Consider the following 56,488-nt stretch of genomic DNA (forward strand, 5'->3'; position numbering starts at 1 on the left):
CTCGGCCTTGACCATTCAACCGTCGTTTCAAATCTCAAACCCCTTGTGAGGAAGAACTGGGTGACGATGTCCGTGGATGTCGATGATCGCAGGGCACGAAAACTTCTGCTCACCGACAATGGGAGAGCGCGGCTTGGAATGGCATTTGAAAGGCTTCAGGAACTTGAAGACGCACTGGTGAAAAAGGTTGGCGGGATGCAGAACGCTCTTAGCCTGTGCCGGATGCTTAGCGATTTATCAACAGCGTGCGCTTAACCTAGGCCGCGCGCAGCCGACATTGGCAACTGACTGCAAGGATACAGCCATCATCCTCTATTTTCGGTGCCGTCTTCCCGCACTACTTCCTCGCGGGACCGAGCACTTAATCCAGCCACTTCGGTCTCAAGCCGGGCCAGCCGTTTTTCCAGCGTGACGAGGTATTCTCCCTGCGGATCGTCAATACCCAGGGCGGCATCTTCCCAAGACCGCCATTTTTCTCGAAAACGCTTCAACATTTCAAACCTCCATGGTCGTCACTTTACAAGTCGGCGCTTGCTGGCCTGATGATATGGGCGAGCGTCACGCCATTCGTTCCGAAAGGTGGATCACCTCTGCCGGTTGCCTCAAGCCAGTGGCGACAACGGAAACTCTCAGCCGCCCCGCTAGCGCATCATTGAATGTCGCGCCGACGACGATATTTGCGTCGTCGTCGACCTCTTCCCGAACACAGGTTGCCGCTTCGTCGACATCAAAAAGGGTCATGTCCGGCCCGCCGGAAATCGAGACGAGAAGGCCTTTCGCTCCCCTGACGGATGCTTCATCGAACAGCGGATTGGCAATCGCCGCCTCGGCGGCATGTCGGGCGCGGGCGTCTCCGGTTGCCTCGCCCGTGCCCATGACCGCTCGGCCCATGTCACGCATAACTGACCTGACATCGGCGAAATCGAGATTGATCAATCCTTCCTTGACGATCAGATCGATGACGGAACTGACCCCGACATGCAGCACACGATCCGCCATTTCGAAGGCATCAGCGAAGGTCGTTTTCGCATCGGCAATCCGGAACAGGTTCTGATTGGGGATGACAATCACCGTGTCCGCGCATTCGCCGAGACGCTCGATCCCGTGCCGCGCCGTTCGCATTCGCTGCGTACCTTCGAACGTGAAGGGCATGGTGACGACACCGACCGTCAGTATGCCTGCCTTGCGCGCGGCATGGGCGATAACGGGTGCTGCACCTGTTCCAGTGCCGCCGCCCATGCCCGCCGTCACGAAACACATATGCGTTCCGTCGAGGTGGTCCATGATCTCGTCAATCGATTCTTCGGCTGCCGCCTGTCCAATATCAGCCAATGATCCGGCACCAAGCCCCTGCGTGACCGTTGGGCCAAGCTGGACAAGCCGTGGCGCTTTCGACATCGACAATGCCTGGGCATCGGTATTCGCAACGATAAACTCCGCGCCCTCGAGATCGTGCGCGATCATGTTATTGACAGCATTGCCGCCACCACCGCCGACGCCGATGACGGCAATTCTGGGCTTGAGGAGCGTTATGCTGGGCGGTGAAACGACAGTCGTTGGTTGCATAGTGGGGAGTGTCCTGGTGGAGACATTGTTCAAAGGGGACCACGCGCGGGGTTAGTCAGCTAATGGCGTACGGATGCCTCTCCTCGGCCAGCGTCGAAACACTACGCTGGCATTGACGCCACCGAAGCCGAAGCCATTCGATATCGCATATTCAACATCGAGGGGTCGGGCATCGTTTGCGACAAAGTCGATGCCATTGGCCTCAAGGTCTGGTGAACTGAGATTCAAGGTCGGGGGTGCGATCTGGTGCTGGAGCGCCAGGATCGTGAAAATAGCCTCGAGGCCGCCAGCGGCGCCCAGCAGGTGCCCCGTCGCCGACTTGGTCCCGCTGACAGCGATCGACTTCCTTTGGCCGAACAGGCTCTTGATCGCTCTGAGCTCTCCGAGATCTCCAACCGGGGTCGATGTCGCATGTGCGTTTAGATGGCCGATTTCGTGCGGCGCGATACCCGCCTGGGCGATGGCGATTTGCATTGCCCTGCGGGCGCCGCTTCCATCTTCTGGCCCTGACGTAATATGATGGGCGTCGGCCGTCGTTCCATATCCAACGAGTTCTGCTATTGGCGTCGCACCACGCGCAAGGGCGTGGCTCAACGCTTCAATGACGAGAATGCCCGCACCTTCACCCATGACGAAGCCGTCGCGCGCGGTGTCGAAAGGACGTGAGGCCTTGGCCGGGGTCTCGTTAAAGCCTGTTGATAGTGATCTTGCCGCTGCGAAACCACCAAGGCTGACAATGTTCATACAGGCCTCAGTGCCACCACAAACCGCAATGTCGGCTTCGTTTGACCTGATCAGTCGCGCTGCATCGCCAATCGCCTGAACGCCGGCGGCGCATGCCGTCACCGGCGCTCCCAGCGGACCCCTGAAGCCGTGGCGGATAGAGACTTGTCCGGCGGCGAGATTGACGAGAAAGGATGGGATGGTGAAGGGCGAAAGGCGGCGGACGCCGCGTTGATCGACGGTACGCACCGCTTCCGTAATCGCGGGAAAACCACCGATGCCCGATGCGATGATTGTCGCCGTTCTCAGTCTTTCTTCTTCGGAAGCTGGCTTCCAGTTCGCCTGTGCCAGAGCCTCTTCCGCCGCTGCCAGCGCAAAGATGATGAAGCGGTCGACCTTACGTTGATCCTTCGAGGGCAGGGTCCTGTCAGGATCAAATCCTCCTTCAGGATCTTCAGCCAGGGAAGGGACCACGCCTCCGATTTTTGAAGGCAGATCCCCGACAATGTCGTCACCCAGCCGCCGGATCCCGCTTTTGCCAGCTAGGAGCCGGGACCAGGAGATATCGACATTTGCACCAAGGGGGCTGACGGCTCCCATTCCCGTGACAACGACACGACGCATTTGCATTTCCACCTGTTTACGATCAAAAATTTGGCATGCCTTCGGCGTCCGACCGAATGACGGGTCGTGCACTTGGGACATGCGGTTTGCGCTATTCTGTTCTGATAGGCGTGCGGCTTCGGCTGAGCTATGCCAGCTATCGGCGACGAATATCCAAGAACTGGGTGTTAGTCGCCACCATCGCGGCCAGCAATGCGCCGGACCTCGCGCGCTGCCGCATCGAGTACACCCGTCGACAGCGCTTCATCCTCGATGATCCGGGACAGCGTCACCGCACCGACCATCGTGGACAATATTGCCATGGCCTTTTCGCTTCGAGCTATATCGTCACCCTCTCCGATGAGTTCTTCGAGCACCTCGAAATGCGCTCGGATACCATCTTCAAACGGGCGCCGCACTTCGGCAGTTTGACGCGCAGCGTCGGAGCCGAGAGCCACAAGCGGGCATCCTTCTGCCTTCTCGCCACTATGATCTTTGGAGAGGTAGAACCTGATGATCGATTCCAGGGGATCTGATGTGTCTGCTGCGGCATCAGACCACCTCCTCGTGGCGCTCTCGAGAGCACGCCGTGATGCGAGCGCCGCAAGATCGTCTTTCGATGCGAACTGCTTGTAGAATCCACCCTGGGTGAGGCCTGCACCCTTCATCAGGTCTTTAAGGCCGATCCCGTCGAAACCATGCTCTCGAAACAACCGGCTGGCGACGTTTATCACCCTCTCCCTGTTTTCCTCTGCCTGTACGCGGCTCACTCTCATGTGGATCTCCAATTAGATTTCATTTGACATCTATATGTCTTTTAGAGTTAGAGTGCAATCTAATATTTTTGAACAGGCCGTCAAGAAGGAACGATGAAATGAAACGGAAACTTGTTGTCACTGCAGCAGCAGTGCTGGCGCTGGCCGCAGGCGGAGCCGCAGCACTGCTGCTTCCGGCGCAGGCGCCAGAGGCAAAGGCTGCCGATCCCCGGACCTTGGCACCACTGGTCAACCTCGCGACGGCCAGGCTCCCTGGTAATTCGAGCAGCAGCTTTACCGGAACCGTTGGTGCTAGGGTCCAGAGTAATCTCGGCTTTCGCGTTCCCGGCAAGATCGTTGAACGTTTTGTCGACGTCGGGGAGCAGGTAAGCGCTGGACAGCCATTGATGAGGCTTGACGAGACTGATCTTCGCCTTGCTCTGACCGCCAAGCGAAACGCTGTCATTGCAGCACAGGCGACATTTGTCCAAGCGAATGCCGATGAGAAACGCTTTGCCGTGCTGGTGAAGACCTCTGCCGCCTCGACGCAGCAATATGAACGATCGAAAGCCCTGCTGGATACGGCGACGGCACAGTTGGCCGCCGCTCAGGCTGAGGCGAATGTTGCCGAAAACGAGGCCCGATATACGGTTCTTGTTGCCGATGCGGATGGAACCATTGTCGAGACGCTCGGTGAACCGGGCCAGGTGGTAACCGCCGGGCAGCCGGTTGTCCGGCTCGCGAAGTCTGGTCCGCGCGAAGCGATTGTCTGGCTCCCTGAAACCATGCGTCCTGACATTGGAGCTCAGGCCTCCGCATCGGTTTATGGTAGAAAAAATGCGGAAAAAGCCGAGCTGCGCCAGATCTCCGATTCTGCCGATCAGCAGACCCGCACCTATGAAACGCGCTGGGTGCTAGAAGGGGGTGCTGCAAATGCGCCTCTGGGGTCGACCGTCACCATCGAGATCGAGAACAGGGATGTGCAGGATCATGCCGAACTGCCGATAGGCGCTCTGTTGGATGACGGGACGCGCACAGGCGTCTGGGTGATCGATCAGCAATCGTCCGTCGTGAAGTTTCGTGATGTGAACGTGGAGCGGGTGGGCGAAGAGAATGTGGTCGTGACCAACGTCAAGCCGGGAGAGGAGGTCGTTGCGCTTGGCGCACATCTTCTGAAGGATGGAGCGCAAGTTCGCACCAACGTTGGGACAAAAGAGGCGGCAAACTGATGAACCTCAATCTGTCCGCCCTTGCGGTTCGCGAACGCGCCGTCACGCTGTTCTTTATCGTCCTTCTGTCGCTTGCCGGCGTCTATGCCTTCGTCAAGCTGGGACGCGCGGAAGACCCCTCCTTTACCATCAAGACATTGACGGTCACCACGGTCTGGCCGGGCGCAACCGCACGCGAGATGCAGGATCTCGTTGCCGAGCCGCTGGAGAAGCGCATTCAGGAATTGGCCTGGTATGACCGGGTCGAGACAACCACGCGTCCCGGTTTTGCCTATCTTACCGTCACGCTCAAGGACAATACGCCGCCAGGCGCCGTTGCCGAAGAATTTTATCAGGCGCGCAAGAAGCTCGGCGATGAAGCCAGAAACCTGCCGCAGGGTGTTCTGGGACCGTTCGTGAACGACGAATATTCCGACGTCAGCTTCGGCCTTTACGCTCTCAAGGCGCAGGGCATGCCGATGCGCGATCTGGTCCGGGAAGCCGAAAAGATCAGGCAGGACATGCTCCATGTTCCCGGCGTGAAGAAAATCAACATTCTCGGCGAACAGCCCGAGCAGATTTTCGTAGAGTTCTCCTATGAGAAGCTTGCCACGCTCGGCATATCTCCTCAGGACATTGCCGCAGCCCTTCAACGGCGCAATACCGTTACGCCCGCTGGGTCGATAGATACGCAGGGTCCGCAGGTCTTCATTCGTCTCGACGGTGCCTATGACAGTGTTCAGTCTATCGCTGATACGCCCATCGTCGCTTCCGGCCGTGCGTTGAAGCTTTCCGACATTGCTGAGGTACGCCGGGGTTATCAGGAGCCGGCAGGCTATGTCATCCGTCATGACGGCGAGCCGGCCATCATGCTCGGTGTGGTCATGCAGCAGGGCTGGAATGGTCTGGAGCTTGGCAAGGCTCTCGAGGAACGCTCCGGCCAGATTGCACGGTCATTACCCCTTGGCATAACGCTGACCAAGGTCAGCGATCAGGCCGTCAACATTGACGCGGCGGTGGGTGAATTCATGGTGAAGTTCGCCATGGCCCTCGGCGTCGTGCTCTTCGTCAGCCTCATTGCGCTCGGCTGGCGGGTGGGCATCGTTGTGGCTCTGGCCGTTCCGCTGACCCTTGCGGTCGTCTTCATCATCATGCTCGAGACGGGGCGCTTCTTCGACCGCATCACGCTCGGTGCATTGATCTTGGCACTTGGCCTGCTTGTCGATGACGCTATCATCGCCATCGAGGTGATGGTCGTTAAGATGGAAGAGGGCATGGACCGCATCAAGGCGGCTGCCTATGCCTGGAGCCACACTGCGGCACCGATGCTATCGGGCACGCTTGTGACCATTATCGGCCTGATGCCGGTCGGTTTTGCCGCCTCTGCAGCGGGCGAGTATGCCGGCAATATCTTCTGGATCGTCGGTTTCGCACTGATTGTTTCGTGGTTCGTAGCGGTGATCTTTACGCCCTATCTCGGCGTAAAGCTGTTGCCCGATATCAAACCGGTGGCAGGCGGCCATCATGCGATTTACGATACGCCGAACTACAGACGCCTGCGCGGTGCGATCGAATTCACCGTCAAGCACAAATTCCTGACCTGCGCCATTGTCGGCGTCGTCATGGCGCTCTCGGTCGTCGGGATGGGTGCGGTGAAGCAGCAGTTCTTCCCCACATCGGATCGTCCCGAAGTGCTGGTGGAAGTGCGCATGCCTGAAGGCACAAGCATCGAAACCACGACAGCTACGGTCAAAAAACTAGAGGCCTGGTTGAAGCAACAACCCGAAGCGAAGATCGCCACCAGCTACATCGGCCAGGGCGCCCCCCGCTTCTTCTTCGCCATGTCGCCCGAACTGCCCGATCCTGCCTTTGCTAAGATCGTTGTGCTGACATCTGACGCACATGAGCGTGAGGTGCTGAAGCTGCGTCTGCGGGAAGCCGTTGCGCAAGGGCTGGCGCCCGAGGCATTCGTCCGCGTGACGCAACTCGTCTTCGGCCCCTACACGCCATTCCCTGTCGAGTTTCGGATCAAAGGATCGGACGCCGAAGAGCTGTACAAAATCTCCGAGCAGGCACTTGCTCTCATGAGTTCGGTACCTGACGTCAGAAATGCCAACCGTGATTGGGGTAACCGAACACCTGTTGTCCGGTTCGTTCCTGATCAGGATCGCCTGAACCTCATCGGCATGTCGTCCGCCGAGGCTGCCCAGCAGATACAGCTCCTGCTGAGTGGTGTTCCCGTCACGCAAGTTCGTGAGAACATCCGAAACGTTCCTGTCGTGGCCAGAAGTGCCGGTGAAATCCGCCTCGATCCTGCAAGACTCGCCGACTTCTCGCTCGTGACGAGAGACGGCCGTGCGATCCCCCTCGATCAGATCGGCCACACGGAGGTGCGCTTCGAAGAGCCGATCCTCAAGCGTCGTGACAGAACGCCTGTGGTGACGGTCCGGTCTGACATTAACGAGGCGACACAACCGCCGGAGGTTTCGCAACAGGTGATGACCGCTCTTCAGCCACTCGTTGCATCTCTGCCTGCTGGCTACACAATCGAGATGGGCGGCAATATCGAGGAGTCACTCAAGGCGAATACCGCCCTGGTGAAGGTGTTCCCACTGATGATCGCAGCGACCCTGATCGTCATCATCCTTCAGGTACGCAGCCTGTCGACGATGACGATGGTGATGCTGACAGCACCGCTCGGTCTTGCAGGCGTCGTGCCGACCCTGATCCTGTTCAACCAGCCTTTCGGGTTTAACGCGATCCTGGGTCTTATCGGCCTGGCGGGCATCCTCATGCGCAACACGTTGATCCTGACCGAGCAGATCAAGGAGAACAAGGCGGCAGGTCTTGATGATTATCACGCCGTGATTGAAGCGACCGTGCAAAGAACGAGGCCGGTTATCCTGACGGCGCTTGCCGCGGTCCTCGCCTTCATTCCCCTGACGCATTCGGTTTTCTGGGGTTCTATGGCTTACACGCTTATCGGCGGAACGGCGGTGGGCACGCTCATCATCCTGCTCTTCCTGCCCGCTCTCTATGCGGCGTGGTTCCGGATCAAGCCGCCCAAGACAGAAATGCATTCGACGGAGCACGGGAATACGGAAGCAGCTCAGCATTCGCTTGCTGCGGAATAGCCACCCCTCCCTCCGCAGCAGACGAAGCTGCGGAGGGACCATACTGTTTGGCGAGATGTGGTGTGTGCGTTGCGTGCCCACAGGATCCTCTCGGGAGCCCTGCCTTCGTCCCGCTTTAATCCTGCCAATGAGGAGTCTTGACATGAACCCTGTCGTATCCATCTTCAAACATCCTCCGGACGGGGGTAGGGGATATCACCGGGATATGCGCGTAAGGTGGGCTCTCGAGGAAGTCGGACAGCCTTACACTCTACGGCACCTGACTTTTTCCGAGATGCGCCGCCCCGAATATCTGGAAATGCAGCCGTTCGGCCAGATGCCGATCTACCAGGAGGGCGATCTCATTCTTTTCGAATCCGGTGCGATCGTGCTTCACATAGCACAGCGTTTCGCCGGCCTCCTTCCCGATGAAGCGAATGCGCGCTCGCGTTCCATCATGTGGATGTTTGCAGCAGTCAATACGATCGAACCCTGTATCGCCTCCGGCAGCGTTGGTCATCTCAGTCAGCGGCTCCAGCAACTGGGCGATGCGCTTGGAGGGAAAAATTGGCTTGAGGGCAATCAGTTCGGCGCCGGTGATCTTATGATGGTGAGTGTACTCCGGCCGCTCAAGCACTCTGATATTCTGCTGGATAGCCCTGGCTTGCAGGACTACGTCGAAAGAGGCGAGCAACGATCCGCGTTCCAGCGCGCGCTTGGCAATCCGACAGCGGACAGGCGAACGGCGTAACTTGATGGCATAAGCATCCGTCACACCTGTCACCCGTCCGCCGAGAACTGCCGCATTAACTCGACCGATGTTTCCCGCGTCGAGGCGACTCACCCACGTGTCGGATGGACTGACCATCCGCCTCCTCAATTTCTGCAAATGCGTTTTATTTCGCTTGCAATCTAATTGAATTATAGATTACAAACGAAATCTAAATTGATTTCTAATCCCACGCTAATTTTGGAGAGCGTAGATGTCGAGAGACAAGATTGTTGTGGTGACCGGAGCATCCTCCGGTATAGGGCAGGCGACCGTGAGGTTGCTGTCACAGAATGGGTTCAAGGTATTTGCAGGATCGCGCAATCCGGACAAAAGTGGACCGGTTCCTGGTGTCGAGTACGGACGTCTCGATGTGGACAATGACGAGTCAGTGAGGCAATTCGTCGATTGGGTTCTGTCCCGTTCAGGTCGGATTGATGTCGTGGTGAACAATGCAGGCGTCTCTCTTGTCGGGCCGGTCGAAAGCACGTCGGACGATGAGGCGAAGGCCCTTTTTGAAACCAATCTCTTTGGCCCACTGCGCATGATACGCGCGGTATTGCCCGCGATGCGGCAGCAGAACTCCGGCCTGATTGTCAATGTCAGCTCGGTCCTCGGCTTCCTCCCCGCACCTTATATGGGCCTTTATGCCAGCAGCAAGCATGCCCTGGAGGGACTGTCTGAAACGCTTGACCATGAAGTGCGGCAATTCAACATTCGCTCCGTCTTGGTCGAACCAACGTTCACGAGGACTAGTCTCGATGTCAATGCGAAGCAGACGGAGACGCGCATTGACGACTACGCTCATCAATTAGCCAAATCCAATGAGGCCGTTCTTTCCGCCATTAAGACGGCAAGCAGTCCGCAGACTGTTGCTGCCGAAATCATGGCAGCGATCAAAGGTCCTCACAAAATGCGCAGGCCGGTTGGAAAACAGGCTACGCTTCTCAGTCGCCTGAAGCGGTTTGTTCCAGCCAAGGCATTGGATAGCGGCATCAGGAAGACGTTTGGGCTCTCCCGGCCGTAAGCATTCGCGGAGCTTGCGCGCTAAAAACCGCAAAGTAAGGCATGTGGCGTTCGGAAACCTCATTTCCTTTATCGTCATGACTGACCGGGTGCCACAGTCGTGCCAACCGCCACGTCCACTGCAGCGGTCGGTCGCGCTGGCGAGAATATGTTTGCGCGCGATCAGACCGACATGGGTTTAAAGCAACGTTGCGCGCAAATTTTCTTTTACTATCATAGCCTGTTTTTGAACAGCGTACCGCTTTTCATAATAACATCAATGTTTTCGCCGTGTCGGGTGAAGACGGAGCAATCTATGGTCGGATCGCCATCGACAACGAGAATGTCTGCGAGCGCGCCGGGTTTGATAACGCCGATCCGGCCGCCCATCATCATCATCTCGGCATTAACGCTGGTGGCGGAGATAAGTGTATCGACCGTGTTTTCCGCCTTTGCTCTCAGCGTGAATTCTTCACCCTGATAATCGTGCAGTTCGATACCAAGCAGGTCGGTTCCAAAACCAATCTTCACGCCCGCTTTGCGTGCAATTGCGACAGCCTTCAGGCCTTGATCCCTGACCTGCGAAATTTTGTGCATGCTGTTGGCGGAGAAGCCGTATTTGCCAGCGAATTGCGTGAGGATATCGGACGCGGCGAGGGTGGGAACGAGATAAACATTTTCCCGGCTCATGCGGTCGGCGGTCGGCTCGTCGATCAGGTTGCCGTGTTCGATTGTGCGTACACCGGCGTTGATTGAAGCCATGATGGCGCGGGGCGTATAAGCATGCGCCATGACATAAGTATTCCAGGCACGGGCCTCTTCGACAATGGCTTTCAATTCCCCATCGGAATATTGGAGGTTTTCGATCGGGTCTGTGACAGATGCTGCGCCACCAGACGCCATGATCTTGATGAAATGCGCGCCTTTCCGAAGTTCATCGCGGGCGGCCTCTCGAACCTGTGATATGCCGTCTGCGATCCGCGCGATCGAGCTACCGACATTATTGCTGGTCTTTTCGCCCGGCCCGAGCAGGACGGATCGCATGTCGCCGTGGCCGCCGGTCTGGCTTAAGGCGAGGCCGGAAATGACGAGCCTCGGTCCGGCGATGAGCCCTTGCTCGACGGCCTGGACGAGGCCTGCATCTGCGCCGCCGCCGTCGCGAACCGTCGTGAAACCACGCTGCAGCATGCCCTCCATGATGTAGCGGGCCTGTGTGAAGACGAAGGAAGGCCAAAATTTGCCTGCACTCAGGTCGACGCTGTTGGCAATGACATGCACATGCGCATCGATCAGGCCCGGCGTCAGCGTCTTGCTGCCGCAATCGATGATCAGCGTTCCTTCCGGTATGGCCGGCGAAGACGAGACGTCACGAATGACGCCATCGACCTCGAGAACTTGCAGGCCATCGATCAGCGCAGTCTGCACGCCATCGAATATGCGGGCGTTGGTGAACAGGGTAGCCATTGTGGATCAGTTCTCCTGAAATGATGGGGGAATGGCAGGGTCAGCAGACGACGGGCCCTGCCGGAGAAGCGCGACAGGCCTTTCGTGACGATCCGGGACGGTCGCCGCCTGTTTGAAACCCACCGCCATCATCATCGTTCTTCCGAATGAATTGTGCCGATGTATGCCGGAGGCGTCCCGTTCAATCGAGTGTGCCGGCGACGACGGGTGCGACGATGCCGACAAGCATGCGCAGGTGGTCGCCGTCCTTTTCCTCGAAATAACCCACGTCTTGGTGCGACAGGTTAGCCGAGCCGATCACCTTGCCGTCCCAGACGACGGGAATATTGATCATGCTGTTGACGCCGAGGCCGAAGATGGCGTCGTGGTCGGCGAAGTTTGCCCGGATATCTTCAGGATTCTTCGAGATAAGGACATTGCCCTCACCATACACAACCCGTCCCCAGACGGTGTCCTCACGCTTCTTGCGGCCCAGCGGCGGGTAGGCGACATTGTCGCTTGAGTGAAGGCGCTCAACGGCGCTGCCGCCTTCGACAACACGCAACAGGGTAAAGAGCTTGCGGCCGTATCGTTCCTGGATAATCTCGTCCAGAACCTGCGCGCTTTCCGTAATATCGTTGCGAGCCGTAGTGACCGAAACCAGACGTGCGACGTCATCGAGGATCGGCGTCTTGATTTTCATGGGGGTTATTCCTTTCAGGATGCTGTGCTTGGAGTACCGGCGGCCTTAGCTGCGGAACGGAGTATGACGGGGTGATCCTGGGCTTCCGGAATGAGGCCAGTGACCCTGAACCTCAAAACGATCAAAAGCGTCGCGCTGAGGAACAGTTCACGCATCGCAGCGCCCTGCGGTGGCGTGATATAGGGAACGAAGGGGATGACGAAACGCGTACCCTCGAGGATGAGGATGATAAGCCCGGCGCCCACCACCGCGCCGCGATTGTTGCCGACGCCGCCAACGAGAAGCGAAAGCTTCACGTATAGCGTCAGCAGCGGCACGAAAAGATCCGGCGAGATGAACGAGGTGTAGTGGGCATAAAGGCCACCGGCCAAGCCGACGATGCCGCTGCCTATGGCGAATGCCTGCACCTTGAAGACCTGTGCGTTCTTGCCAGCGACGCTGACGACCACGTCGTCGTCGCGGACGGCGCGCAACACGCGGCCGAACGGCGAATAGAGAATGCGCTGGCAGCAGACATAAAGGGCGGCGAGCACCAGAATGACGATACCGAGATAGATCAGGTTGAATTGCAGCAGGCTGACGTCGGAACGGAACGGACCTGCGATGCCTGAAATCCCATCTGTGCCGTTGGTCAGCCATATCTCGTTGGAAGCGATGATGCGGATGGTTTCGGCAAAGCCGAGGGTCACGATGGCAAGATAGTGATCCTTCAGCCGGCGGGTGACCATGGAAAGGCCGGCGCCGACCAAGGCGGCTGCGATCGTGCCGCAGAGGATGCCGGCCGGAATTGGCAGGCCGAGCGTCTTGGTCAGGATGGCGCTGGTATAGGCACCGACGGCCGCAGAGCCGACGAGGCCGAGATTGACGAGCCCCGCCATACCCCACATGACATTCAGGCCGAGCGCCATGACGGCATAGATGCCGGCCACGACGGAGATGCTGATAATGTAGATTTCCATGACTATTGAGCCTCGCGACCAAGAAGCCCTTGCGGGCGGAGCGTCAGGATCAGGATGATCGCGACAAAGGCGATTGCCGACTTGTAGCTGGCCGGCAGCACGAGCAGCGACAGTTCCTCGGCGACACCGACAAAAAGGGCGCCTGCGACGGCGCCGGGAATGCTGCCGAGCCCACCGACCACCGCTGCGGCAAAGATCGGCAGCATGGCGCGCGAACCCGTCATGGGATCGATGGAGGAATCGAGGCCGAGCAGCATGCCGCCCAGGCCTGCCAGCCCCATGCCCATGAAGGATGCGATGCGCGCCACCACGCGCGAATCGATCCCCTTGATGTCGGCCAACCGGGCGTTATCGGCAACCGCGCGCATCGCCTTTCCCATGCGAGTGAAGGACAAGAAGCCGAAGACGAGCGCCATCGTGACGACCGACACCGCCAGGTTCTTGAGTTGCTGCGGCCCGAGATGGATGCCGAGCACGGTGATATCGCGCGCCAGAGGCAGGTCATAGCCGCGAAGATCGCTGCCGTAGAACAGGCGGACGAGGTTCTCCAGACCGATCGTCAATGCCAGTGAACCGATGGCGGTGGTGATGACGCCAGCGGCCCGGAACGGCTTGAGGATGAACTCGTCCGTCAGCAGGCCCACGAGCCCGCTGACCAGAAGCGCGATCATCATCGAGGGGATGACCGACAGGCCGAACTCGACATTAGCCACCCAACCCGCGAAGGCGCCCACGGTGGCGTGGGACGCGATTGCGAAATTGGGAAAACGAAGAACGGAATACATGGCCGTCAATCCGATGGCCGGTATGGCGAGAACACTTCCCGCCATGATTCCGTTTGCGATGAGTTGGAGAACGTTCATCTGTTGTCCCCGGTCAGACGATTTTGATCAGTTGGATCTTGCCGCCCTTGGCTTCGCTGTAACGGAAGCGGCAATCGATGATGTCGCCCTTTTCGTTGAAGTCACAACTGCCGCTCGCGCCGTCATAATTGACATCCTTGCCGTCGCGCAGAAGCTTCAGACCATCGACTGCCGAATACGTCTTGGCGCCGTTACCCTGCGAGATCGACCGGACGGAATCGCGGATGTCCGGGCCTTCGGGCTTGCCGGCTTTCTGGATGGCGAGGAGGGCGAGACTGATCCAGTCCGTCGCCTGCGCTTCGTAGGAATCCGCTGAGGGGTTGTTGAGGCGCTTCTGCGCCAGCGCATAGGCTTCGCTGCCGATATCGCTCGACGGCTGGGCGGTTACGAGACCATCGGTCACTTCGGCGGGAATGCCTTCGGCCACCTTGGTTGTGTAGGCATAGGACTGCGTGAAGCGGCCGCCTTCATAGCCAGCGCGGTAGAGATCCTTCAGCAGAACCGTCAGGTCAGGCCCGTAGCTGTTGAGATAGATGAAGTCCGGCTTGGCGGCGATGGCGCTGTCGATTTCCGAGCGATAGCTCGACTTCGATGGTTCGTATACCAGCCCGCCGACGAGTTGGGCGCCGTTCGATGCCAGAACGGAGGCGATCTGGTCCCTCATCGTTGCGGCGAACGGCGTCTGCACGGCCGCGTAGAACACCGTCTTCGCGCCGGTCGAGAGGATATATTCGGCATGCTTCGTGGCTTGAAGCGCCGTGTTCGGCTGGGTACGGAAGATGTAGCCCTGGTGGGGAAGCTGCGTGATCGAGTCGGCGCCCGAGACGGTCATGAGGCATGTCTTGCTCTCCCAGCAGACCGGTGCCACCGCCGAGGTGACGGCCGACGCCCAGGTGCCCATGACGACGGGAACGCGATCGACGCCAACCAGTTTCTGGGCGGCGCGTACCGCTGCTTCAGGGTTGGTCTGGTCGTCCTCGACAATCAGCTCGATGGAGCGGTTCAGCACGCCGCCAGCCTTGTTGACCTCGTCTACCACCGCCTGCATGGCTTTCAGCATACGCGGACCGTCCTGGGCGCCGGCACCTGTAAGCGGTGTCAGCACACCGAGCTTGATAGCCGTTTCGGCACGTAGGATTGCTGGCGCAAACAGGCTGCCGGCAACGATGGCGGATGATGCGGAAAGGAATTCTCTTCTGTTCATGGCATTCCCCTTTTTGTTCAGTTGGCAGAAGTGTTGGATCAACCCCCGAGGAACATCCGGTTGATGTCCTCGTTCGCAAGCAGGTCTTCGGATGGCCCCTCGATGCTGTTCTTTCCATCGACGAGGATGTAGGTGCGGTCGGATATTTCCATGGCTTCGCGGGCGTTCTGTTCCACCAGCGCGATAGCCTTGCCGGAATCTCGAAGCTTACGGATTTCCTGGAAAAGCTCGTCGGCCGCGGCCGGAGAAAGGCCGGCGGTCGGCTCATCGAGCAGTATGAGGCTCGGGTCGACCATCAGCGCCATGCCGACGGCCAGCAATTGCCGCTGGCCGCCGGAGAGCGTCCGCGCCAATTGGCTCCTCTTCTTTGCAAGAACGGGAAAGTGCGCCATGACCTCGCTGGCGCGGGAGCGGAAATGTTTCGGCGCGATATAGCCGCCCATCTCAAGGTTCTCGTAGACCGTCATGTTGCCGAAGACATTGTGCTCCTGCGGTACAAAGGCGATACCGTGGCGGGAGACATCGTGGGGCTTGAGGCCGCTGATCGGCGCGTCATCATAGACGATGCGGCCCTCCGAAGGGCGCAGCAGACCGGCGATGGTTTTGAGGAGGGTGGACTTGCCAGCGCCGTTTGGGCCGACGATGCAGACGATTTCTCGCGACGACACACGGAAGTTGACACCCTTGAGAATCTGGTCGCCTGCGGAATAGCCGGCTATGACATTTTCGACGGTCAGGACACTCATCTGCGGCTTCCCATGTAGGCGTTCTGAACTTCCTTGTTGCCGGCCACGAAATCGAACGTGCCCTCGATCATCTTCCTGCCGTCGGCCATGACGACGACGTGGTCGCAGAGCCGTGAAATCAGATCCATCTGGTGTTCGATCAGCACGATGGTCACGCCTTCTTTCGCAATGGTGACAAGGCGTTCGCCGATCTCCCTGACCAGAGATGGATTGACGCCGGCCATTGGCTCGTCAAGCAGAAGCATGCCGGGATCGCGCATCAGGGCGCGACCGATCTCGAGCAGCTTCTTCTGGCCGCCGGAAAGGTCGGATGCCTTGTTGTCGATGACGTGCGACAGCTTGAGGCGTTCGGCGATCTTCAGCGCCTTGTCGAGTAACTCCTCCTCCCGGCGGATGCTCGTCCTGCTACGCGTCAGCGCCTGCACCAGGCCTTCACCCGGTTGGTCCGTTCCGTATAGCAGGAGGCTTTCAAGCACGGTCAGCCGTGGAAAACCGCGGGCGATCTGGAAGGTGCGAACGAGGCCCCTGCTGGATATCTGGTCGGGCCGCATCCTGTCGATCCGCTCGCCCTTGAAGCGGATTTCGCCGCTCGACACGGGCAGGACACCGGATATGCAGTTGAAAAGGGTCGTCTTGCCGGCGCCGTTAGGCCCGATCATGCCGATGATGCCGCCTTCATTGATTTTAAGGTCGACGCCGGCGAGGGCCTGAACCCCACCAAAATGTCGTGTTACTTCGATAATTTCGAGCATTTCAACCCCTATGAAAACAACGGAAGCAGCAGGAAGGGATCCTCGCGCACTGGTTAGTATTTCCGTTTCACGTAATATCCCGCAACGACGGTAATCGAGATCGTGACGGAGAGGAGGATAAAGGACAGCGCTGCACCAAAGGGCCAGTTCGCCTTGTTGAGAATTTCGCCGACGATCATCGGCGCCATCATGCGAAACGACGGGCCACCAAGGAGAACGGGTGTCGCATAGGCATTCATGGTCAGAATGAACGACAGGACGAAAGCCGCCAGGAGGCCGGGCACGATCTGGGGAAGCTTGACCAGAACAAAATTTTCCAGCGGGCTGGCGCCGAGGCTGGCCGCCGCATATTCGACGTTTTCGTCCAACCCTTCCAGAACGCTTTGCAGTGTCAACACGACATAAGGAAGGTTGACCGCAACGATGCCCACGAAAACGGCCAACGGCGTGTACATGATCTCGAGAGGCGTCGAAATAACACCGAGGGAAAGCAGGGCGTAATTAAGCACGCCGCTTTGGCCAAAGGCCACCATCCAGCCAGCGGCCCGAACCGCGTTCGAGATGAACAGCGGCAGGATGATCATCATCAGCAGTACGGTCTTTATGCTGCCTTGCTTGCGCGAAATCCAGTTGGCCAGCGGCAGGCCCAGAACGAGACAAACGACGGTCACGCCGAACGACATGAAAATCGTCGTGCGCATTCCATTAAGATAATAGCTGTCCGCAAAGAAGGCGGTGAAGTTGGCGAGTGTGAAATCGCTCACCATAAACTGGCCCGGCACATAGCTGTTCATGCTGTAGCGCAAGAGATACAGCAATGGCAGCGCCATGAAGAGCAGCACGATGGCTGTCGCGGGCATGAGCATTCCCGCTGCGGAGAGATTGTTCTTCTGCATTACCCGGCTCCGGATCGAGGGTACGACTGGCGACAGCCGCCCGCGCCTTGGCAACGCGGGCAGCCGCACATCATCTCTAGTTCTCAGGACTTGAAGTCTTTTTCCCACCAGCTCTGAAGGCCGACATCGATCTTGGCCATGTAGTCCAGATCGGGGAGAACGAACTGCTGGTCAGTCTTGTAGTCGATGACGGCCGCCAGCGCGGGATCGAGCTTGACCGTGGAGTTTGGCGGCGCATAGCCCATCTTGGCGGCAAAGGCCGCCTGCGGGCGCTCGTCAAGCATGGCGTTGAGATAGACGAAGGCCGCTTCCTTGTTCGGGGCGTTCTTGGGAACGCCCACATCGGAGATGTAAAGCGCGAGCCCTTCCTTGGGAATGGCGACCTCGACATCGATGCCGGCGTTCTTCCACATGAACCCACGGGCATTCCACATGATGCACATGACGACTTCGCCCGTTTTCAGGGCCTGGGCCATGGCTTCGTTGGTGGGATAGATTTTCACGCCCTGCTTCTTCAGCTCCAGCAGCTTTTCTTTGCCGGGCTCGACATTCGAGGGGCCGCCGCCGGCGACCATGGCCGCAGATTCGATGGTGTTCTGATACTGGATGTCGATGACGCCGACGCGGCCGGCATATTTCTTGTCCCAGAGATCGGCATAGGAGGTCGGCGCCGGGTTCACTTCCTTCGGATTGTAGAGAATGACGCGGCCCGTATACATATGCGGGACGGAATACTTGGTGCGCAGGAACGGATGGACCTTGGCAAGATTCGGCACCTTGCTTTCATCGAGCTCCTCGAGAGCGCCGTTGACATACATTTCATAGGTGCCTTGCCGCGTCATGCAGGCGACGTCCATCGTGCCGCGCGGCAGGCGGCGTTCGGCAAGAATTTTGGATTTGCGAACGGTTTCCGCCGCCGGGTCGAATACGACCTGCAGGCCGCTGTCCTTGAGAACGGTATCGACGATGTTTGCCTGCTGAAGGTTCTGGTAGTCCCCACCCCAGGTCCCGACGATGACGCGACCGCGAGCCTGCGCAAAGCTCGGCAGAGCGGACGACATAAGGGCACTGACAGACAGTATTCCAAAGGTGCGACGAGTGATGTTCGGCATTTTTGAGTTCCCCTTTTTTTGATTGAAATCTGATGCTCGATGTGGCCGGCGACGCGCCGGCTTTAGCTCAGAGTGGAACGACGTCCTTCGCTGCGACGCTCACGAAGATCGGGCTGTTCGCCTCGCCGGAGATGCCCTCGACGGCGAGTTCGCGCGGCGAGGTCACGACTTTGAGCCGCGTGCCGCCGTCGAGTTCGATATCCGCCTCGATCATGCCACCGAGGAATACGCAGCGGTCGAGACGCCCGCGAAAGCAGTTCTGGCCCTGCGTCGTCGCTTCGCGCGTCAGGCGAATGGCTTCGGGCCGAACGAGGATTTCGTCAGCTCCGGCCCGCTGGAAAGCGGTTTGCAGCAGAACGCCATCTGCGGTTCTGAAGCCGCCGCCGTCGACGGCCACTCCCTTCAGGAAGTTGGTGCGGCCGATGAAATCTGCGACGAAGCGATTGGCAGGCGTATTATAGAGATCGCTGGCGGAACCGATTTGCTCGATCACGCCGGCCTGCATCAGCACAAGCCTGTCGCCGACCGACATCGCCTCTTCCTGATCGTGCGTTACCATGATGGTGGTGATGCCAAGGGATTTTTGCAGGCTGCGCAGCTCGTCGCGGACCTGAAGGCGAAGCTTGGCGTCGAGGTTCGACAGCGGTTCGTCGAGAAGCAGGATGTCTGGGCGTATGGCCAGCGCCCGCGCGATGGCCACGCGTTGCTGCTGCCCGCCCGAAAGCTGCTTCGGGAAACGGGTGGCCAGATGCGAAAGCTTGACGAGATCGAGTGCATCTCCCACCCGCTTGCGGATGTCATTTTCCGCCACCTTTCGGCGGCGCAAGCCGAAGGCGACGTTCTCGAAGATCGAGAGATGAGGAAATAGCGCATAGTTCTGGAAGACCAGCCCGATGTTTCGCCGGTGCGGTGGTTCATGTGTCACGTCGCGCGCGCCGATTTCGATCCGGCCGGCGTCTGGCTCGATGAAACCGGCCATCATGCGCAGGGTCGTGGTCTTGCCGCAGCCGGAGGGGCCGAGAAAGATCAGGAATTCGCCTTCGTTGATCTTTAGTGAAACATCGGAGACGGCGCGGAACGTACCGTAGTTTTTCCCCAAGCCGGCAATATTGACGTTGGCCATCACACAATCCTGGAAATATTGACGAAACGATTTGATATAATCAGTGCGGCGGCGACGAACGCCACCTGCAGCACCGAGACGGCGGCAATCGTCGGATCGATCTTCCATTCGAGATACTGCATCATCGCCACGGGAAGCGTGACCTGACCGGGACTGGCGAGGAAAATTGACACTTCGAGATTGCCGAAACTGACCACGAAGGAAAATACGGCGGCGGCGAAGATGCCAGGCCGGATCAGCGGCAGCGTCACACGCCATATGATTCCGGCCGGTGTATCGCCAAGGCTTGCGGCGGCCTCTTCGATCGACAGATTGGCGCCTTCCAGCGATGCGACCAGCAGACGGATGCACCAGGGAATGGTGAGCAGGATATGACCCATAACGAACACACCCACGGAACCGGACAGCGGCAGGCCGGTGGCGATCTCGATCTCGACCACGGTGATATAGAGCGACGCGCCGATCACGATGGCTGGAACGGTCAGCGGCGACATCAACAGTTGCAGGATCGCGGCCCGGCCCCGGAACGCTCGCCGCACGATGATGATGGCGGCGGGAATGGAGACGGCAAGCCCGGCGGCGGCGGCGAAGGCCGCCACCAGCATGCTGAGGACAAAGCCCTCGAGGAACTGCGGCTGGCGAAACGCCTCCTGATACCAGTGAAGCGAATAGCCCTCCACCGGAAGCGAGAGGATTTCGTTTGAAATCACCGACAGCCAACACACGAGGAGCAACGGTAACAGCATCAATCCAAGAGCAACCAGATTGATGCCGCGGATCAGCCAGCGGCCCGTTTTTTCAGGAATGGTGTTTCCCTTGATCATCCGGGTCAGCCACCGAGGGTGTTTTTGTAGAACTGGCCGCCGCGAACGATCGCCGAAAGGTTTTCCTCTGGCCGTGCCAAAAGTTCGATATCCTGAAGCGGGTCGCCGTTGACGACGATGAAGTCGGCATAGGTGCCTTCTGCGATGACGCCGATCTGGTTTTCCATCATGCAGAGCTTTGCGGAAACACGGCTTGCCGAATAGAGAATGTCACGGGCTGGAAGAACCTTGCCGCGTATTGAGAACTCCATCGACTGATACTTGTGCAACTGGCCGAGAAGGTCGGAGCCGAAGCCCATCGGCAGGCCGGCCTCGTGCATGATGCGAAGGGATTCCAGACCCGCGACACGCACCGTGTCAATCTTGGCCTGCGAGTCCGCGCCGAGCCCGAAAGCGGCGCCTTCGAGCGCAAGTCCTTCATAGGCGACAAGCGTTGGGCAAGCAATGGCACCGGCTTCGGCTGCGAGTTTCGCGGTCTCGGCGGTGATCAGGTTGCAATGTTCGAGCGACTTGACGCCGCATTCCACCGCGCGCCGGATCGAGGCGTCGGAATAGGTGTGGGCGGCAACGTACATGCCGTAGTTTTCCGCTTCCTCGACGATCGCAAGGATTTCTTCGCGGGAGTATTGAAGGACGTGGATCGGGTCGTTGGGCGAGGACACGCCGCCATTGGCCATGATCTTGATGAAGTCGGCGCCGCCCTTGATCTCTTCGCGGGCGGCGCGGCGCACCTCGTCCACGCCGTCGGCGATGCGGCCGAGGGCGCCGAGGGATGCGACGTGCAATTCGCGCTTGTCATGGCGGCTGCGATAGTCGCAATGGCCAACAGTCTGGCTCAGAGCCTTTCCGCAGATGACCAATCGCGGCCCGTCGATGAGCCCCTCTTCGACGGCCATTTTGAGGCCGAGATCGGCACCTGCGAGGTCGCGGACGGTGGTGAAGCCGCGCATCAGCATGTCATGCATGATCTCGCGTGAGCGCAGGGCTATCAGAGACGAAGGCAGTTCGGCGTTCCTGGCAAGATCGACGAGCGTGGCGATGACATGCACATGCGCATCGATGAGGCCGGGCATCAGCGTGCGACCTTGGAGGTCGATACGCTCGGCGTCGGGGGCGTCGATCACGTCCGTCGAAACGCGGGCGATCCGGTCTCCCTCGACGAGTATTTCGACGCCGTCCAGCAAAGTGCCGTTGTCGACATCAAGGACTTTGCCACCGAAGAAAATGTAGCTGTTCATGAAATTCCCCATTGTGTTCCGTGAATGATAAAAACGGACATGTCTGTTTGTAAATAGGGAAAATGCTTATATCTGCGTTTTTGCGATGCAACATTTTTTATGCCTAATTAGTGAGCATATCGGGTTGCGGTCGATAAATATCCCAAGTGCTTGGCTGCTTTGTATTTTTTTGTCGACATTGCCGGCGGTTGATGACTAAGGACGCAGAAGGCGCCTTCGGCCGCCCGAATTTCGTCTCATAGTAGGGGCTCACCTTTTCAGGTGGCGCTTTGTTTTGAAGCCCTCAAGCGGGTTTGTCGAAGCTCGATTATCTGGTCTCGGAGACCGGTTGTTTGCTGATCGCGGTGCTTCGTTTCAATACGACCACTAAAGCTCACTGGCCGTTTGTCGCAATCAGCATGGACTTCCACCGATCCAGCAGCTTGCGCTGCAGGTCGTGGTTGGAGTTGGAGCTGAAACTGCTGTGAAGTGCGATGCCGCGTAGCACACACAGGCTAAGTTGGATGAACTCGTCGGTTTCAGGCCGGTCCAGTGATACGCCCAGAAGCGTTGCGATTGCCTTATCCCGGCTCGCCGCCCACTGGACCATAATGTCCCGAATCCCGATGCCCAGTTCGTCATCGTTGCGTGATGCCAGCATGATTTCCAATGAGGCAACGTAATTGTCGGCTTGGAACAGCTTTTGCCACAGGAATTCCGTGACTTCGTCGGGACTTAGCTTGCGCCTCTCCTCAACGATGGAATGCCAGTCGTCTTCCCACGACGAGATAAGATATTGAAACGCAGCGATGATCAGGGCATTGCGGCTGGGAAACTGGTGGGTCAGCGCCCCGCGTGACACCTTAGCCCTCAACGCGACGTCTTCCGTTGAAAATCGGCCATAGCCGACTTCATTCATGGCATCGAGCGCTGCTTGACAGAGCTTCTTCCGGGTTTCGTCGGAACGTTCTGCCTGGCTTCGCCTAGCCTTCGGAGCAGCTCTAACGTCCGCGATCATTGAAGCTCTCATCTCGTTCTGTTGTTTCAAGGGTAGTGATTTCTCCGCAAACGTCCCTTTTTACAATCAAGCGGCGCATTGGGAATTCAGAAGCTTTCGTACCCATGCCATTGCGTTAAAACTTTTAGGATGAGCATCGTCAAGCGTGAACTTGTCTCTCCGTCGGTTTGATAACAGACTGTTTTAAACCATCATGCCGCAATTCGGGTCAGGACGCGGAATTGTATGTGATGAGAGTGTGATCTTTGTCGTAACCATGAATATCAAGGTCAAGGTTGCCGGTTAGAAACTAGATCTTTGAAGTTCACCAAACATGACCAACTGTTGGGCTGGCATTTCAGGCTGCTCGATTTGATGAATGAGACTTTCGACCAGATTGCGACCAACTGTAACCATATCGACGGAATGGGCAATCAGCGGCACGGAGAGGTAGCGGCAAATCTGGGTATTGTCGCGGGTCATCCGCTACCATTCGGGTGATGATGATCCCGTCGGCGCTGCCCGCCTGGATGACACGTTTCAGGTTTTCATGTGGATCGTCTTCCGGCGTCATTGATGAGATCGCCAAGCTGTAGCGGCAGCCACCCGTGGTGGAACACGATCGGTTGCGCATCCTTGCGCCCCAGCCATTGAAAAAGATGTCGACGCCGTCTTTGGTCTTGATGAAGCTTTTGGTCATATTCGCCCCGTTGAAGCGGATGGCTCGGATATTCTGTCGAATGGCATCGCGCTCTCTGGAACGGCACATTGGATGTTCGATCGCGGCCTTATCGGCTTATGGGACGATATCGAGGTTCTGGTTTCGCGTCACGCAAACGACCGCGACAGAGAGATCGTGACGGCAGGTGTACTGCAATACATGGTGGTAAGTGGTTGAAACACTTTATCTCCACCAAGTCTGGAAATGCACTGACGGTTTTGGCTATATAAGCGAACTGGCATGTTAATTCGAACAATGCCAGCCGCTCATTGTGTCTGCCATTATTTAGAGCTGGGACGGCCAGGAATGTGGCTGAGTATCGATTTACTGAAGCCGCCATCGACGCAGAGATCCTGCCCAGTGATGAAACTTGCGAGCGGGCTGATCAGGAACTCGATCGCGTTCGCAATATCCACCGGCTCGCCGATCCTCGAAAGTGGAATGAGTTCCTCTCTAGCCCGTTTGATCGCCGGATCGGCATACATTTTCGCCGACATCGGCGTGTGTGTCATTCCCGGAGAGACAACGTTTGATCGAATGCCATCCGGTGCCCACTCAAGCGCAAGAGTTTGGGCAAGCATCGTCAGTGCCGCTTTTGTCGGGCTGTATGCACCTGATCCCGCGTGGGGTATCTGCCCAGACATCGACGATGTGAAGCACGCTGCACCCTTGCTCTGCTTCAGATGAGGGTAGGAATATTTGGCCAGAAGCCATGCCCCTCGCAGATTGACCGCGAACATCCTGTCCCAGTCCTCCACCGATAGGTCGCAGATATTGCCCGGACTTGCCACTCCCGCATTGGCGACAAGTGCATCGAGACCACCAAATTCGGAAGCCGCCGTCTCCACGAGATATGGGGCCACGTCGATATCGCTAAGGTCTCCGGTCAACGCGATGGCGTCCGCACCCATGGCCCGCAGGGAGCGCGCGACATCTTCCTGGGGCTCTGACGAACCCATCCCACAGACCGCGATCTGTGCATGTTCACCTCTGGCAGCTGCGGCTTCGGCTATTCTGATGCAGACTGCCGCACCAATTCCGCGACTTCCTCCGCTCACTAAAACTCTCATGATGGTTCTCCACTATAGTACTGAGATAATATGGAATGTCTCTTTGTCTGCGCCGATGGTTTTCCTTGGAAGAAGCTTCGAAAGGTGCAGTAATGTTGGCCATTGTTTCGGGCAGTTGTCATGCGGCCTTCCAGCCCCGTTTTTCCAGTTCCTGAAGACCATTCTGAATTTCCACGAGTGGCTGCTCTTCCCGAATTATTTCAAGGACAACGAGATCAGGGTCGAAGACCGACTCGACGGCGCGTCCAAGCGCTTTGAAATCGATGACCCCCGTGCCGATGGGATCGTGCCCCCACACGTCGGTGCCCGTATCCGAGATATGCACGAGAGCTATGTGCGCGTGATGGGATAGAAGGCTTGCGACCGGATCCTCGCCGATATAGGCGGCGTTTGCGACGTCGTAGACAATCCTCAAATTGTCGCTTTGAATTTCTTCAACCACGCTGACCAGTTCTTCGATCGTCGGTCTGAAACAATATGGCGTATTCTCCATAAGCAGACGCACGCCAGCCTGCTTTGCAACCGGTAGAAGCGTATCGAGACTCTCGGACAGCCATCCGAATGCTTGCGGTATCGTTGGGGAAATCATCGGTCGTCGCGTTCCCGGCGAGATGACGACATCGCTTACTCCCCAGTCGACAGCCAGTTGGATGACATCTTTGATATGGTCTGCGCTCTTGCGCCGCATATTCGCGGCCGGGCTAGCCAGATTGATATCGTACCCGCCAGCATTCAGCGACCTGACACGCGCGCCGTGGTCCGTGAGCAGCTTTTGCACGTCGGAACGCAATCCTGCCGGCATATCGTCCGGCCAGCAATGGGGGGAGCTGACCGGCACCTCAAACACCGTGAAACCGTGTTGGAGGAGTTCGGACATCGCATCCATTGCATTCGATTTCCAGAGATAGGAAAAAGTGTTTATAATCATCGGCATCTCCCTTGCATGGATTATTGTGCTGATCGTGTATTTGCATACGCATTGCGAACTGCTGTCTCAGGTCGGGTCCGGACGAACGTTGCTCAAGGCCCCTTCGGTTGGACGAAATGCACGTTGTTACAGGCCGTTTTTCAAAGTCTTCCAGTTGATGACAGCGCGATATTCATGACAGCCAGAGCACCCAACTTGATGCCGATGTTGCCCGGCGCGGCAACGTCGAGCGCGCCGCACAGGCTTCCCGTCGTCACAATCGATCCTGCGTTCAGCGATGCAGCAGGTCGCGTGCGATCATTCGCGTAATCACAGAGCCAGGTGAGCGGGTCTCCGGCCGGATGCTGTGCGTCCGCGTCGAACATCACTTGGGCGTCAAGCTGTATCCTCAACGGAAAATTCGAGCCGGGCCGAAGGACGGCCAGAGGTAGAGCCGGTCCTTTTACGTAGCCCATGTTCCCGAGGCGGTCTGCCAGAAAGGCGAGGAAAGAGACGCTGCCTCCTTCCGAAATACCGCTCCAGACCAGCTCTGTGCCGAGATAGGCGTCGGAGATTGCAGCCTCGATATCTGCTCGCCCGTAAAGCGCATCGGCCTGGACGGGAAGGTCATTGCTTAGCTTGACGGCAATTTCCACCTCGATCTTCAGCCCGGATCGCCACGTCAATGCCGCACCGTCCGGGTTATCCCAATAGGGATAGAGCGGAGCGGCAACCGGTGCGCCACCTGGCGATTTTGCGACTTTCCAAGCGGGAATGTCTGCCCCTTCAAGTTTCGAAAGCGCCCGTTGTACATCCATGGCGCTCTCAGGCGAGGTGGGCACCGAGACCAGTTGCTCTGTTGGAACCTGCTTTCCGTCGCGGCGCAGGCTGTGGAGTTGACGAGCCAGCGTGATGGCTTCGGTGGCGGTTGTATGAGAGTTCATGTTGATCTCTTCGAAGGCCATCCGGTCGGCGCTGCCTGATGGATGACGATGCAGGGCTGTTGCTATTGAGCTCCTTGTCGGGGCGATGCCATCCACTAAGATTCCTGCGTGATCCGCTCGCGAAATCTTTTTGCCCCGGCTTCAATATGATCGAGCAGATCCATGACCGCCCAGTGGCGTTCAGCAATGTCATAGTCCGTGACACGAGAATGAATGCTATCGAACGTACCGAGGCGCTTGTGCCAAACCTTGGCAAGGCCGGGATATCCCATCGGCTCAGCCATTGCGGCGAGCGCCAGGAATATTTCAAGTTCGCGGCGCAGATCGCTGTCATCGAATGCGTGTTTGTAGAGCCAGGCGTAGAGGTCTGGATGGATATTGGTGAAGACGCCAGAGAAGCCCTTCGAACCTGCGCGTATGGCGGCGGCTGCAATGGCGGCATTAGCGTTGACAATCGCAAAGCCGGAGTCGCCGGAGAGCGTGACACGTCGCTTCACCGTTTCGAGATCGCAGGAAACGTCCTTCAGCGTTACGAAACGGCCTGTGTCGCGGCACAGCTTGAATTCGTCATCGCTCAAGAGACGACGATACGGCGCTGGGCATTCGTACAGACCGAGGGGCAGGTCGCTCGGAAGCCAGCTCATGATGGCGGCGAGGCTGGAGCGAAATGCTTCGGTTCCCTCATTCTTTGTGTCGAGCCTGTTGCTGACCAGCACAAGCGCGTCAATTCCGGTCCCGGCCATTGCCACAAGTTCGGCGCGCTGGTCATCGCGGCTGTCGCTAATGTGTCCCGATGAGATGACCGGCACACGCCCGGCCGCTAGCGAGACAACCTTTTTGGAAAGCGCAACTCGCTCTTCCAGTGACAACTTCTGCATCTCGCTGGACTGGCAAACAGCGAAAAGCGTATCTGCACCGTTGGCGATATACCACTCCACAAGTTGCTCGAGGCCTTGCCAGTCGATCCGGTTATCCGGCGTGAAGGGGGTAAGCATGACGGGGACAATGCCCTGGGCCTGGATTTTCATGATGTAATCTTTCGCTCTTTGTTAGGTGTTTAAAGCGCTGTTCCTGCCGGCAAACCTGCGGCAAAGCCTGCCATCAGGCGGATTTGTGCAAGCAGCATGTCATTCCCGTCGGAGACCGCCGCGCCGGCCGTCTTGGCAGCGGACAATAGGGCTGTCTCTCTGCTTAGGCTGGCTATGTCTGCGATGAGCATTTCGGGCCGTATCGCGTCAGTCGGCATGGGGAATATGCTATCTCCCTTGACGCCGATCGGGGATGCATTGATGACGATATCGTAGTCCCAACCCGCTGACCCATCGACGGCGACCGCGCATTCTTCACCACGGGCGGTATTGACCATAGCCGCCGTGAAGGCGACGGATGCAGCCGAGAGGTCCATGAGGTTAATCTTGCTTACGCCTTCCTCAGCCAGCGCGAAGGCGATCGCGCGGCCTGCCCCCCCTGCTCCGACAATCAGCACGCGGGCGCCGCGCAGGCGGGATTTTGCCTCTCCGAGCCCTTCGACGAAGCCCACGCCATCGAAGAGCGCGCCGTTCATCTGGCCGTCCTCGCCGCGTTGGACGCAGTTAACGGCGCCGACCGCCTTCGCCGTCGGGGTAAGTGTTGAGCATCTTTTGGCCGCCGCCACCTTGTGAGGGACCGTGGTGCTGATACCGCAGAGGTTGGGGATGGCGGAGAAGCAATCCCATGCCGTTGCGAAGTGTTCGGCGGTTATCAGGAAAGGCACCGCGAAGATGTTGACCTCGGCGGCAGCAAAGATCGGGTTGATCAGCCGCGGTGTCTGTACCTGGTGTATCGGGTCGCCAAACACAGCATAGATGCGCGAGTTGCCGTTGAGGTTGGGAATATTCACTTGCATGATTTCATTCCTCGCAGAACAGGCTACGGCAGCGATTGATGGCGATATCGATCACCTCCGCCGGATCGCGAGACCACCAGTCGGTGGAGAAGATCTCCACCTCGACCGCTCCCTTGTATCCGGCCTTTCGGACCATCGCATAGATGCCGGGCAGGTCTATGATCCCGTCACCCATCATGCCCCGATCGGTCAGAAGATGCCGTGTCGGAAGCAGCCAGTCGTTGACGTGAAAACCAAGAAGCCGGCCTGCGTCACCCGCGCGCTCAATCTCGGCAGCAAGTCGCTCGTCCCACCAGCAATGATAGACATCGACAACCACTCCAATGCCCGGCCCCAGTGCTTCGCAGATAGAATTTGCATGCGAGAGGCTGGAGATGAGGGCGCGGTCCCCCGTGACCATAGGATGAAGCGGCTCAATCGCGAGCTTCACGCCAATCTTTCGGGCGCTGTCGAGAACTTTGCCGATTGCATCCTCGACCCGTCGTCTTGCCGCCCCCAGATCTTTTTCATTGTCTTGAAAGCCTCCGGTAAACAGGAAGACATGGTCAGCTCCAAATCTGGCGGCCCGCTCGAGTTCCGCTTCGGCCCGGTCAAGGGAATTCGCTGTCAACGGCCCGACACGGTTGTATCCTGACACAGTCAGTCCGAAATCGTGCAAAACGGAGAGAGCGTCAGTCTCACCCACCTTGGCGATTTCGTCCCCCCATATGGATACTGTCTTCAGTCCCCGCTCTGCGCAGAGACGAAGAAAGGTCAACATATCTGCTCTCTCGCGCACGGTGGCGTGGTTAAAGACAATGTTCGTCATCGGCCGCTTCTCAGTTTTTTAGAGTTCAGTGGTCAGACCGGGGCGGGTCGTAGGCTCGGTACCAGGATCACGTCGCCGGTTCGCGAACGGACGATTTTGACTGATACCGTAGCCCGTCGCGGTCAGATTAAATTAGCAACCTTTGCACCGCGGCGACGAACCTCTGGCACGAGCCACGGGGAAACGTAGCCTCGGTCGGCTTCTTCGATGAGCACACCCGGTGGAACGAGCACGTCGATCTGGTCAAGCGTGTCTGCCTGAAGGACGGTCTCGAAACCCGCCTCCATTGCTTTGTATTGCTCGACCGTACGAGGGCCAAGGATCACAGACGTCACAGCGGCGTGGGCGAGGGGGAATGCCTGCGCCATATGCATCAGCGACAAACCTGCTTCCGCTGCGACCCGCTCAAGCTCCGGAAGCAGTTCCAGTTTGCGCCGATTACCCTCGCGCGTCATATCAAATCGGGTTTGCAGGATCGGATAGTGGCGTCCCCACTGTCCTTGTACGCGCTCGGCCCTGGATCCTGACGGCACCGAGCCGTCCGCTTTGTACTTTCCCGTCAACCAGCCCCCGTTCATAGGGCTCCAAGCGGTGAAACCCATGCGGTAGTGCTCAACGGCAGGAAGAGTCTCTCTCTCCACGGCGCGGTGAAAAATAGAGTAGGGTGAGGTCTCATTGATGAACCGCGCGATCTTGTTCGACCGGCTAACCGATTGTGTCTCTGCGAGATACCAGCTTGGCATTGTTGATGAGCCGATGTAACGAACCTTGCCTTGAGTCACTAGGTCGCTGAGAGCGCCGAGGGTTTCCTCGAGATCAGTCGCGAGGTCTGGCCGATGAAATTGATAAAGATCAATATGGTCGGTGTTTAACCTGCGCAGGCTATTTTCGACCTGCTTCATGATCCAGTAGCGGGAGCCACCCTGCTCGTTGCGTCCCTCACCAGCCACCAATCGGAACTTCGTCGCAAGCACCACTTTGTCTCGACGGCCCGCGATAGCTTTCCCGACAATCTCCTCGGACTCGCCGTGCGAGTAGGTGTCAGCAGTGTCAATGAAATTGATGCCGCGATCGAGCGCGCTATGCAAAATCTCAATGCATTCTTTCTCGTCAGTGTTTCCATCAGATCCGTAGCTCATCGTGCCCAGCATGTACTCGCTGACCTGAACCCCAGTTCTTCCAAGGTATCGATATCTCATGGCGGACGCCTTTCATCAGTTAGAAGGTGGCTCATTGGCCCATGGTTTGCGCGCGCGATCCGATATCGCAGGGCACAGCAATACCCATCGGCCTTTCAGCCGCCGTTGAGCGAGAATTGAGGCCGCCCATAGTTTCTGTTGTCGATGTTCCAAGTTGCGACTGTCTGTGGTCGTCTCGGAAAGGAACTGGATGGCGGTGACTAATTCCGCCATCCAGCCTTGTTACGAGGAGGCTCGGTTACTGTGCCTTCGCAAGTGCTGCATCATACCGTTCGATCAACTCATCGTAGGCATCTGCCGGCGACCCGTCTTTCAGGACCATTCTCTGGAATGCTTCGCCCAGAATGGTATGATACGTGGAGAGGATGGGTGTGTAGGTCACAGTTTGACCCCGTTGCGCAACGAGATCGGCCCACGCCTTCTGGTCTTTGCCAGCGTCGGTCTGGAAATAAGGCGCCGAATAGGCCGACTTACGCGAGACGACTTCACCACCTTCGGCTGCGAAAGCCTGCGCCTCCGGCGACACCATGAACTTCACGAAGGTCCATGCTGCATCCGGATTGACGGTCTTTTTGTTGATCGCGATGTTGTAGCTGTAGACGGTCTGTTTGTCGTTTGCCGCATAACCGGGAGCCGGAGCCCAGGCCAGATCGTCACCGCCGCCTTGCTGCTTCACCGTCTTGTAGCGATAGACACCGAACACCGCCGTCGCCGCACTGCCGGACCGGAGCGCGTCGTGCAACTCATTGAAGCCCATCTGTGCGCTGCGGAGTGGAGTGACTTTGCACTTCGTGTAGAAGTCCTTGATCGTCTGCGCCGCCTTGATGAACGCCTCTTTGGAAAATGCGATCTTGCCTTCAGGGGTGAAGTATTCGCCGCCATTTCCAGAGAGCATGGTGCTCAGGAAGAATTCTCCGAGGCTCTGTGCGCCACCGAGACCGCCTGTTGCTCCGAGCGGAACGGCGAAGGTGATCGTATCCGACTGGCCAAACTTATCGCCCAGTGCGCACACTTCATCCCATGTCGTCGGCGGCTTTACCCCTGCCTTCTCCAGCATGCTCTTGCGATAGAAGAGGATTGGAATACGGAAGTCCTGGGGGAGAGCATAAAGCTTTCCGGCGACTTTCGTGCCTGATAGAGGCAGGAGCCAATCATCATCCAGAATGCCATCCTTCTTCACAAGATCATCGAGCTCAAGAAGATTTCCAGTGGCAGCGAATTCGGAAACAGCGAAGCCGACGACGCGGATCACATCCGGTGACTGAGCGCCAGACTTGATAGCACGCGCTGCTGCGCCACCGGTCGGATCGACCAGAAGTTTGATCGTGATGTTAGGGTTTTTTGCCTGAAACGCCTCGATCATCTTCGTCTGGGCAGCAGACCTCGGATCCTTCGAATTGTTGGGGTCCAGGAATGTCTGGTAGATAATTTCCGTACTCTGCGCAAAGGCTTGCGGAGCCAGGAAACTCAGGGCGGCGGTCCCAATTCCAAGCGCCGCTACCGCCTTTATGATGTGGCGCCTTGATGTGATTTGCATGCGTCTTCCTCCCAGTTGAACGAGTTGCAGTAGTGAAGATTGGTTGTTCATCAGCCTTTGACGGCCCCCGCCGTCAGCCCGGAGATGAACCACTTTTGAACGAAGCCGAACATCAGGATGACCGGAGATGATGCGATCATGACGAAGGCCATCATGTAGGACCACGAAATGCCGACGGCGTCGAAAACCTGATTGACGAGGGCGACCTGCAGGGTCCGTTTCGCCACTTCGGGCGCAAAGACCGCCACCGTGATATAATCGTTCCAGGTCGTCACAATCCCGATGGTCGCGACCGCCGCAATTCCTGGACGTATCAGGGGTAAAATCAGCGACCAGATGATCTGGAACCGCGAAGCGCCGTCGATCATGGCGGAGTCCTCGATTTCAACCGGAACGGCTTCGACGAAATTTGCGATGAACCAGACGGTCTGAGGGATAATCCGCGCGCAGAGGATGATCGTCACCACGATGCCGCTGTTGAGCAGGCCAACCGTTTCTAGCAGATAATACGTCGGAACCAGCAACGCGACCCCTGGCACCATCGAGGTTCCGAGGATAACCAGCATCAAAGTTCGCTTACCCCTGAACGAAAAGCGTGCGGCGGCATAACCCGCGGGAATTCCAACGAGGAGGGCTACGATCACGGCGCCGACGGAGTAGGCAACAGAGTTCCAGAGGTCGGTCAGGAATGCCGGATCCTGGAAAACCTTAGTGTAGTTTTCCAGTGTCGGCGAGTTTGGCCAGAGCGTCGGCGGGACGACCACAGCTTCGATTTCTGTCTTGAAGGATGTAGCGAAGGCCCAGAGCACCGGTCCGAGAACGATGATGGCGATCACCAACGACCCCAGGATTGCAGGTATCTGTCCGTTTGATCGGTTTGGAAGAGCGTTACTCATCTTTAAAATCCTATCCGGTAACGCGGCCGGTCAGCCGGGTGTAAAGAGCACCAAGGGCGACATTGATAATCAGGACGACGATCGAGACGACAGCAGTCGGCCCAATGTTCACCGCCTGAACGGTGCCACGGAAGGCTTCGAAACTGAGCGTGGTGGTCGAACCCAGTGGCCCTCCGCCCGTCATGACAATGATCAGCGTCATCAGGGTGAGATACATGATCGAGAGCGTCAGCGCCGTGCTTCCCAGAGTGGGAAGAATTTCAGTGAGCGTGACGTAACGGAATTTCACGAAAGCGCCGCCGCCATCGATCTCCACCGCTTCGTAGAGTTCCTTTGGAATGGACTGCATGGCTGCGGTCGCCATGACCATCACATAGGGGAACGACCACCAGGCTGTGACGATGATGATGAGCGGCAATGCCATCCCCGGATCGCCCAACATGAGCCCGGGATCGATACCCAGCTTCTGAATCACGTAGGGTATCGGTCCGAACGAAGGGTTGAAGAGCCACAGCCAGATGCTGCCAACGACCGACATGGAGAGCGTCCATGGAAAAAGGATGAAAACGCGCAGCGTGGAACCTGTGACGCCCGCCCTGTTTAAAACCAGCGCCGCTGCCATCCCAAGAATGATCGCTCCAGCCAGGGAGCCCCCGACATAAGTCAGCGAAATGAACGTCGTATCCCAGAACGCGGACGAGGTCAGAACTTCGGCGTAGTTGGCGAGACCGGCAAAGCCGATCAGTTCGTAATATCTGGTTTTCTGAAAGCTCAACCAGATGACAAAGATCGTCGGATAAAGCGTGACGAGAAACAGGATCAAAATGGCGGGCGTAAACCAGAGGAAGGGAGCCCATCTGACGCGCTTTGCGTCATCAGCGGCGCTCAGGACGTCGCTCGCATGGCTCGTCCCGCCTTGGTTCGTGCTTGCTTGTAGCGGAGGTATCGACATTCGACTATAAATCCCGTGTGGACATGTCCCGGTGGAGGGGTGGCAGCGTTCCCTTAGGACAGTCGCCGACCCGTGCTCTCGTTGAAGAGGTGGACGCGCGAGATGTCAGGAGCCACAGTGATGATCTCGCCAACCTTCGGGAGAACGCGATCGCGGAATATGCAGACGATTGTCTGACTACCGAGGCGGGCCATGATTTGCGTCTCCGAACCGGTTGGTTCAACCACGGTGACGGTGAGAGGCAGGCCTTCGTCACTGATGGCCAGATGTTCTGGACGGATACCGTAAATCAGCCGTTCCGACGTATCAGCCAAGCCTTCGGGCATTGGAAGCGTGTGGCCGCTGTCCAGAACAAAGCGGCCCTGCTCCACCTTGCCTTTCAGGAAATTCATTGCCGGCGATCCGATAAATCCCGCGACAAACAAGTTGGCTGGGTAATCATACAGCTCAAGCGGTGCACCGACTTGCTCGACATGACCGTCGTGCATCACAACAATCTTGTCGGCCATGGTCATCGCCTCGACCTGATCGTGGGTCACGTAGACCGTCGTGGTTTTGAGCCTCTGATGCAGTTCCTTGATCTCGGCGCGCATTTGCACACGCAACTTCGCATCGAGGTTCGATAGCGGTTCATCAAACAGGAAAACCTGTGGATTGCGAACGATCGCCCGGCCCATCGCCACGCGTTGACGCTGTCCGCCAGAGAGTTCGCGAGGATAGCGCTCCAGGAGTTTGGTGAGGCTGAGGATTTCAGCGGCTCTTTGAACACGCTGAGTTCGCTCCTCTTTCGGCGCCTTTTTGAGCTTCAGCGAGAAGCCCATGTTTTCGGCAACGGTCATATGCGGATAAAGGGCATAATTCTGGAAAACCATTGCAATGTCTCTGGCCTTCGGTGGAACGTCATTCACCGTGCGCCCGCCGATCTGGATTTCGCCACCCGAGATATCCTCAAGGCCCGCGATCATTCGCAACAAGGTCGATTTTCCGCAACCGGAGGGTCCGACCAGAGTGACAAACTCCCCCTCATGAATATCGACCGACACGCCATGAAGCACGGGCAAGGCGCCGTAAGCTTTACGAACGGCTTTGAGTTCAACGCTAGCCAACTGTTTCCTCCTACGGGCCGCTGAGGCGGCCATCAATCCTGAAGCGATTTCCCTGATCGCTATTGGAACGTTATTCCATTAAGGAAAGCAGGTGTCAAGAAGGATCAGTGACATGGTGAGTGCACTGGCAGTTAGAGGGGATGTTTAGATAATGTTACCAATCACTTGAGAACTTCTCGAAGTGTTGTCCCTTGGGCTGGGGGAGGCGATCCGATAGGGCCAAAGTTGCGAAAGTTCCTCGGCGGTTGCCTTAACCTGGTCCGCCAGTTGCGGTAATACGAGGGAAGAAAAATGGTGGATGGGCCCGGCGATGCTCACCGTTCCAACAACCTGACCTCCAACTCTGATCGCGACAGCGACTGCAGCCACACCTGGCTCCGCTTCTTCGATAGCCGTCGCCCATCCGCGTTCTATGGTTTCATCCAAAGCCGCAGAAAATGTCTGCCTGGAGGTAATAACGCGAGGGCCGCCGAGGTCTTTTCGCCCTAGTCCACTGGCGACCGCCCTTTCCAGAGCTTCCTCTCGGTCCAGTGTCGCCAGCCATGCTTTTCCGTTGGCTGTTGTGTGCAAAGGAACTTTTGCCACCAGTTCCGGCTGGTAGATCAGGCCCGACCGCATGCCTTGGGAATGGGATATCCACGTCAAACCATCCGGATCGAGGATCGCAATCCTGCCCAGCCCCTTGGTATTGCTGGCTAATTGATCGAGAATCGGCTGGCAGATATCGGGAATCCGTGTACCGGCCAGCAGGCGCTGGCCCATGACAGCAAGGCGCAATGAAAGCCGGTAGAACCCATTCTCAGGGTCCTGTTCGGCCCAGCCCAAATCACACAGACTGTTGAGCAGACGATGAGCTGCGCTCTTTGGAACGTCCAGCCGGCGACTGATTTCGCCTAAAGACAGTCCATTGGCGTTCTCGCTCAACAGCGTGATGAGATCAAAACAGCGGTCCAGAAGGGATTTGACAAGTCGCATGATACCACGATATTCGGTTTATCGGAACACCATTCCAATAGCACTATGAGAGGCGTTTCACAAGAAGTCGCTTAAACGGCAGCAAACCATAAGACCGCACCCGGAACATCGGCTTGCGGCCACCACTACGTTTAATCACAGCTGCACGCCTTGATAAACCCGCAATAAACGGAGTCGTGATGAAGATTGCAGTATTCGACGTCAGCCACTGGCACTTTCCGCTTTATGTCGCTGCACTGAAGGACCCGGGTATCGAGGTCATCGGCATATCAGACAGCGCGGCATTTGCCGGGGCACGTTTCTCCGACCTGTTCAATTGTAAACTATATGGCTCCAACGACGAACTCATGAGCCAGGATTTCGACTTCGCGCTCGTCTTCAGCCGTCATTCCGACATGGCCGAGCTCGCAGAGCGGCTGATAGCAAAGGGCAAGCCTTTTCTTATTGAGAAGCCGTGTGGAATCGATCTCGAGGAAGTTCGTCGCATCCGCAAACTTGCTGAGAAACATGGCGTCTTCGTGAGCGTGCCTTTTATTCAGCGCGTCAGCAACCTGGCTGATCGCCTCTCGCCGGCCGAAGGGCTCACGCCCGATGGGTTTCAACATCTTTCCTTCAGGTTTATCGTCGGGTCTGTTTCTCGTTACGAACGTAACGGCTGCGCCTGGATGCTTGACAAGGCGCATTCGGGCGGGGGGTCGATGCTGAATGTCGGCATTCATTTCATCGACCTGATCTCAGATCTTACGCAATCCCCCATCACCGAGGTCTCAGGCCGGGTCCAGATCTACCGGCCTGATGTGACCGTCGATGAACAGGCTGTCTTCACCTGCCGAACTGCCGCAGGACAGATCGGCGTGATCGAGACGGGGTATTTGTATCCCTCCACGGCCGACGATCAGCGGGATTTCGCCTTTTCACTCTCGCATCGCCAATCCTATATCCGCGGCTACGCCGACCAGTTCTATGCCAAATCGCGGGAACACGAGAAGGCTTCCGCGACGACCATCGAGTACAACACGGACGAATATTACCCGGTTTTCCTCCGCCGCAGCTGGGCGGACCTCGCGAATGGTCGCCCTCCCATTGCAGGCCTGCCGGAAGCGGAGCGAGCATTGGCCGTCATTGAAGCAGGTTATCGTTCGGCAGCAAATGGTGGTGCCCCCGAACGGGTCGAATCCACGGAATGACAATTCCCGATATGGAAATCGTAGCGGCCGGACTTCACTTCCCGGAAGGCCCTGTCGAACTTCTCGACGGCACGATTGCTGTCGTGGAGATTGGTCGGGGTCGGATCGTGAGGATCAGAGCAGGCGGAAAAAGCGAAGTACTGGCGGTGACGAAGGGCGGCCCTAACGGAATGGCCCTGGGGCCGGATGGGGCGCTTTACGTTTGCAATAATGGAGGGTTCTCCTGGACAGAAGATGGCGGCTGGCTGCGCCCTGCCGGCTTGGCTCCTGACTACGACGGCGGTGCGATCCAGAAGGTCAATGTCTCCACCGGCGAGGTTGTTACACTGTATGATCAATGCGACGGCCGAAGCCTGAGCGGCCCAAACGACATCGTTTTCGACAATCTTGGCGGATTCTATTTCACTGACACCGGCCGGGTTCGGGAGTTCCAACGCGATCACGGTGCGGTATTCTACGCGAAAGCCGATGGCAGTTCGATAAAAAGGGTGGTGTTTCCGCTGATAGCACCAAACGGGATTGGCCTGTCGCCCGATCTTAAGACGCTTTACGTCGCCGAAATGGAAACAGCTCGGTTGTGGCGATACGCCATCACCGAGCCGGGAGTGGTCCAAAAAAAACCATTTCCGAGTCAGAACGGGGGTGAACTCGTCATCGGTCTCGGTGGCTTTCAGCGCTTCGATAGCTTGAAGGTCACAGCGGCAGGTAACATCTGTGTCGCGACCTTGGTGACAGGGTGCATAACGGTCATTTCGCCACAAGGGGATTTAATCGACCAAGTCATGATGCCAGACATTTGCCCCACAAATATCGGATTTGTGGGCCCAGACATGGAAGATGCCGTCGTGACGCTGTCATTGACGGGGAGGGTCGGCCGGCTTCGCTGGCCTGAGAAAGGTCTGAGACTGCAGCATCAATGATAGCAAATAACCCTGCCGTGATGTCAGGGTAGGTGAGTGAGATTGAGAAACTCCGGGCTCCGTACCCTGGTGGCCGTGCATGGATGCGAAATATGATATGCCCGACAGGCTGCGCGATAGCGTTTCAAGATGCAAGCCACTATCGAATTCCTGATTTCATGAAGGATTGGACGACCTGCCGCTGCAGCAGGACATAGAGAATGAGGATCGGCAGGCTCGCCATGGTCGATGCAGCCATCAGCGGTCCCCATTGAGTGCCCTCGGCTGTCATGAACATCTGAATGCCAATCTGGACAACGCTGTTGTCCGGCGTTCGCGAAAGGAGAAGCGGCCAGAAATACTCATTCCAGGTGGAGATGAAGACGAGGATCGTCAGGGAGGCAATCATGCCCTGCAGGTTCGGTACGATTATTTCCCACAGAACCCGCCAGCCGCCCGCGCCGTCCATGCGCGCCGCCTCCAGCACTTCCTTGGGAAACGCCCGCATTGACTGTGTAAACAGCAATATGGCAAGCGCGCTGGCGAAATGCGGCAGGATCAGCGCCGTGAGGCTGTCCAGCAAACCGAGTCTGACAACGAGAAGATAGTTCGGGATCATCACGACCTGAAGCGGGATGAGCCAGGTCATCGCCATCAGTGCATAGACGAATTTATCAAACGGGAAACGGTAGCGGACGAACGCGTAAGCAGCCAGCAATCCCGTCAGAAGCTGGAATGCCGTGACGACGGTGGACACGATCACCGTGTTGACCAGCATGCTGCCGATCGGGATCGCCTTGAGGGCGTAGGTGTAATTTTCGAGCGTTATCGCGCTTGGCCAGAATGTGTCGTCGAGCAGGGCGTTGGCCGGTCGCAGTGAACTGATGATCATCCAGTAGACCGGGAAAAGACAAACCAGCGAAAGAACGATCATCACTGCGTGGCCAAGCGGCGTGCGAAGGCCTGTAGAAAACCGCTTTCGTGCGGGCGGTGAACCTGCTCGCGGCATTGTCACGTCAATTGTCATGGAAAGAATACCTGTCGACAAGACGCAGCAGCCCGAAGGCGAGAGCGCCGAAACCGAGGAAGAGGATGATGGCGGCCGCCGAACTCCATCCGACCGACATGCTCGAAAAACCGAAGTCCCACAGGATATGGAAGATATTCGTGGTGGAACCGAGCGGGCCGCCCTGCGTGAGCACGACGATGTAGGAAAAGCTCCACTGCGCCCCGAGCAGGATGGTGATCATCACCAGAAACAGAATGGTGGAAGAGAGAAGCGGAAGCCGGACATCTCTTATGATCCCCCAACGGCTCGCGCCGTCCATTCGAGCAGCTTCGATCAGCGCCGGGTTGATATTGGCGTTTGCCGCCGCGAGAATGAGCGTCGAAAAACCGACGAGCTTCCAGCCTGTGATAAAGATGATCGTCCAGATCGCAATATCCGGATCCGTGAGAAACCGTATCGGCTCGAGACCCACAGATTTGATAAGCCTGTTCAAGACACCGTAGTCGGGGTCGAGAATCCAGCGCCAGACGGACGCGGCGACCACCGGTGCAATGATCATTGGAAGAAAGATGATCGCACGATAGATATTCCGATAGCGTCCCGATAGATCGTTCGTATAGATCGCCAGCGCAAGCGGCAGGATGACCGCGAGCGGCAACAGCCCAATGACATAAATACCGGTATTCTGAACCGCCTGCCAGAACTTGGGCAGGGCGAATATATTGGTATAGTTCGACCAGCCGACGAACTTTACTGGTGCGCGGGGCAGCATGTTCCACTGGTGGAAACTCAGCCACAAGGCATCGAAGAGCGGCCAGTAGATCCAGACGAGAAACGTCACGGCGGCAGGGGCGATGTAAAGCCACGGCGCGATGGTTCGTCCCGCTATGGATCGTCCAAGGCGACGTCCGACGGGGGCAGAAGGTGATTGTGGGAAAGCGGCGGCGGTCATTTCACACCCATTTCGAGAAGGGGCCGCCGGGACCTGACCCGGCGGCAAGGATCGCGAAATGCGATCAGTTCATGACAAGGCCCTGCGCCTGCGCTTGCGCAGCCTTCATCGTCTCAGCAACGTCGGCCTTGCCGAAGACAGCGGTCTCTGTCGCATCCAGAAGGATTTTGGTGATCTGACGATAGTTCTGCCCAGGAAAGGCGACCCATTGATGAAGACGCTCCAGCTGCGCAAGGTTGGGGCGTACCATCGGGTTCTGCTTGACCCACTCGCCAAGATATTGCGGATCGTCGACAATATCCGGACGCAGCGGCAGATAACCGATTTCGGAGGTGATGACGGTGTAGCCACGTTTCGAGGTCAGGAATTTCATCAGTTCCCAGGCCGCCCGCTGTTTGGGCGGTTCCTGGCTGAAGATCATGAGGCCGCTGCCGGAGTTGGTCGGCGTCGAAGGCCTGTCGGCAAAGCCAGGCATCTGAGTCGCGCGCAGTTCAAACTTGCCGGCCGCTCCCTTGATCAGTGAGTTCTGCTGGGCCGACGTATTGAGCACCATGCCCAGTTGCCCGGACTTCATGGTCTCGATCATCACGTCGTTCGGCATGTTCTGGTAAGCGCCGGTCTCATGCAGATCGCGCAGCATCGAGATCGCCTGCACCGCAGCCGGCTCGCCGAAGGTAATCGTCTTGCGGTCCGCCGAAAGAACGCTGCCGCCATTCGATTGCAGAAGACCCTGCAGCGCCCAGTCGAAGCCGGCTGCGCCGCCGCCGGCGAGCGCGCCGTTGAAACCCTGCGCGCCGGTTTTTCCGCGAATGGCGACGGCCGCCGCCTTTACCTGTTCCCACGTCTTCGGTGGCTGGTCGGGATCGAGACCCGCCTTGCGGAACAGGTCGGCATTGTAGAACAGAACCGGCGTGGAGAAGGTATAAGCGAGAGCATAAGTCTTGCCACCCAGCTGACCGAGCTTGATGCCGGCCGGGATCATGCCCGCAAAATGGTCGGCAAGCTCGTTTTGAGGGACAGTGTCCTCAAGGGTGACCGCGCCAAGATTGTCGGCGGAAAAGGCCAGGCCGTCGAAGATAACCTGGGCGACATCCGGCGCCTTGCCGGCGGCCATGTCACTTTGCAGACGGCTGGCCATGTCCTGCGCGGGGACAGCGACCCCCTCGACCTTGACATTCGGATTGGCCGCCATGAACTCACCGATGAGCTTTTTGGTGGCTTCGGCGCCAATGCCGGCAGAGGCAAGATTGTAGTTGTAGAACGTGATTGTAACCGGCTTGTCGATGCTTGGGGCCGCGCTCTGGGCGTGAGCGGTTGCGCTCATCACGGCGCCGGCGACGACAAGCGACGAAAAACCTGCCAGGATATGTCTTCTCAACATGCTCAAATCCTCATTCGGCTGCAGCGGCAACGCGCTGGCGCTCGATTTCTGCGATGGCTGCAAGTGAATATACGTGTAGTTCCCGACGTTCTGCGGGCTGCGGTATGAAGGAGACCGTCAGGCCGGACGGACGCAGCTTGCAGAGTGCGAAGCCCGAACCGCTGACCATCCGCAGGTTTTTATGAAACTGCAGAACGTCGGTTGCTGCATGCTGGCCCATGCCGACGATCAGCGGGATGCCATACCAGCTCGACACGCGATCGAAATGAATGTGGCCGGAAACGATCCCGACGACGTTTCGATCCTTGAGAAGATCGCGCAATAGGATCGTGTCGGCGCAGGCGAAGGTTTCCCATTGGCCTTCGACATCGTCTTCATCCAGGGCAGGGCCATGATGCATGACCAGAAGCTTCGGCAGGTCGTTTTCGCTAAGCTTCGCCTTGAGCCATTCAACCTGACCGTCCTCGAAGCCGCCGCCGATACGGTTTGGGAGCGAGGAATCAAGCACGATGACATGAAGGCCGTTGATCACCTCATCGTGGTCGTAGGGCTTCAGAAGTTCGGAATCCCGGCCAACAACACTCTTGTAGAAATTCTCGCGGTTGTCGTGGTTTCCCAGCCCGAAAAGCACCGGTATGTCGAGGTCGGCTTCGCGGAAAATCCGCTTCAGTTCTTCGTAATCGGTCATGTCGCCGCGATTGACGAGATCGCCGCTGGCGACAATAAAATCGGGCTTCGGCACGATGGAACTGATATCGGAAAGGATCGACTTGAGCGTCGCCGAGGTGTCGGAGAAAAGATGATCATCGGGAATGTCAGGGTTTCCGACATGAATATCGGTCAGATGCACGAAGGTAGGTTGTTTCGTCATGATGAAATCCGTTTGCCGCGCTTGGCGTTTTACCGTGTTTGAGAAAGCCGGTTGCCCGTCTGCGGAAATTTTGTTACCAACACTCCATGACATTGAGATGAACGTTCATTCATGACCAAGATGCTAGAACCCCGGATACGTATTCTGAATGCGGCGACACGGCTTTTCGTTGAAAACGGGCTGCAATCGCCGATGGCGCTGATTGCCAAAACCGCAGAGGTTTCAACGGGATCGGTCTATAATCACTTTCCTTCCAAGGAAGGCTTGATCCTTGAGGTCTGCAGGCAGCTTGCGCAGACGATGGAGGAAATACTCGTCCATCCGATCGACCGATCTATCCCTTATAAGGAGCGCGTCGATGCCTATGTCGGAGCTTATATCGACTTCATCTGGGCAGATGCCGATCGCGCAGGGCTCTATGACTACCTCTTCAGTTCACCGGCCATCCCGCTTGAGGAACTGGCGGTGATTTTCGACAAGGTGACGGAACATAGCATCGCTGTTTTCTCCGAGGCGCAGGAAGGCGGCCCCGGCTGGGGAATTTCGCCGCAACTGGCCGGATCCTTCGTGCGCGGCGCCATCCGAAACACGTTGAAGCGCCATCGAGCGACCGGAGATGATATGAATGACGCGCAGCGGGCCGGAATCATGCGCATGTGTTGGAACGCATTAACCCCATAATTATCGCAGCTTGGCCAGACATGCTTATGCGCCGTCTTCCCTGCTGCAAAAAACGTTATGCCCTGTAATCAGGCATAACGTTCGTTACGAAGTCGAAACGCAGCTAAGCCCAAAGCTCACAGATATGATCAACGGTGAGGTCCGCTTGACCGGTGATCATATGCATGCCGGAGTGGGTTTCGACACCCTTTGCCGCGGCGAGCGCGAGAAGCCGGGTGGTCTCCGGCTGGGCAATGACTTCGGCCATTGTCATTCCCGGCTGAAGCAAGCCCGCATCCAGCGGAAGCGCGTCCGTGTCGTGCAGGCCGAGCGATGTCGCATTAACGACGAGCTGGCCAGCTTCCGGCTCGGGTCTGCCTGCTTTGGCGAGCTTCCGCCCGAAGTCGGCATTGATGGTCTCGGCCAGCGCTTCAGCCTTGTCGACGGTCCGATTTGATATCGTGATGCTATTGGCACCTGCCTCGACGAGTGCAAACGCTATGGCGACCGATGCGCCGCCGGCTCCGACGATCAGCGCATCGCGGCCTTTGATCGTGATCTCCCTGGACTGGAGACCGCGCACAAAGCCCCTGCCGTCAAATTGGTAGCCGCGGAAGCTGCCATCCCTCTCGCGGCGCACGAGATTGACGGCGCCAACGCGGGCCGCAACCGGATCGAGACTGTCGCACAGATCGATGGCGGTCTGCTTGTGGGGCAGGGTAATGCCGAACCCCACAAGGTTCGGCATAGCCTTCAGGCCGGCCCAGATCGTGGGCAGATCCTTTGCAGGAACATGAAGCGGTACGGAGACGATATCCGCTCCCCGTGCCGCAAAGAGCGGATTGACCGCCGCCGGCGTCTTGGCCTGGGCGATCGGGTCGCCGATGATGCCGATAAGCTTGGTCGTTCCGCGAATGCTGACGCCGGTTACCACGACAGTTCCTCGCGCTTGAGCCAGACGATGCTGCCGTCCTCGATGCCGACGATAAGGTCGAGCACGCCGCGACCAGCCCAGTCGACGACTTCCGGGGAGGCGACATGCATCGCCATCTGAATGGTCTCGTCCCGATGCTTGATCGGGATTGGCAAGGCAAAACGCGGTTCTTGCGGTGTCCCAACATTACGCGCGTAGAAAAGGCCGGCCTGCTTGGTCGTATTGCGCGGCGCACCGGTTTTCGGATCCGGCGGCACGCAGGCGCGGGCATGGGTGCCGAAGATCAGATCGGTGCGGCCAGTGCCTTCCCAATCGCAAAAGCAAAGCTTCACACGACCGCGTCCACCGCCGACATCCACGGTGAACCGCATGGCGTCACCGTTTTCCCATTGGAGAAAACGCTTGTCGACGAGTTCCGTATCCGAGGCCTTTCTCCAGTCGCTGAGGACGCCGTCTTCATCCAATGCGACATAGTGAAGGTCGCCGTCCCCGAGCCAGTCGACGACAGCCGGTCTAACGCGCCAGACTGTCTTCAGCCGCTTGCCTCTGTAAGTGAGGAATTCCTCTTCGCCAAAGCGCGGGGGAATCGTCTTTTCGCCGGTATTGCGGAACAGACGGTGCCTGCCGGTCACGTCGCTGACGAGAATGTCCATGCTGCCGTTGCCGGTCCAGTCGGCCAGTGTCGGGCAGGAATAGCCGAACATTTTCTCCGAAGGTCCTTGGATCGAACCGGTCAGGCCGGCCGCAAGCCGGATCGGCGTCTCACCGCCCTTCAGCATGACTTCCTTGTCGAGATAGATGGTGCCGTCTTTTTCGCGGCTCTGGTAGAAGAGAAGTTCACCGGTACTGTTACCGACAACCAGATCGTAGTGGCCGTCACCGCTAAAATCGTAGGCTGCGGGGCTTGGCAGAATGCCGGCATGGATCAGGGGCTTCGTCGTCTCGATTCTGCCGCGCTGTTCGAAACGAGGAAGACCGTCCTCGCCATCGCCGACATTTTTGAGGAAGCTGATATAGCCGTCCTCTGCGCCGTACAGGATATCCTCGCGGCCGTCGCCATCCCAATCCACCACACAGGGCAGGTGGATGCATTGTTCGAGTTCCAGCACCTTGTCATCGATGGTGCGGATCAGGCTGGTCGGCTCGAACGTCCCGTCTTCGCGTTGTCTTGCGATATGCAAGATATTCCAGAACTCGCCCGCAATGATGCTCTGACGCTCCGCGCCGAAGCGGCCGAAGGCAGGAGCAAGCTGGCCATAGACCTCGAGCGGTGTTTCGCCGGCGATGAGGGCGTGTCCCTTTTCCAGCACGGGAGCCGCGAGCGTGCCACTGTTTTTGAAAGCGTAGAGAAATCCGCGCAGCGGACCGCCCAGCCAGCGGTCGGCATCGTCATATCCGCGATATCCTTCGTCATTCCATTCCAGACCATTCGGCCAGTAGTCATTCCAATAGTCGCTGCCGACGATCAGTTCATCCACGCCGTCGCCATCAATGTCGTGGAAGCGGGCCATGTGGAAATACTCGTTGCCCTTGACCCAGTCGGCGTCCAGATCGAGCCTGACAGGATCGCCAAATTTCGGCGCTCCCTTCACGCCAATATTGGGGAAGACGTAGATCTGCTTACGCAGACGAGATGTCGAGACGAGGTGGAACGTATCGCCATCCCGGACCGCCGTCACGTAACCGCGCACACCTTCGACCAGTTCTTCCTCACCCAAAACAGGCGTGCCGTCGGAGTTTGTTCCGATCTGGCGACGCAGAAAGACACGACCGTCATAACAGGCGTCCCATGCTGAAATCAGCATATCCTTCGTGCCGGTGCCGCTCCAGTCCACAATCTCGACGCAGGTGATGATGCGTCCGGCGACCGCCGCCGACTTTACGTCAGGATGATATTCCAATGCTTCCGAGCCATAGTTCGGGCCATGCCAAACGGTGGCGTCGTCCTCCCATCGAGTCACGCTCATCGCGAGCCCTCCCTCTAAAAAATAAATGGAAATGATTTCTAAAACGAAAAAAGCTTTCAAATCTAGCAAAAAATCGGCTGTAGCCTTTTTTTCATAGAATACGCGTGCTCGGACCTCGAGGAACGGCGATGAAAAAGTGATGAGGCGTATTTGTTTGTGGTTAAAAAACGCGATGGCCGCGAACACGCCAAGCCCGTCTATTTCAGGACGATAAAGTGCGAGGGGTGCGGCCTCTTCCCACGGCAACGATAATGGCCGTGGGAGCAATTCTGGCGGAATGAGCCTGCAGAGTGGCGCGCGATCCTGGATGGCGCGGTGAGGTATAAGAAGCTACCTCACTGCCCCCGATGCAACATGCAATGGGGTCATTGTGCGCTGACGAACCCGCAGAGGCCAGATATCACTCAGTTCCGCCGCTGCCTTGTGGAGTGCACGGGTCAGGTCTGGCCAGCGGTCTTCTGTTATTCGCATGAGAGGTCCTGCCACGGAAATCGTTCCAGCCACGGGGGCATTTGCATCGGCACGTGCCCGAAACGGAACAGCAATTGCTGCGGTCCCAGCCTCTCCTTCTTCAACCGAGGTCGCAAAGCCCCGTTCTCGAGTTTCATTTAGCCTAACTCTCAATTCATCGATTGACCGAGCAGAATTGGGGCCGAGCTTTCGTTTTGCCGTGAAGCCGCGGGAATAGACGATCTCCAGCGCCTGTTCTTCGGGCAAAGTGGAAAGCCATGCCTTCCCGTTCGCGGTTGCGTGGAGGACAATTTCATGTCCCATGTCCGGGTCATATCGAAGGCCGGTTGTTGCGCCTTGCGCCCGTGCCACCCATACGAGATCCTGACCTTCCACGATGGCCAGGCGACAATATTCCTGCGTTTCCGCCGCCAAACGATTCAAAACCGACTGGACCACATCAGGTACGTTTCGCGCATCAAGATTGCGGAACGCCAGCGCACTTAATCGAAGTGAAAGGGCATAGTTTTGGCTTGCGGCATCCTGGATCACCCATCCATGGGCAATCAGAGTCGTCAACAGCCGGTGCACTGCACTCGCAGGCATATCAAGGCGTCCAGCGAGGTCGGATAGCTCAATCGATCCTGCTTCTGTAGCCAACACTTCCAGAAGCGTCAGGCATCGTGATACGGCAGCGACTGTCAAATCTAAAATCTCCTTTTATTGCAGTCTATCGAGATTGTTTCCATTATGGAATGGCCTTCCACAACCGCCGTCTACTTTTGCAGGTGGCTGTCTGCCACGCCCACACGGATTTCCCCGTCGAAAAGCCCTCGCACTTCCATTCCCTTACACTCTTGAAATAAATAGAAATAGATTCTAAAAAGAAAAATAATTCTGAAAATTGAAATTAGATCGGGTGGAATGGCTGCCGTAGACCTCCAGTCGATCAATGGAGCGTTTTATCGATGCTGTGGAAAGTTGCAGGTTTCCGCGTCGCCATCGCGAAACAAGCTTAGGATTTAAAAAATGATCGTTACGTTCGGGTCCATCAATGTCGATCTCATCTACCTGGTCGAGGAAATTCCTCAAGCGGGGCAGACAGTCCTGGCCCGAGGCTCTCGAACCGAGCCCGGAGGGAAGGGGGCGAACCAAGCGCTGGCAGCCGCTCGAGATGGCGCAAATGTCGCCATGGCGGGGGCGGTCGGCGACGACGCCATGGCTCCTATCGCCCTTCAGAATTTACGGGACGAAGTTGACGTCAGCCGGGTGGCGCGCTCAAGGCAATGCACGGGGTCTGCTGCGATAATGATCGACGCCAGCGGCCGCAACATGATTGCTGTTTCGGCAGGCGCCAACCTTGTTGCACAATCCGACAATGTGGAAGATGAGCTTATCCAGAATGCCAGTTACGTCCTGATGCAGATGGAGAACGATGTTTCTGAGATCGAAAATCTTATCAGGCGCGTTTCCAAATGTTCTGCGAAATCGATCCTCAACCTCGCTCCGGCTTACCCGCTGGATCGCGAACTCCTTTCCTTGGTAGACATCGTAATCGTCAATGAAGACGAAGCCGAAGCTCTTGCAGGGTGGGTTGGATGCGAGCCGGACGCGAAGTCCCTGTCTGACACTCTTAAGACCGGAATACTGCGCACTCTGGGAAGCGAGGGAGCCGAAGCTTCCATCAACGGCGAAGAGTTCCGCGTGTTGGCGCTGCCCATTGATGCGGTAGACACGACTGCGGCCGGCGATTGCTTTGTTGGAGTGCTTGCTTCCGCTCTCGATCGAGGCTTCTCTTTCGAGGCGGCAATGCGACGAGCGACAACAGCCGCCGCAATCGCTTGTTCCCGTCCGGGAAGCCAGTCGAGTATCCCTCACGTCACCGAGACAGATAGTTGGCTGACGTGAGAAAGCTGCGAGAGCGGCCGCATGGCGCAGATAGAGGATGTGACTGGACACGGTACAGAAACCCGGCGGACGGCAGGTCGTGAGCTATCCCGCATTTATCTTGGCCGTCTTCATTCTTCTTCTGAGCCCGGGGCCAACGAATACACTTATGGGGTTGGCAGCGGCACGAGACAGCTTCTGGCGCGTTCCGAAATTGTTACCTGCCGAGCTATCGGGCTATCTCACGACAATCCTTCCGCTTGCCTGGCTCGGGGACGAGCTAGTGAGCCGTTGGCCGGGAGCCGCTCTCATTTTAAAGGGCGTGGCGGCGACTTGGGTCATGTATCTCGCTGCAAATCTCTGGATAGCGGGAAATAATGATATCAGATATGGCAGCGTCACCGCTCGGCGCATTTATTTGACGACGATGCTCAACCCCAAGGCCCTTGTAATCGGACTTGTTTTTTTACCTCGACCAGCAGCGCCGGATTTCTTGTCAAAGCTCATCCTTTTCACCGCTTTGGCGAGCATCGTTGCTATTATCTGGGCAATGGTCGGTGGGTTGATACAGGCCAGCGCAAAAAGCAGCAGGATCATATTAATCCAGCGGGTGGCGTCCGTGTGGCTTGTCATCCTCGCCTGTGGAGTCGCGTTGGAACTCTTTCGAGCCTAGGGGCTTCGGAATGACGGCCGTGTGTGAAGCCGTTGTCCGGGGCATGCTGATGGCTGCATTCAGCGCGGCCTGTGACGGCGACATTCAGATATCGACGGCACATCCGTTCGCTCTCTTCAGCAGGCTGCAACGGCAAAAAGGGGCGGGATCATTGTCTCGGGTAGGACGGCTAGCATTTTGGGGAGCGAGATCGCTTCGGCGTGGCGGGTAAGGCCACACTCGTCTTCGGGGATATCTTTTTCCGCCCGATCAATCGCTCACTGGGCGACGATAGCGGGCTTCCGGTCCATCGCGAGATACCAAAAGACGGCAGCCAAAACGACTGCGCCACCAATAAAAGCGGGCTGGGATATCTGTTCATCATAGAATAGCCATACCCAAACTGGCCCAAGCACGACGTCGAGCATAGAGAGCAATCCGGCCTCTCCTGATCCAATACGCCGGGACCCGTGGAGAAGAAGAATGTAGCCGATGCCCGTTGTCAACACGCCATAGAGCGCGCAAGCGAGAACCTGCTGTGGCGCCGGGATCGTAAATTGCATCTGCGGTAGTGAGATGCACAGACATGCAAAGGCTGCAAGGGCGGTCATCATTGTCGTGTCCATGTCGGGCACGCGCTTGGCGATAACTATCTGGGTGGCGCATCCTAGCGTCATAGCGAACGCGCACAAGATACCGAGGACATCCCCAGGCGATACTGCAGCGCCGACCGAGATTGTCACGCCGACAAACGCCAAACAGCCAGCGGCCGCGAAACGATAAGTCACACGATCCTTGAGCCACAAAAAGGCGATGGCAGTCGCCAAAAAAGGCAAGGTTGCATAGATCGTCATGACGTTGGCGACTGTCGTCAATTGAAGGGACGCAATATAGGTGATGGCAGCGATCGCGGAAACCCCGGAGGCTGCGACACCGGGCATCCCGTAGCTACCCAGCCGCGTCCGCCTGCTTATTCTTTTCTGGACGATCAGGAAGACTCCAAGAGTAACGATGGAGAAGGCTGACCGCCATGCGACCATAGACCAGAGGTCCATGTCGGCCATGCGCACGAATAGACCCGCTGTACTCCACAAAAACGCCGAAGCGACAACCAGATATATTCCTGTCCGGCGCTCTTGTGATAAAATCATGATAAATTGCTCCGGACAGGTGTTGTGCATATTCAATCTTATAGACGATCGGTCTAGTCATGAATATTCCATTAACGACGCGAACGCGTCTCATTTCCGAAGGCTTGCGACAATTGCTTGCTCATGGGTACGACGGAGTGGGGATTGGGCCGATCCTAAAAGCCGTCGATGTTCCGAAAGGATCGTTCTACTACTTCTTTCAGAGCAAGGACGATTTCGTAGTCGCGATCATCGAGGCCTATGAGGCCAAGTACAGCGTCATCAGGAAAACGCTCTTCTCGGACTTGTCACGCCGCCCGCTTGCCCGTCTCGACGCTTATTTCGAGATGCTTGAGCGTGAACTTATAGAAGAAGCACCCTATGCAGGGTGCCTCTATGGGGTAGTGGCCCAAACAGCAGCAGCCAGGAGCGCCTTTGTACTCGACGCGCTGGCAACCTCATTTGATCGCTGGGAACGAAGCATTGTCGAACTGCTGACCGTTGCCCAACGGGAAGGCGACCTTGCCAAAGGGGAGGATATAGCCGATCTAGCTGCGGTCATCGTCGAGGCCTACGAAGGAGCACTCATCCGGGTGAAGGTAAAGGGCGACGTGTCAGCATTCACACGCTTCCGTAGCAAGGGTCTCCGGCGATTATTAGGTCGCACCAAGCCAGCGTTCTCTTAAGGCGACCATAGCTTGGACATGGAGGGCGGGCTTTTGGCACGATCCTTGACTGATTTTCCGGTAAGACAGAAAATCTAGGTGTGTTTCGATGGTTTGAAGTCGATCAGACTTCCGCTGGAACTGCCACGTCATAAATACCGGTGCATAAACCTTGTCACTGATAAATCCTGTGCCGTCTAAGTCTAATGCGACGGAAACACTGCAGACCAAAGATCAGCCGATATGTTTAGCGTAGAGCCAGCGCGTGCGATGAATCAGATCGCTTCAGCCTCAGTTTTGATCCAGTCAATGAAGGCGTTAACCTCGCCTCTTTCGATTGCACTACGCGTTGTCACCGCGTCATAGCCGAGGTCGATGCGCAGACTTTGCGGCACGGCGCGGACCAGCAACCCCGCTGAAACAAGATCAGCAAGAACCGGTCCACTTCCAAGCACGACCCCCTGACCGGCGATAGCAGCCTGAACCGCCAGATTATAATCACTGAATCGCAAGCCGTTGCGAGGCTCTACGCCTGACGTCCCAATTTGCTCAAGCCATACAGCCCAATCCATCCAGGCCCGTGTAGCAGTTGCCCAGCCAAGAGCGGAGGTCTCCCAATGGATGAACCTGCAACCTGCAAGATCGTTTGGTGCGGCCAGCCCTTTAGCGATCTGAGGACTGCAAAAGGCGCACAATTCCTCATCGAACAGTCGGTGGGCGACGACCTTGTCATCCGCCCCTGCGCCAAAGCGGATGGCGATATCGGCATCGCCTCGAGCCAGATCAGCCAAATACGCAGAGGAATCGATCAGCACATCGATGTCAGGCTCGCGAACACGGAAGCGCTCGAGCCTAGGCATAAGCCAGGCGGTGGCAAAGGACGGCTCGGCCGATACAACAAGCCGCCGCCGTCCGCCCTCGGCGCGCATGCGCCGGACAGCTTCGACCAGATGGTCGAAACCAATTGCAAGTCCGTCCCGTCCCACAGCACCGCCCGCCGTCAGCCGCAGACCACGCCCGGCGCGTTCGATCAGGGACAGCCCGAGCGTCTCCTCGAGCTTGCGTACCAATTGCTTCACGGCAGCCGGCGTGACGTGCAGTTCTGCCGCCGCGCGAGCAAAGCTCAGGTGTCGGGCAGTCGCCTCGAAGGCGCGCAGGGCATTCATGGACGGCAACCAGTCAGACATGAAGTCAGATTATCTAACTTTATACGACGGATCAAATGCTTTGCAAGCATGCGAATCAATCCGTAGCATGTCAGAAAATCTTACATCTGACTTAAAGGCTCCCCAATGAGCGGCTCCAACCATTTTGATCCCATGACACCATTCGTGTCCGTGCACGCCGATTTGAACAGTCGCCTTTCCGGCACCTGTGAGAGACGCCCGAAACCCTCATTGGTTATGCCCGCATGGCGACAGCAGATGAATGGTCCGGATGAAACCTCGTCATTAGGTCGGACACAGTGACCGGGATACTATGCAAGATCACGGGCCAGCCGCTCTGCGACGCGGACAAACGCATCCCCCGTGGGCTCGACAGGACCATTCCGTGATCGCCAGCTAGGGCGGATCGCCGGGTATGAACTCGCGGTCTATCGGTCGCAACCTGTCGCTTCAAGTGATGAACCACCTCATCAATGACTGGTGCCCGGCCCATGATGTCGCGCGCCTGCGCCTCATCGAAATTCGACCTTGCCTCACCGCGCCTGCCGCCTCTTGTCGCGGACGACTTACACGAACGTTACCAAGCACCCTCGACGAGTTGCCAATGACCTTTCAAGCCAACAACAGCCCAATCGCCACACATGCGTCCATCCGTGCCGGTCGTCCCGAACAGTGGGGGACCCGAGCCATGTATCTGGCGGTAGGCCTTGCAATGGCGGCCTGGGCGCCGCTCGTACCGTTCGCGAAGGCGCGAACCGCAATTGACGAAGGAACCTTGGGCCTCGTCCTTCTTTGCCTCGGGCTAGGCTCCATCGTGGCGATGCCGCTTACGGGACTTTTGGCAAGCCGCTTCGGGTGTCGGGCGGTGCTCGTAACATCCTCGCTCGCCGTCGCCCTGATCCTGCCGACGCTAGCACTCTCGAACGACGTCGTGACGCTTGCGATTTCGCTGACGATCTTCGGCGCGAGCCTCGGCACTCTTGACGTTGCAACCAACATCCAGGCGGTGATGGTCGAGAAGGACAGCGGCCGCAATATGATGTCGGGCTTCTATGGAATATTCAGCCTCGGAGGCATTCTCGGCGCGGGTGGGGTAAGCCTGCTTATGCATATAGGGTTTGAGCCTCTATATGCGACGCTTGTCATTAGCGGGACTGTGGTTTCCCTCGTTGTCGTATCGCGTCGGTTTCTTCTCTCCTGCGTCAATCGGGACGCAGATGGCGCCCCGCACTTCATTATGCCGAACGGGGTCGTCATCGTTATCGGCTTCTTGTGCTTTATTCTGTTCCTCGCTGAAGGCGCAGTACTCGAATGGAGCGCGCTCTTCATGATCGAGACACATGGCCTTGATCCCGCCATTGCGGGCTTCGGCTACACGGCTTTTGCGAGTGCAATGACTATCGGCCGGTTGACCGGTGATGGGATCGTGAAGGTCGTCGGTGGAACTCTGATCTTTGTAATCGGTAGTTTCGTCAGCGCCGCAGGCTTTATCCTGGCCGTGTTCGCGCCGATACAACTTCTCGCGCTGGCTGGTTTTTTCCTGGTCGGGCTGGGAGCATCAAATATTGTACCTGTCCTCTATACAGCTGCGGGAGCACAGAAGCACATGCCGGCCAGCCTCGCCATCGCCAGCATTACCACGATCGGCTACAGTGGCATCCTGATGGGGCCGGCGGCGATAGGCGGTGTGGCGCATATGTCAGGCCTTGATACAGCGCTGCTTATAGTCGCTGCTTTGCTTGTGTTCGTTGCGGCGCTTGGACCTCGAACGTTGCGTCAGTGAGCGCAGATATTCTGCACTCAAGCAACATCGGTTACGCCAGCCTGAGGACGCGTTTTCCGTAATTCCTAAGCTTGCCCTGTCACATGAAAAGTGGTCACGGCGCTCACTCTCTGCGCAAAGGCGGAGGACCCGGTCAATACCGTGAAGCCCTTCAGACGGACGCGCCCCAATAGTACAAAGCTTGGCGCGAAGGCGTCCGCATCAAACAGTCGCTTATATGAGCAGATCAGGCTGTCTACCTCGTTTTGGTTGTGCAGTATCTCGCAATGTTCCAAGCTCCATCAGCCGATTTCCGGAGCAGGAACAGCTCTTCATATGTCGCGGGCGCGACCTCGCCAGTTGCCTTGATGGTTTCAGTGCCATTGGTCGCACTGCGGACAAACGCCCAGTCAGCGCTGGTTTGCACGACCTCTTTGATTTCATAGGCCATATTGAAATCAATTTTCTCGAACACGCCGGGGTAAACCTTTGCGAGCTCCACTTTGCCTGTGGACGAAGGCCTGCCGGGACCCATTAAGACACCGTCATCGGCATATGTTGCTATAACGCCTGCAACGTCCTCGCGGTTGAACGCGGTCAAGTAAGAAACTGCGGTCGCTTCGATTGCTGCCAATTCTTTGTTCAGTGTTTCACTCATGATCTTCTCCTTCGGTAGCTACGCCGTTTGGTTGGGTTGAAATAGTGGTTCTTTAAACTTGGGTTGACACCCTCGGAAAGGCCAAGGGGACGGTGTCCGCCGCCTATTGCCTGATCGCTAGGATCTGCTCTTGCAAGGCGTTAGTGGACACCTGATTTGCCTCAACAAATGTCAAGGTTTTAGGGTTAGGTTCAGGCCCTGCAGATCTTCGCCAAACTGTTGCAGCCGACCGCCTTCCTGGATTGCACCAAGATCGACTGTCGCGTAGCAAAGTTGGACAATGAGGTCGGAGACCGGTTTGCGTGCTGACGCATCGTTACCAGATACAAAATGACCCTTCGGCCTCCCGCTTCTGTCGGATTTTCCAGCAGGGCGGTAGGAAGGGTACTAAAGGCCTTTACGGCCCGTGTACCTGGCAAGGTCTCGGCTATGATGTCCGATGCAAGTCTACCGTCCAGGTCTGCTGGACTGAAATCACTAAAGTTGATCGCGTTGGTCGCATCGATCACCGTGCGACCAGCCCAGTCGATCTCTCCTGCAAGTTCAGGCACCGTCGCATGAAGGACGGTCAAGATAATCGCATCGACTTCTAATGCTTCAGGCAAATCGACCGCCCGCACATGAGGGCCGAGTTCTTGCACAAGCGCGCGCAACGAGGACGCACCACGGCTGTTGGTGATCGACACGTCAATTCCACTGGCGGCGAAACGTCGTGTCAAGACCGATTCGATGGGACCTGACCCGATAACAGAAATGCTCATTAACTGATTCCCTCAAAAGCTAGTGTGCCATTGACATGATTACATTTATAAGCAGCATTTTTAGCTTGAGATCGCAAAATCACCCCGGCGGGCTATCTCCGCGGCTACATCCGCAATAGTCACGCTGCCCAACTCGGCCTCTAATGCTGCCTGTGCCTTATCCAGCGTTGGGCGCAACACGTTCTGGATATTTTTCCCAACTACGCACACGCTACTCGGCGACGAACGATGCATGGAAAAGAACTCACTGTCCTCCACTGCGCGATAAACATCCACCAAGGTGATGTGGGAGGCCTTTTTAGCAAGTAGCGCCCCGCCACCTGCGCCGAGTTGAGCTGTTGTGAAGCCAGCGTTAGCCAGCGCCGACAATAAAGATCTGATTACGGTTGGATTGGTGTTTGCGCTGAATGCCAGATCCTCGGAACGCACGGGGCGCCTCTCGTGGATCGCCAAGATCGCGAGAGTGTGAACGGCCACGACGAATCGAGTGCTAGTGGGCAATACTTTACTTTCTAAGGAAGTATGAATGCGACATACATACATATTATTCTGCTGTCAATCGTTTTCAGGCGCAAAAGGGCCTGCGGCGTAAGCTGATGGCAGCGTGCCGCGATCGCTGCGCTGAACAGCTGCTCGCTAGCGGGCAGCCTGCGCCGGCCCTGTCTATCTTCGGTTTCAATAATTACGGTCCTTGACAGTATCCCAATTATTAAATTATGATACTATATAGTATCCAAAAATATGAGGGACGATGGGTGGGTTTCAACCATGTCCTCTGCTCAAGAAAAGATCGTAAAATGAAACGCAAACATGTCCTGACTTTCGCGGGTCTGGTGGCAGCGGCTGGTGCCGCTGCCGTCTTTCTGGTTTTCCAAACGCCAAAACGGGAAGCCGAGGTCGCAGACCCAAGGACTGCGTCGCCAATGGTGAAGCTGGCAGAGGCGATGAGGACGGAAACGGCGGTGCGCTCTTTTACCGGTACAGTCGCTTCGCGGGTACAGAGCAATCTCGGTTTTCGGGTTCCGGGCAAGATCGTCGAGCGGATGGTCGATGTGGGCCAGCAGGTAAGAAGAGGCCAGCCCCTGATGCGGATCGACGAAACCGATCTTCAGCTCGCGCTGACAGCAAAGCGCAATGCCGCTACCGCAGCGCGGGCGGTTCTGATCCAGGCGCAAGCGGATGAGAAACGGTATGCGACGCTGGTGAAAAATGGATTGGCGGCCACTCAACAGCGTTATGAGCAGGCGAAAGCGGCATTCGATACCGCCGCGGCACAGCTTGAAGCGGCTGAAGCGGACGCCAAGGTGGCAGAAAATGCGGCTGCCTATACCGTTCTTGTCGCCGATTCGGATGGAACGGTCGTCGATGCGCTTGCAGACCCAGGACAGGTGGTGACGGCGGGCCAGACGGTCATTCAACTTGCGCAGGCCGGGCCGCGTGAAGCGGTTGTCTGGCTACCCGAAACCTTGCGGCCGGATATTGGATCTGAAGCGCAGGCGAGTGTCTATGGAGGTAACAGTCTCAGCGAAAAGGCCAGGTTGCGACAGATTTCCGATTCCGCCGACCTGCAGACCCGAACATACGAGGCACGTTACGTTCTCGACGGCGCCGCTGCGTCTGCTCCGCTCGGCTCGACGGTGACCATCAAAATATCGGACGAAAGCAGGCAGTCAGAGGTTGCTGTTCCAGTCGGTGCCATCCTCGACGACGGCAGCCGCACAGGAGTTTGGACTGTCAGCAATGGCACATCCACCGTGAACTTCGCCCCTGTCGAGATCAAGAGGATCGGCGAAGAGACAGCGTTCGTGACCGGCATCGCGGTCGGTCAGCAGGTCGTCGCACTCGGCGCACATCTCCTTCAGGACGGTGCGATAGTCAGGATAGGCGTGCAGCAAGAGGTGGCAAAGCCATGACCT

Annotated in this window: 56 protein-coding genes and 1 pseudogene (2 of these 57 cut by a window edge); 15 read left to right on the plus strand and 42 right to left on the minus strand. The window is 57.4% G+C overall.

The window, feature by feature from the left end:
• Positions 1-255, plus strand: the 3' portion of a protein-coding gene (locus O8B93_RS16755; RefSeq protein WP_269711045.1) for a MarR family winged helix-turn-helix transcriptional regulator. It extends 222 nt beyond the left edge of the window; only the last 255 of its 477 coding nucleotides appear in the window; its start codon lies off the left edge, out of view; its stop codon occupies positions 253-255.
• Positions 256-305: 50 nt separating this feature from the next.
• On the opposite strand, the gene O8B93_RS16760 is transcribed toward O8B93_RS16755, so the two are convergent.
• The 4 genes from O8B93_RS16760 to O8B93_RS16775 form a co-directional block, all read right to left on the minus strand.
• Entirely contained in the window at positions 306-494 is a 189-nt protein-coding gene (locus O8B93_RS16760) for a hypothetical protein (protein WP_269711046.1), read from the minus strand.
• 64 nt (positions 495-558) lie between these two features.
• The gene (gene ftsZ / locus O8B93_RS16765; protein ID WP_269711047.1) at positions 559-1,566 is read right to left on the minus strand and encodes a cell division protein FtsZ; all 1,008 of its coding nucleotides are present in this window, start codon (positions 1,564-1,566) and stop codon (positions 559-561) included.
• 51 nt (positions 1,567-1,617) lie between these two features.
• The gene (fabF, locus tag O8B93_RS16770) at positions 1,618-2,913 is read right to left on the minus strand and encodes a beta-ketoacyl-ACP synthase II (protein ID WP_269711109.1); all 1,296 of its coding nucleotides are present in this window, start codon (positions 2,911-2,913) and stop codon (positions 1,618-1,620) included.
• A 167-nt stretch (positions 2,914-3,080) separates the two neighbouring features.
• Complete coding sequence (locus tag O8B93_RS16775; protein WP_269711048.1) at positions 3,081-3,668, minus strand: TetR/AcrR family transcriptional regulator; 588 nt, start codon at positions 3,666-3,668, stop codon at positions 3,081-3,083.
• 98 nt (positions 3,669-3,766) lie between these two features.
• Here O8B93_RS16775 and O8B93_RS16780 point away from each other — a divergent pair, with 98 nt between their 5' ends.
• The 4 genes from O8B93_RS16780 (at position 3,767) to O8B93_RS16795 (ending at position 9,764) form a co-directional block, all read left to right on the plus strand.
• Positions 3,767-4,876, plus strand: a complete 1,110-nt coding sequence (locus O8B93_RS16780) for an efflux RND transporter periplasmic adaptor subunit (RefSeq protein WP_269711049.1) — start codon at positions 3,767-3,769, stop codon at positions 4,874-4,876.
• Positions 4,876-7,989 (plus strand): efflux RND transporter permease subunit, encoded by a 3,114-nt coding sequence (locus tag O8B93_RS16785; protein ID WP_269711050.1) that lies wholly within the window; start codon positions 4,876-4,878, stop codon positions 7,987-7,989. Before O8B93_RS16780 ends, O8B93_RS16785 begins: the two co-directional genes overlap by 1 nt.
• A 142-nt stretch (positions 7,990-8,131) precedes the next feature.
• Positions 8,132-8,719 carry a glutathione S-transferase family protein gene (locus O8B93_RS16790; RefSeq protein WP_269711051.1) on the plus strand — a complete coding sequence of 196 codons (588 nt, stop codon included), beginning with the start codon at positions 8,132-8,134 and terminating at the stop codon, positions 8,717-8,719.
• A gap of 232 nt (positions 8,720-8,951) precedes the next feature.
• Entirely contained in the window at positions 8,952-9,764 is an 813-nt protein-coding gene (locus tag O8B93_RS16795) for an oxidoreductase (protein ID WP_269711052.1), read from the plus strand.
• A gap of 212 nt (positions 9,765-9,976) precedes the next feature.
• Here the strand turns inward: O8B93_RS16795 and O8B93_RS16800 are convergent, their stop codons facing one another.
• From O8B93_RS16800 to O8B93_RS16865, 14 genes are all read right to left on the minus strand, one after another.
• Positions 9,977-11,206, minus strand: coding sequence for a metal-dependent hydrolase family protein (locus tag O8B93_RS16800; protein ID WP_269711053.1), 1,230 nt, complete (start codon positions 11,204-11,206; stop codon positions 9,977-9,979).
• Between the two features lie 181 nt (positions 11,207-11,387).
• Complete coding sequence (locus tag O8B93_RS16805; protein WP_269711054.1) at positions 11,388-11,888, minus strand: GAF domain-containing protein; 501 nt, start codon at positions 11,886-11,888, stop codon at positions 11,388-11,390.
• A gap of 14 nt (positions 11,889-11,902) precedes the next feature.
• The gene (locus O8B93_RS16810) at positions 11,903-12,847 is read right to left on the minus strand and encodes a branched-chain amino acid ABC transporter permease (RefSeq protein WP_269711055.1); all 945 of its coding nucleotides are present in this window, start codon (positions 12,845-12,847) and stop codon (positions 11,903-11,905) included.
• Positions 12,848-12,849: 2 nt separating this feature from the next.
• Positions 12,850-13,710, minus strand: a complete 861-nt coding sequence (locus O8B93_RS16815) for a branched-chain amino acid ABC transporter permease (RefSeq protein WP_269711056.1) — start codon at positions 13,708-13,710, stop codon at positions 12,850-12,852.
• Between the two features lie 13 nt (positions 13,711-13,723).
• Positions 13,724-14,914, minus strand: a complete 1,191-nt coding sequence (locus O8B93_RS16820) for an ABC transporter substrate-binding protein (RefSeq protein ID WP_269711057.1) — start codon at positions 14,912-14,914, stop codon at positions 13,724-13,726.
• A gap of 38 nt (positions 14,915-14,952) precedes the next feature.
• Positions 14,953-15,660 (minus strand): ABC transporter ATP-binding protein, encoded by a 708-nt coding sequence (locus tag O8B93_RS16825; protein ID WP_269711058.1) that lies wholly within the window; start codon positions 15,658-15,660, stop codon positions 14,953-14,955.
• Entirely contained in the window at positions 15,657-16,412 is a 756-nt protein-coding gene (locus tag O8B93_RS16830; protein ID WP_269711059.1) for an ABC transporter ATP-binding protein, read from the minus strand. The genes O8B93_RS16825 and O8B93_RS16830 overlap by 4 nt, the downstream gene beginning before the upstream one ends.
• A 53-nt stretch (positions 16,413-16,465) precedes the next feature.
• Positions 16,466-17,308 (minus strand): ABC transporter permease, encoded by an 843-nt coding sequence (locus tag O8B93_RS16835; RefSeq protein ID WP_269711060.1) that lies wholly within the window; start codon positions 17,306-17,308, stop codon positions 16,466-16,468.
• Between the two features lie 83 nt (positions 17,309-17,391).
• Positions 17,392-18,420 carry an ABC transporter substrate-binding protein gene (locus O8B93_RS16840; protein ID WP_269711061.1) on the minus strand — a complete coding sequence of 343 codons (1,029 nt, stop codon included), beginning with the start codon at positions 18,418-18,420 and terminating at the stop codon, positions 17,392-17,394.
• Between the two features lie 67 nt (positions 18,421-18,487).
• Positions 18,488-19,543, minus strand: coding sequence for an ABC transporter ATP-binding protein (locus O8B93_RS16845; protein WP_269711062.1), 1,056 nt, complete (start codon positions 19,541-19,543; stop codon positions 18,488-18,490).
• Entirely contained in the window at positions 19,543-20,367 is an 825-nt protein-coding gene (locus tag O8B93_RS16850; protein ID WP_269711063.1) for an ABC transporter permease, read from the minus strand. The genes O8B93_RS16845 and O8B93_RS16850 overlap by 1 nt, the downstream gene beginning before the upstream one ends.
• Positions 20,368-20,372: 5 nt before the next feature.
• Complete coding sequence (locus tag O8B93_RS16855; protein WP_269711064.1) at positions 20,373-21,605, minus strand: metal-dependent hydrolase family protein; 1,233 nt, start codon at positions 21,603-21,605, stop codon at positions 20,373-20,375.
• A 373-nt stretch (positions 21,606-21,978) separates the two neighbouring features.
• Positions 21,979-22,602 carry a TetR/AcrR family transcriptional regulator gene (locus tag O8B93_RS16860; protein ID WP_269711065.1) on the minus strand — a complete coding sequence of 208 codons (624 nt, stop codon included), beginning with the start codon at positions 22,600-22,602 and terminating at the stop codon, positions 21,979-21,981.
• A 337-nt stretch (positions 22,603-22,939) separates the two neighbouring features.
• A complete protein-coding gene (locus O8B93_RS16865) occupies positions 22,940-23,281 on the minus strand; it encodes a type 1 periplasmic-binding domain-containing protein (RefSeq protein WP_269711066.1) in 342 nt (113 codons plus the stop codon).
• On the opposite strand from O8B93_RS16865, the pseudogene O8B93_RS16870 reads away from it, so the two are divergent.
• Positions 23,279-23,479, plus strand: a pseudogene (locus O8B93_RS16870) (HNH endonuclease); the annotation flags it as partial. The gene O8B93_RS16865 and the pseudogene O8B93_RS16870 sit on opposite strands and share 3 nt — an antisense overlap.
• A gap of 104 nt (positions 23,480-23,583) precedes the next feature.
• Here O8B93_RS16870 and O8B93_RS16875 read toward each other — a convergent pair.
• The 12 genes from O8B93_RS16875 to O8B93_RS16930 form a co-directional block, all read right to left on the minus strand.
• On the minus strand, positions 23,584-24,372 hold the full coding sequence (locus O8B93_RS16875; protein ID WP_269711067.1) for an SDR family NAD(P)-dependent oxidoreductase: 789 nt from the start codon (positions 24,370-24,372) through the stop codon (positions 23,584-23,586).
• A gap of 118 nt (positions 24,373-24,490) precedes the next feature.
• Positions 24,491-25,300, minus strand: a complete 810-nt coding sequence (locus tag O8B93_RS16880; RefSeq protein ID WP_269711068.1) for a sugar phosphate isomerase/epimerase family protein — start codon at positions 25,298-25,300, stop codon at positions 24,491-24,493.
• 140 nt (positions 25,301-25,440) lie between these two features.
• Positions 25,441-26,244 (minus strand): 2-keto-4-pentenoate hydratase, encoded by an 804-nt coding sequence (locus tag O8B93_RS16885; RefSeq protein WP_269711069.1) that lies wholly within the window; start codon positions 26,242-26,244, stop codon positions 25,441-25,443.
• Between the two features lie 74 nt (positions 26,245-26,318).
• On the minus strand, positions 26,319-27,251 hold the full coding sequence (locus tag O8B93_RS16890; RefSeq protein WP_269711070.1) for a dihydrodipicolinate synthase family protein: 933 nt from the start codon (positions 27,249-27,251) through the stop codon (positions 26,319-26,321).
• Between the two features lie 29 nt (positions 27,252-27,280).
• On the minus strand, positions 27,281-28,108 hold the full coding sequence (locus tag O8B93_RS16895) for a shikimate dehydrogenase family protein (RefSeq protein ID WP_269711071.1): 828 nt from the start codon (positions 28,106-28,108) through the stop codon (positions 27,281-27,283).
• Positions 28,109-28,112: 4 nt separating this feature from the next.
• Positions 28,113-28,916, minus strand: a complete 804-nt coding sequence (locus tag O8B93_RS16900) for a sugar phosphate isomerase/epimerase family protein (RefSeq protein WP_269711072.1) — start codon at positions 28,914-28,916, stop codon at positions 28,113-28,115.
• Between the two features lie 122 nt (positions 28,917-29,038).
• Complete coding sequence (locus O8B93_RS16905) at positions 29,039-30,067, minus strand: aldo/keto reductase (protein ID WP_269711073.1); 1,029 nt, start codon at positions 30,065-30,067, stop codon at positions 29,039-29,041.
• 286 nt (positions 30,068-30,353) lie between these two features.
• Positions 30,354-31,703, minus strand: a complete 1,350-nt coding sequence (locus tag O8B93_RS16910) for an ABC transporter substrate-binding protein (protein ID WP_269711074.1) — start codon at positions 31,701-31,703, stop codon at positions 30,354-30,356.
• Positions 31,703-32,548 (minus strand): carbohydrate ABC transporter permease, encoded by an 846-nt coding sequence (locus tag O8B93_RS16915; RefSeq protein WP_269711075.1) that lies wholly within the window; start codon positions 32,546-32,548, stop codon positions 31,703-31,705. The genes O8B93_RS16910 and O8B93_RS16915 overlap by 1 nt, the downstream gene beginning before the upstream one ends.
• Before the next feature lie 10 nt (positions 32,549-32,558).
• A complete protein-coding gene (locus O8B93_RS16920) occupies positions 32,559-33,500 on the minus strand; it encodes a carbohydrate ABC transporter permease (protein WP_269711076.1) in 942 nt (313 codons plus the stop codon).
• A 53-nt stretch (positions 33,501-33,553) separates the two neighbouring features.
• The gene (locus O8B93_RS16925) at positions 33,554-34,606 is read right to left on the minus strand and encodes an ABC transporter ATP-binding protein (RefSeq protein ID WP_269711077.1); all 1,053 of its coding nucleotides are present in this window, start codon (positions 34,604-34,606) and stop codon (positions 33,554-33,556) included.
• 144 nt (positions 34,607-34,750) lie between these two features.
• Positions 34,751-35,581 carry an IclR family transcriptional regulator gene (locus O8B93_RS16930; RefSeq protein WP_269711078.1) on the minus strand — a complete coding sequence of 277 codons (831 nt, stop codon included), beginning with the start codon at positions 35,579-35,581 and terminating at the stop codon, positions 34,751-34,753.
• Positions 35,582-35,760: 179 nt separating this feature from the next.
• On the opposite strand from O8B93_RS16930, the gene O8B93_RS16935 reads away from it, so the two are divergent.
• Both O8B93_RS16935 and O8B93_RS16940 read left to right on the plus strand, forming a co-directional pair.
• The gene (locus tag O8B93_RS16935) at positions 35,761-36,768 is read left to right on the plus strand and encodes a Gfo/Idh/MocA family protein (protein WP_269711079.1); all 1,008 of its coding nucleotides are present in this window, start codon (positions 35,761-35,763) and stop codon (positions 36,766-36,768) included.
• Positions 36,765-37,688, plus strand: a complete 924-nt coding sequence (locus O8B93_RS16940) for an SMP-30/gluconolactonase/LRE family protein (protein WP_269711080.1) — start codon at positions 36,765-36,767, stop codon at positions 37,686-37,688. Before O8B93_RS16935 ends, O8B93_RS16940 begins: the two co-directional genes overlap by 4 nt.
• 139 nt (positions 37,689-37,827) lie before the next feature.
• On the opposite strand, the gene O8B93_RS16945 is transcribed toward O8B93_RS16940, so the two are convergent.
• The 4 genes from O8B93_RS16945 to O8B93_RS16960 all read right to left on the minus strand — a co-directional run bounded on the left by O8B93_RS16945 (position 37,828) and on the right by O8B93_RS16960 (position 41,880).
• Positions 37,828-38,601 (minus strand): carbohydrate ABC transporter permease, encoded by a 774-nt coding sequence (locus tag O8B93_RS16945; protein WP_269711081.1) that lies wholly within the window; start codon positions 38,599-38,601, stop codon positions 37,828-37,830.
• 82 nt (positions 38,602-38,683) lie between these two features.
• Positions 38,684-39,628, minus strand: coding sequence for a carbohydrate ABC transporter permease (locus tag O8B93_RS16950; protein WP_269711082.1), 945 nt, complete (start codon positions 39,626-39,628; stop codon positions 38,684-38,686).
• Between the two features lie 64 nt (positions 39,629-39,692).
• Positions 39,693-41,009 carry an ABC transporter substrate-binding protein gene (locus O8B93_RS16955; protein WP_269711083.1) on the minus strand — a complete coding sequence of 439 codons (1,317 nt, stop codon included), beginning with the start codon at positions 41,007-41,009 and terminating at the stop codon, positions 39,693-39,695.
• A gap of 10 nt (positions 41,010-41,019) precedes the next feature.
• A complete protein-coding gene (locus tag O8B93_RS16960) occupies positions 41,020-41,880 on the minus strand; it encodes a metallophosphoesterase family protein (RefSeq protein WP_269711084.1) in 861 nt (286 codons plus the stop codon).
• A 120-nt stretch (positions 41,881-42,000) separates the two neighbouring features.
• On the opposite strand from O8B93_RS16960, the gene O8B93_RS16965 reads away from it, so the two are divergent.
• Positions 42,001-42,561 carry a TetR/AcrR family transcriptional regulator gene (locus O8B93_RS16965; RefSeq protein ID WP_269711110.1) on the plus strand — a complete coding sequence of 187 codons (561 nt, stop codon included), beginning with the start codon at positions 42,001-42,003 and terminating at the stop codon, positions 42,559-42,561.
• A gap of 103 nt (positions 42,562-42,664) precedes the next feature.
• Here O8B93_RS16965 and O8B93_RS16970 read toward each other — a convergent pair whose 3' ends face one another.
• The 3 genes from O8B93_RS16970 to O8B93_RS16980 form a co-directional block, all read right to left on the minus strand.
• Entirely contained in the window at positions 42,665-43,474 is an 810-nt protein-coding gene (locus O8B93_RS16970) for a shikimate dehydrogenase family protein (RefSeq protein ID WP_269711085.1), read from the minus strand.
• Positions 43,468-45,441 (minus strand): FG-GAP repeat domain-containing protein, encoded by a 1,974-nt coding sequence (locus O8B93_RS16975; protein ID WP_269711086.1) that lies wholly within the window; start codon positions 45,439-45,441, stop codon positions 43,468-43,470. The genes O8B93_RS16970 and O8B93_RS16975 overlap by 7 nt, the downstream gene beginning before the upstream one ends.
• A 330-nt stretch (positions 45,442-45,771) precedes the next feature.
• Entirely contained in the window at positions 45,772-46,596 is an 825-nt protein-coding gene (locus tag O8B93_RS16980) for an IclR family transcriptional regulator (RefSeq protein WP_269711087.1), read from the minus strand.
• A 324-nt stretch (positions 46,597-46,920) separates the two neighbouring features.
• On the opposite strand from O8B93_RS16980, the gene O8B93_RS16985 reads away from it, so the two are divergent.
• Together O8B93_RS16985 and O8B93_RS16990 are read left to right on the plus strand one after the other, a co-directional pair.
• On the plus strand, positions 46,921-47,799 hold the full coding sequence (locus O8B93_RS16985) for a ribokinase (RefSeq protein WP_269711088.1): 879 nt from the start codon (positions 46,921-46,923) through the stop codon (positions 47,797-47,799).
• 79 nt (positions 47,800-47,878) lie between these two features.
• Positions 47,879-48,451: a LysE family translocator gene (locus O8B93_RS16990; RefSeq protein ID WP_269711089.1), complete on the plus strand. Its 573-nt coding sequence runs from the start codon at positions 47,879-47,881 to the stop codon at positions 48,449-48,451.
• 257 nt (positions 48,452-48,708) lie between these two features.
• On the opposite strand, the gene O8B93_RS16995 is transcribed toward O8B93_RS16990, so the two are convergent.
• Positions 48,709-49,581, minus strand: coding sequence for a DMT family transporter (locus tag O8B93_RS16995; protein ID WP_269711090.1), 873 nt, complete (start codon positions 49,579-49,581; stop codon positions 48,709-48,711).
• A gap of 59 nt (positions 49,582-49,640) precedes the next feature.
• Here O8B93_RS16995 and O8B93_RS17000 point away from each other — a divergent pair, with 59 nt between their 5' ends.
• A complete protein-coding gene (locus tag O8B93_RS17000) occupies positions 49,641-50,246 on the plus strand; it encodes a TetR/AcrR family transcriptional regulator (RefSeq protein ID WP_269711091.1) in 606 nt (201 codons plus the stop codon).
• 254 nt (positions 50,247-50,500) lie between these two features.
• On the opposite strand, the gene O8B93_RS17005 is transcribed toward O8B93_RS17000, so the two are convergent.
• Positions 50,501-51,391 (minus strand): LysR substrate-binding domain-containing protein, encoded by an 891-nt coding sequence (locus tag O8B93_RS17005; protein WP_269711092.1) that lies wholly within the window; start codon positions 51,389-51,391, stop codon positions 50,501-50,503.
• 688 nt (positions 51,392-52,079) lie between these two features.
• Here O8B93_RS17005 and O8B93_RS17010 point away from each other — a divergent pair.
• Positions 52,080-53,174 (plus strand): MFS transporter, encoded by a 1,095-nt coding sequence (locus O8B93_RS17010; RefSeq protein WP_269711093.1) that lies wholly within the window; start codon positions 52,080-52,082, stop codon positions 53,172-53,174.
• Between the two features lie 235 nt (positions 53,175-53,409).
• On the opposite strand, the gene O8B93_RS17015 is transcribed toward O8B93_RS17010, so the two are convergent.
• From O8B93_RS17015 to O8B93_RS17025, 3 genes are all read right to left on the minus strand, one after another.
• Positions 53,410-53,811, minus strand: a complete 402-nt coding sequence (locus O8B93_RS17015; protein WP_269711094.1) for a YybH family protein — start codon at positions 53,809-53,811, stop codon at positions 53,410-53,412.
• 191 nt (positions 53,812-54,002) lie between these two features.
• Positions 54,003-54,572: an NADPH-dependent F420 reductase gene (locus O8B93_RS17020; RefSeq protein ID WP_269711095.1), complete on the minus strand. Its 570-nt coding sequence runs from the start codon at positions 54,570-54,572 to the stop codon at positions 54,003-54,005.
• 60 nt (positions 54,573-54,632) lie between these two features.
• Positions 54,633-55,115 (minus strand): Rrf2 family transcriptional regulator, encoded by a 483-nt coding sequence (locus O8B93_RS17025; RefSeq protein WP_269711096.1) that lies wholly within the window; start codon positions 55,113-55,115, stop codon positions 54,633-54,635.
• A 254-nt stretch (positions 55,116-55,369) separates the two neighbouring features.
• On the opposite strand from O8B93_RS17025, the gene O8B93_RS17030 reads away from it, so the two are divergent.
• Positions 55,370-56,485 carry an efflux RND transporter periplasmic adaptor subunit gene (locus O8B93_RS17030; protein WP_269711097.1) on the plus strand — a complete coding sequence of 372 codons (1,116 nt, stop codon included), beginning with the start codon at positions 55,370-55,372 and terminating at the stop codon, positions 56,483-56,485.
• A protein-coding gene (locus O8B93_RS17035) for an efflux RND transporter permease subunit (protein WP_269711098.1) crosses the window boundary here: on the plus strand, positions 56,482-56,488 show its 5' portion. Its footprint extends 3,107 nt past the window's final position; only the first 7 of its 3,114 coding nucleotides appear in the window; the start codon lies at positions 56,482-56,484; the stop codon falls past the right edge of the window. The genes O8B93_RS17030 and O8B93_RS17035 overlap by 4 nt, the downstream gene beginning before the upstream one ends.

Source organism: Martinezella rhizogenes (assembly GCF_027460065.1).
GTDB lineage: Bacteria > Pseudomonadota > Alphaproteobacteria > Rhizobiales > Rhizobiaceae > Agrobacterium > Agrobacterium rhizogenes_C.

Coding starts and splice junctions, on each gene's coding strand:
- O8B93_RS16840 (WP_269711061.1), bottom strand. CDS start 18,420: ATGCCGAACATCACTCGTCGCACCTTTGGAATACTGTCTGTCAGTGCC.
- O8B93_RS16785 (WP_269711050.1), top strand. CDS start 4,876: ATGAACCTCAATCTGTCCGCCCTTGCGGTTCGCGAACGCGCCGTCACG.
- O8B93_RS16820 (WP_269711057.1), bottom strand. CDS start 14,914: ATGAACAGAAGAGAATTCCTTTCCGCATCATCCGCCATCGTTGCCGGC.
- O8B93_RS16865 (WP_269711066.1), bottom strand. CDS start 23,281: ATGACCAAAAGCTTCATCAAGACCAAAGACGGCGTCGACATCTTTTTC.
- O8B93_RS17010 (WP_269711093.1), top strand. CDS start 52,080: ATGTATCTGGCGGTAGGCCTTGCAATGGCGGCCTGGGCGCCGCTCGTA.
- O8B93_RS17015 (WP_269711094.1), bottom strand. CDS start 53,811: ATGAGTGAAACACTGAACAAAGAATTGGCAGCAATCGAAGCGACCGCA.
- O8B93_RS16985 (WP_269711088.1), top strand. CDS start 46,921: ATGATCGTTACGTTCGGGTCCATCAATGTCGATCTCATCTACCTGGTC.
- O8B93_RS16910 (WP_269711074.1), bottom strand. CDS start 31,703: ATGAACAACCAATCTTCACTACTGCAACTCGTTCAACTGGGAGGAAGA.
- O8B93_RS16940 (WP_269711080.1), top strand. CDS start 36,765: ATGACAATTCCCGATATGGAAATCGTAGCGGCCGGACTTCACTTCCCG.
- O8B93_RS16965 (WP_269711110.1), top strand. CDS start 42,001: ATGCTAGAACCCCGGATACGTATTCTGAATGCGGCGACACGGCTTTTC.
- O8B93_RS16805 (WP_269711054.1), bottom strand. CDS start 11,888: ATGAAAATCAAGACGCCGATCCTCGATGACGTCGCACGTCTGGTTTCG.
- ftsZ (WP_269711047.1), bottom strand. CDS start 1,566: ATGCAACCAACGACTGTCGTTTCACCGCCCAGCATAACGCTCCTCAAG.
- O8B93_RS16905 (WP_269711073.1), bottom strand. CDS start 30,067: ATGCTGGGCACGATGAGCTACGGATCTGATGGAAACACTGACGAGAAA.
- O8B93_RS16945 (WP_269711081.1), bottom strand. CDS start 38,601: ATGATCGTTCTTTCGCTGGTTTGTCTTTTCCCGGTCTACTGGATGATC.
- O8B93_RS16780 (WP_269711049.1), top strand. CDS start 3,767: ATGAAACGGAAACTTGTTGTCACTGCAGCAGCAGTGCTGGCGCTGGCC.
- O8B93_RS16915 (WP_269711075.1), bottom strand. CDS start 32,548: ATGAGTAACGCTCTTCCAAACCGATCAAACGGACAGATACCTGCAATC.
- O8B93_RS17030 (WP_269711097.1), top strand. CDS start 55,370: ATGAAACGCAAACATGTCCTGACTTTCGCGGGTCTGGTGGCAGCGGCT.
- O8B93_RS16890 (WP_269711070.1), bottom strand. CDS start 27,251: ATGAAAATCCAGGCCCAGGGCATTGTCCCCGTCATGCTTACCCCCTTC.
- O8B93_RS16825 (WP_269711058.1), bottom strand. CDS start 15,660: ATGAGTGTCCTGACCGTCGAAAATGTCATAGCCGGCTATTCCGCAGGC.
- O8B93_RS16855 (WP_269711064.1), bottom strand. CDS start 21,605: ATGAACAGCTACATTTTCTTCGGTGGCAAAGTCCTTGATGTCGACAAC.
- O8B93_RS16810 (WP_269711055.1), bottom strand. CDS start 12,847: ATGGAAATCTACATTATCAGCATCTCCGTCGTGGCCGGCATCTATGCC.
- O8B93_RS17005 (WP_269711092.1), bottom strand. CDS start 51,391: ATGAATGCCCTGCGCGCCTTCGAGGCGACTGCCCGACACCTGAGCTTT.
- O8B93_RS16800 (WP_269711053.1), bottom strand. CDS start 11,206: ATGGCTACCCTGTTCACCAACGCCCGCATATTCGATGGCGTGCAGACT.
- O8B93_RS16950 (WP_269711082.1), bottom strand. CDS start 39,628: ATGACCGCCGCCGCTTTCCCACAATCACCTTCTGCCCCCGTCGGACGT.
- O8B93_RS16955 (WP_269711083.1), bottom strand. CDS start 41,009: ATGTTGAGAAGACATATCCTGGCAGGTTTTTCGTCGCTTGTCGTCGCC.
- O8B93_RS16960 (WP_269711084.1), bottom strand. CDS start 41,880: ATGACGAAACAACCTACCTTCGTGCATCTGACCGATATTCATGTCGGA.
- O8B93_RS16850 (WP_269711063.1), bottom strand. CDS start 20,367: ATGATCAAGGGAAACACCATTCCTGAAAAAACGGGCCGCTGGCTGATC.
- O8B93_RS16845 (WP_269711062.1), bottom strand. CDS start 19,543: ATGGCCAACGTCAATATTGCCGGCTTGGGGAAAAACTACGGTACGTTC.
- O8B93_RS16920 (WP_269711076.1), bottom strand. CDS start 33,500: ATGTCGATACCTCCGCTACAAGCAAGCACGAACCAAGGCGGGACGAGC.
- O8B93_RS16860 (WP_269711065.1), bottom strand. CDS start 22,602: ATGATCGCGGACGTTAGAGCTGCTCCGAAGGCTAGGCGAAGCCAGGCA.
- O8B93_RS16895 (WP_269711071.1), bottom strand. CDS start 28,108: ATGCAAGTGAATATTCCCAACCTCAACGGCAACTCGCGCATCTATGCT.
- O8B93_RS17000 (WP_269711091.1), top strand. CDS start 49,641: ATGAATATTCCATTAACGACGCGAACGCGTCTCATTTCCGAAGGCTTG.
- O8B93_RS16830 (WP_269711059.1), bottom strand. CDS start 16,412: ATGCTCGAAATTATCGAAGTAACACGACATTTTGGTGGGGTTCAGGCC.
- O8B93_RS16900 (WP_269711072.1), bottom strand. CDS start 28,916: ATGACGAACATTGTCTTTAACCACGCCACCGTGCGCGAGAGAGCAGAT.
- O8B93_RS16775 (WP_269711048.1), bottom strand. CDS start 3,668: ATGAGAGTGAGCCGCGTACAGGCAGAGGAAAACAGGGAGAGGGTGATA.
- O8B93_RS16995 (WP_269711090.1), bottom strand. CDS start 49,581: ATGATTTTATCACAAGAGCGCCGGACAGGAATATATCTGGTTGTCGCT.
- O8B93_RS16975 (WP_269711086.1), bottom strand. CDS start 45,441: ATGAGCGTGACTCGATGGGAGGACGACGCCACCGTTTGGCATGGCCCG.
- fabF (WP_269711109.1), bottom strand. CDS start 2,913: ATGCGTCGTGTCGTTGTCACGGGAATGGGAGCCGTCAGCCCCCTTGGT.
- O8B93_RS16835 (WP_269711060.1), bottom strand. CDS start 17,308: ATGCAGAAGAACAATCTCTCCGCAGCGGGAATGCTCATGCCCGCGACA.
- O8B93_RS16935 (WP_269711079.1), top strand. CDS start 35,761: ATGAAGATTGCAGTATTCGACGTCAGCCACTGGCACTTTCCGCTTTAT.
- O8B93_RS16880 (WP_269711068.1), bottom strand. CDS start 25,300: ATGATTATAAACACTTTTTCCTATCTCTGGAAATCGAATGCAATGGAT.
- O8B93_RS17020 (WP_269711095.1), bottom strand. CDS start 54,572: ATGAGCATTTCTGTTATCGGGTCAGGTCCCATCGAATCGGTCTTGACA.
- O8B93_RS16930 (WP_269711078.1), bottom strand. CDS start 35,581: ATGCGACTTGTCAAATCCCTTCTGGACCGCTGTTTTGATCTCATCACG.
- O8B93_RS16795 (WP_269711052.1), top strand. CDS start 8,952: ATGTCGAGAGACAAGATTGTTGTGGTGACCGGAGCATCCTCCGGTATA.
- O8B93_RS17025 (WP_269711096.1), bottom strand. CDS start 55,115: ATGTATGTATGTCGCATTCATACTTCCTTAGAAAGTAAAGTATTGCCC.
- O8B93_RS16885 (WP_269711069.1), bottom strand. CDS start 26,244: ATGGCCTTCGAAGAGATCAACATGAACTCTCATACAACCGCCACCGAA.
- O8B93_RS16815 (WP_269711056.1), bottom strand. CDS start 13,710: ATGAACGTTCTCCAACTCATCGCAAACGGAATCATGGCGGGAAGTGTT.
- O8B93_RS16760 (WP_269711046.1), bottom strand. CDS start 494: ATGTTGAAGCGTTTTCGAGAAAAATGGCGGTCTTGGGAAGATGCCGCC.
- O8B93_RS16875 (WP_269711067.1), bottom strand. CDS start 24,372: ATGAGAGTTTTAGTGAGCGGAGGAAGTCGCGGAATTGGTGCGGCAGTC.
- O8B93_RS16790 (WP_269711051.1), top strand. CDS start 8,132: ATGAACCCTGTCGTATCCATCTTCAAACATCCTCCGGACGGGGGTAGG.